This is a genomic window from Herbihabitans rhizosphaerae (assembly GCF_004216555.1).
GTDB classification, from domain to species: Bacteria; Actinomycetota; Actinomycetes; order Mycobacteriales; family Pseudonocardiaceae; genus Herbihabitans; species Herbihabitans rhizosphaerae.
Window position 1 is genome coordinate 1 of sequence record NZ_SGWQ01000005.1, and the last position, 57,080, is coordinate 57,080.

Below are 57,080 nucleotides of genomic sequence, written 5' to 3' on the forward strand. Positions count from 1 at the left end.
CGTTTGCGCCACCGCAGCCCAACGATCCGCCGCATCACATGCTGGGGTGTCTTGTTCGGGCTGTGGTGCGGTCGCGACGACCGGTCGGCCATCCCCGGCCGGCCCCTCCGCGCGGTAGCGGTCGGCCCATTTAGCGGCCGTCTTGGACGACACCATGAACATCGTCGCCACCGTGGACAACGTCCAGCCGTCCTCGACGACAAACCGGGCAAGACGCAGCCGCGCACGTGGAGTCAGCAAGGCATTAGCGTGGGACACGAAGGCCTCCGGCTCGTGAAGCGGTTCCTCGACAGCTCCACTTCACAACCAGAGGCCTTCACCTGTCTCGCGACAGGCCGCAGATCAACCCATCCAGGAACAACGTCCCTGGGCATCACAGCTAGGAACTGAACAAGCCCGTGAGGGTGACCCCACCGCCGCGTCGTGCCGTAGGTGCATCACCCTCACGTTTCGCCGCACCTGTTGATCTTGCCTGACCTGGGCTTTCTCCGTGGCCGACGGACTTTAGCGGGCTAAAGTACGCGGACGGGGGCCGAGGCGCTTGTCAAGCTCTGGCGGCACGGGGTTGTTCAGCGGTTCCTAGGCGACCGAGGGGCGGTTCAGGTCGAACACGTCCACCTCGTGCTCGTCGAGCAGTTCGCCGAGCGCCTCCACGCCGTTCTTGTCCGCGTATTCGCGCTCGGCGTCGGAAATCGGGAGCGCGAACAGGAACACCACGGTCTTGTCGTGCAGATACATGGTGTGCGGGCCGTCGTCCCAGATGAAGGGCGGCGTGAGCAGAACGTGTTTCGTCGCGACATCGGAATCGTGCACGCCGATCGCGTCCGGCAGAATTCCGCCCGGCTGCGGAAACCACGTCGAATCACGAATGTTCAGCGCGACGGTGGCCAGCACATCGCCGTAGTACTCGACGTCACTCGCGCACGCGCCGACGATCTCGACCCGCGTCGGGTACTCGTCCTCCATCTCGGAGAGCGGGTGGTTGGACAGGCCGACCGTGCTGTACGACGTGGCACCGTCCTGCGGCCGGTCGGTCGCGACGATCACGTCGGCGACCGGTTCGCCGGCCTCGTCGGTGTGTTCGAAGACGTCCGGCTGCTCCTCGCAGTCGAACGCCGCGGTAGCGGTCAGGAATACGGCCTGGTCGGATTCCGACGCATCAGCCACGAACGTGCCCCTTTTTGCTCAGACGACCGACGGCCGGTCGATATCGAAAACGTCGATCTCGTTCTGCTCGAACATGTCCTCGAGCTGTTCGGTGCCGTTCTCCTCGGCGTATTCCAGCTCCGCGTCGGAAATGGGCACGGCGAACAGGAACGCCACGGTCTTGTCCCGCAGGTACATCGTGTGCGGCTCGTCGCCCCAGATGAATGTGGGCGCGAACAACAGGTGCTTCATGGTGACGTTCTCGTCGTACATCGCGATCGCGCCGGCGTGCACCGCACCGGGCAGCACCGACGCGCCACTGTTGATCACGTTGAACGCGGCGGTGGACATCACGTTGCCGAAGTACTCGATGTCGCTGGCGCACGCGCCGAGCACCTCGACCCGCGCGTGGAACTCCTCGCCGTCCACCAGCATCGGGTGGTTGGACAGCCCGACCGTGCCGTACGAGGTCACGCCGTCGGTGGGGCGGTCGGCCGCGCTCAGCACGTGCACGCTGGAGTTGCGGTTGTCGTCCCAGTAGTGGATCACGGGCGGCTTCTCGTGCTCGAACGCAGCGGCGAGCGTTCGGGCGATCGCCTTGTCGGCGTTCGACGGAGTCACTTGCCAGAGTGTGCCGTATCAGCCGGGCCGGACATGGCGCAGTGTCACCAGACGCCGGCGCGCGAAGGCTGCTATGCGGCCCGACGGCGGAGCCAGCCGCAGGCCGGTCAGCTCGGCGACCCGGTCCGCGACCTGCGGCACGGTCAACGTGTCGGTGTGCACGTGATGCCGGAACTCGTCGCGCCGCAACGAATCCAGGCATGTGTCCACTTTGGACGCCGCCCAGCCTCGCGCGCCCTCGGCCCGCCAGCGCAGCCGGCGCAGCACGGTCTCCCGGCTCGCCAGCAGCGACACGTGCACCACCTCGTGGCCGGCCTCGCGCAGCCCGCCGACGATCTGCTCGAAGTACGCCGGCACGACCATCGTCATCGGCACGATGATCACGCCGTCGTACTCGCGCGCGAGACCGTCGAGCGTGTCGAGCACGCCGGACCGCCACACCGGCAGATCCTGGAAGTCGTCGCGCAGGTGCCTCGGAATCATTCTGTGCAACCCGAAGCCCAGCAGTTCGGGATCACACACGAAGCTATCGCCGACGCGCCGGTGCAACTCGTGCGCGACCTGAGTCTTACCGCCGCCGAACGGCCCGTTGATCCACAGCAGCACGGTCAGGCGTCGACCCCGCGCAGGAAGCTCGCCCACCCGCCGTGCGGCAGCACGAGCGCGCCCGCGTTCGGGTTCTTCGAGTCCCGCACGGCTATCGCGGGATCGGCAAGCGCCACCTCGACACAATTGACGCCGCTGCCTTCGCTACTGCGGCTGCTCTTGCGCCACGCCAACCTGGAATAGTCCACAGTGGACATTCGCACCGCCTTGCTCGTCAGGGAGCGTAGATCTCGGCGGCCAGCCGCTCGATATAGGCCACCGACTCGGCCGGCTGAAGCGCGTTCTCGCGGAGCCGCCCAAACTTGATTCTAGCGTCCCGGACGTAGTGCTGATCTGGTTCATCCTCGCGGTGTAGCGAACCGACGACATAATCGACGAAAAGCATGTCGGGATCTTCGGGCAGCGAGAAGGTCAGCAGAGTCATCGAGCCGCCGACCGAGACGCGCGGCCTCCCCCGGAACGGTCTGACGTACAGCGTGACCGTCGGCAGCTTCGCCGCCTCGACCAAGCGCAGCAGTTGTGCGCGCATGACCTCGTCGCCGCCGTAGTCCCGGACCAACACGGCCTCGTCCAGCACCGCGACCAGGCTCAGCGGGTTGTCCGCGTCGGATAGCCGGCGCTGTCGCGCCATCCTCAGCGCGACGTCCTTCTCCAACTGTTGCTGGGTGCGCTGCGCCCCGCTGGCCTCGAACACAGCGCGTGTATACGCCTCCGTCTGGAGCAGACCCGGGATGTAGTCCGAGGCGAACTCGCAAACCTCCTCTGCCTCGGTCTCCGCGTCGACGTAGCCTCCGTGCAGGAGGTCGTAGGCGCGGAACCAGCGCGGTTCGCGTGCCTCACGTACCTAATCGAGCAGGCCGGGAACGTACTGGTCATACAGGTCCATCATCGAGCGGACGACGTGCACGTTCGCTCGCGTCTCGCCGGCCTCCATACGCTGCAGCGCGCTTCCGCTCATGTCCAACTGCTTGGCGGCGGGATCGATCTTCAGCTTGGCCTTCTCGCGCATCTGGCGCAGCCGCCGTCCGAGCCTGCGGTTCAGGAACGGTGAAATGGTGTTTGGCATGCGATCTCCCCAGCCGTGACCCTCAGTGCTCAAATGATCGCACCTGGGTCCGTCAAAAATGGGAAACCCGCTAGTGACCCACCGCCTTCTCGGCGCCGATTCCGGTGAGGGAGCGGACCTCCATCTCGGCGTACTTCTTCTGGTCGTGCTCCTTCGACAACACCGTGCCGATCCAGCCGAGCAGGAACGACACCGGGATCGACACGATGCCCGGGTTGGACAGCGGGAACCAGTCGAAGTCCGCGCCGGGGAACATCGCCTTCGAGTTGCCCGACACGGCCGGCGAGAACACGATCAGCCCGACGCACACGATCAGCCCGCCGTAGATGCTCCACAGCGCGCCCGAGGTGTTGAAGCGCTTCCAGAACAGCGAGTACAGGATCGTCGGCAGGTTGGCCGACGCCGCCACCGCGAAGGCAAGTGCCACAAGGAAAGCGACGTTCTGGCCGTTGGCCGCGATGCCGCCGCCGATCGCCAGGATGCCGATCACCACGGCCGTCCGCCGGGCCACCCGCACCTCGGCGTCCTTGTCGTCCACCTCGCCCTTCTTGATGATGTTGGCGTAGATGTCGTGCGCGAACGACGCGGACGCGGTGATCGTCAGACCGGCCACCACCGCCAGGATCGTGGCGAACGCGATCGCCGAGATGATCCCGAGCAGGAACGAGCCGCCCAAGGCATCAGCCAGCATCGGTGCCGCCGCGTTGCCGCCAGGGTCCGCCTTGGCGATCTTGTCCCGGCCCACGATCGCGGCCGCGCCGAAGCCGAGCACCAGCGTGAACAGGTAGAAGATGCCGATCAGCCAGATCGCCCACACCACCGACCGGCGCGCCTCCTTGGCCGTCGGCACGGTGTAGAAGCGCATCAGGATGTGCGGCAGGCCCGCCGTGCCGAGCACCAGCGCGAGCCCGAGCGACAGGAAGTTCAGCTTCGAGGTGCCGTCGGTGCCGTACTGCAGGCCGGGGTTGAGGATCTGATCGCCCTTGGGGTGGGCGTCCGCCGCCGCGCCGAGCAGGCCGGACAGGTTCAGCCCGTACTTGGTGAGCACCCACACGGTGATCACGGCCGCGCCGGTGATCAGCAGCGCCGCCTTGATGATCTGCACCCAGGTGGTGCCCTTCATGCCGCCGATCAGCACGTAGGTGATCATCAGAAGACCGACGATCGTGATCACGACGGCCTGGCCGCCCTTGTCGGTCACGCCGAGCAGCAGCGCAACCAGCAGGCCGGCCGCCGCCATCTGCGCCAGCAGGTAGAAGAACGAGACCACGAGCGTGGAGGTGGCCGCCGCGGCGCGCACCGGACGCTGGCGCATCCGGAACGCGAGCACGTCGCCCATCGTGTACTTGCCGGTGTTCCGCAGCAGCTCGGCGACCAGCAGCAGCGCGACCAGCCACGCGACCAGGAAGCCGATCGAGTAGAGGAACCCGTCGTAGCCGTACAGCGCGATCGCGCCGGCGATACCGAGGAACGACGCGGCCGACAGGTAGTCGCCGGAGATCGCGATACCGTTCTGCGGGCCGGTGAACGCGTGGCCGCCGGCGTAGTAGTCGGCCGCGGTCTTGGTGTTCTTGCTCGCGCGGAACACCACGACCAGTGTGATCGCCACGAATACGAGGAAGATGCCGATGTTGAGACCGGTGTTGCCGCCGATCGAGCCCTGGGCGAGGTTCACTTCTCCTCACCCCGGCTCTCGACCTCGTTGCGGATCTTCTCGGCCACCGGGTCGAGGTTCTTGTTCGCGTGCCGGACGTACAGCATCGTGATCACGAAGGTGGAGACGAACTGCAGCAGCCCGAAGACCAGGCCGATGTTGATGTTGCCGAATAACCTGGTCGACATGAACCCGGGCGCGTAGTCCGCCAGCAACACGTACAGCAGGTACCAGACCAGGAACAACCCGGCCATGGGGAACACGAACCGGCGCAGCCTGCGACGCAGCAGCACGAAATCGGGACTCGCCTGAACCTCTTCCCAATCCGGCTTTTGTTCGGTGGTGGTCATCGGCCCTCCTCACCCCGGCGCTCGCGCACAATGACCGTGCGACGACCGTGCGTATAACCCGCCCCGCGAGACGCTATGCAGGTCGGACGACTTTCGTAAGACTCCGAACGGGGACTCTTTGCAACGCGAACGAGTGACAGCCGGAGCCTGACATATCGTGAGACAGGTCACAAGGCCGTAGTTGAACACGATCGCACCTCGTTCCGACCAATCCAGCCTCACCCGATCGGGTGTAATCCGCACGTTGGGTAAACGGAGAGTTGATCGACTAACGGCGGTGACGACCCTCGGCGAGCCTCGCCCGTTCCTCGGCCGTACCGAAGCGGGCCACGTCCCGATCCCGGATGAATCCGAGCGGGTCGGGCGCGTGCATCCGCAGGCGGAAGCGGTTGACGTCGGCCGGCACCGACCGCTGCGTCGCCTTGCTCACCAGGATCATCGTGAAGAACGCGATCGGCACGGTGATCAACGCCGGCTGCTGCAGATACCAGGGCGCCCAGTTGCCGGTGTAGCCGCTGACCGTGGTCGCCACGAGCGCGCCGAGCACGCACAGGCCGCCGGTCGTCATCCCCACGCCGGCACCGGCCGGGGTGAGTTTTCGCCACCAGATGCCGAGCACCAACACCGGACAGAACGTGGACGCCGCGACCGCGAACGTCATACCAATCGACATCGAGATGTCGTTCGGGCGCACGAACACCGCGATCACCACCGGCACCGCGCCGGCCAGCGCCGCCGCGTACCGGAAGTCGCGCACCCGCCCCTTCAGGATGTCGGTGGACAGCACGCCGGCCACGCTCACCAGCAGGCCCGACGAGGTGGACAGGAACGCCGCGAACGCACCCGCCGCCGTCACCGCGCCCAGGATCTCCCCCAGCGTGCCGGACAGGAACTTGCCGGGCAGCGCGAGCACCGCCGCGTCCGTCTTACCGGTCACCAGCAGCTCGGGCACGTACAGCCGGGACAGCAGGCCCATGATCATCGGGAACAGGTAGAACAGCCCGAGCAGCAGCAGCACGTGCAGCGTGGTGCGGCGCGCGGACTTGCCGTCCCGGTTGGTGTAGAAGCGCACCAGCACGTGCGGCAGGCCCATCGTGCCGAGGAACAGCGCGAAGATCAGCGAGTACGTGGTCCACAGGTCCGAGGTGCCGCCGCCGGTGGGGGTCAGCCACTCCGCGTTGGTGGACGGCGTGCCGGCGACCGAGGGCACCGGTGCGCCACCGGGGAACATCAGCTTGGTGTCCGCGTCCACCTCGTGCGTGCCGGGGCCCCAGAACACCGGCCCGCGCGCGGAGCCGCCGTCCACCCGTCCCTCGGCCGACAGCCACACCGGCTCGACGACCCGCAGCGTGACCGGCGTGGTCACGTCGATCGAGGTCGGCGCGCTGAACGTGGGCGGCAGCGGCTCGGCCAGGCCCCGGCTCTCACCGCCGTGCGTGCCGCCGGACCCGATGAACACCGCGCACATCACGAATACCGGCGTGGAGATCGCGAACAGCTTGAGCCAGTACTGGAACGCCTGCACCACCGTGATCGCGCGCATGCCGCCGCCGAACACGTTCACGACCACGATCACGGCCACCAGCAGCGCGCCCACCCAGCCCGGCGTGTGCAGCACCATGCCCAGCGTCAGGCCGGCGCCCTGCATCTGCGGCACCAGGTACAGCACGCCGATCACCAGCACGAAGGCCGTGGACACGCGGCGCAGCGGCCGCGAGGACAGCCGCGCCTCAACGAAGTCGGGCAGCGTGTACGCCCCGGACCGGCGCAGCGGCGCGGCCACGAACAGCATCAGCGCGAGATAGCCGGCGGTGAACCCGATCGGGTACCAGAGCGCGTCGACGCCGTCCTTGAGCACCAGGCCGGCGACACCGAGGAAGGACGCCGCGGACAGGTACTCACCGGACACCGCCGCGGCGTTCCGCCGCGACCGGACCGTGCGCCGGGCGACCAGGAAATCCTGCGTGGTGCTGGCGTGCCGGGAGCCGCGGTAGCCGAGGGAGAAGGTGGCCACGGCGACGAGCGCGATGGCGACAACCGCCCACACGTTCCCGACGTTTCCCATCGGCCCTCGTCCAAGTCGACAGCGCCGGAGCTACTTCTCCACCATGTCGACGAAGTCGCGCTCGTGACGCTCGGCGTACGTGTTGTACACGTATCCCATACCGAACAGCAGAGGGAAGGGTAGGACGCCGAGCGCGAGCCACGGCAGCCGGACACCCGCAATCGTCATCTCGGCGAGCGAGGGGACGGTGAAGAACAGCACCGGAAGCACGCCGAGAATGCCTCCGGTGATGAACGCGATCGTCAGCGAAGTCCTGAGTTGCCGGCCGACCAGGTTGCTCACCAACTCCTCGCCGTAGCTGGTCTGCTCCTCCAACTCGACCACGGTGCGCAGCACGGTGACCGGCGCGCGCGAGTCGGCGAGCACCACGCGCTTGCGGCGCGGCCGCGGCTGCTGGCCCTGCTCCCCGTTGGACGGGGGCCCGGCCGAGTGCCTGCTCACGGCGACAGGCCGTTGCGCGGCGCCTTCACCAGACGCTCTTTCAGCTCGCGGGTGTGCCGGCGGGACACCGGCAGCGTCTTCTCCTCGTGCCCGATGACCACCTTGTAACCCTGCGAGGTCATCTGCAGCTCGGTGATCAGCTTGATCGGCACCAGGTAGGACCGGTGGATACGCACGAATCCCGCCTTGCCCCAGCGCTCTTCCAACTGGGACAACGGGATCCGGACCAGGTGCGAACCGTCCAGGGTGAACAGGCGCGCGTAGTCGCCCTGCGCCTCGACCCAGCGCACCGACGCGCGCGGGATCAGCTTGGTGTTGCCGGCCAGCTCGACCGGGATCACCTCTTCGTCCGTCGACTCGTGCGCTCCGCCGCCCGATTCCTGGGCCGGCCCGCCCCCGCCTGGCACGATGCCGTCGCCCTTGATCTTGGACAGCACGCGTTCGATCGCGGAGTCCATCCGATCCTGGTCGCACGGTTTCAGGATGTAGTCGACCGCGCCGAGTTCGAACGCGGAGAGCGCGTCCTGGCCCTCCTTGCCGGCGCCGTGACCGGTGATGAACACCAGTACCGGTGGCGGGTTGAACCCGAGCAGCACGCGCGCCATCTCCATGCCGGTGAGGCCCGGCATGTTGAGATCGGCGAACACGGCGTCGACCACGGGCAGCCCGCGCTGCTTGCGCTCGGCCAGCTCCTCATCGGCCCCGCTGAGCACGCGAAGCGCCTCGGACGCGTCGAACGCCTCGATTATCCGCCGTACATGCGGATTGCCGTCGAGACGCTCGCGAAGGATCGTGATCCCGGCTTCCTCGTCGTCTACGGCAAGCACGACGAGACCACGGGTGCTATGTGCTGTACTCACAGTAATGTGCATCTTGCCGATCTGGTCGGCCGGTGTCCATGGTCAACATCCTCGTCACCCAGCAGAGTGAATACCTGTGGCGGGTTTGCCGGTCTTCAAGACCACACCGGCCCCGGTTTGTAGGTCTTGAAGACCAGCAAACAGCGTGTCGATCAGAGGCCGAAGCGGGACCAGATCGCGCGCGTCTCCAACGCCTCGACCGCGGCCAGCATCCGATCCGGGGCACCGAACCCGATGCCGGCGCCGCCGCTGACGCCGAGCCGGGCGAGCAGCGGGCGCTTCGGCTCGGCCACGCTGATCTCCGCGTCCGGGAACCGCTTGGCCACGATCTCGCGCAGCCCGCCGACACCGTCCACCAGGCCCAGCTCGGCCGCCTTCGCGCCGGTCCACACCTCGCCGTCGAACAACTCATCGCTGGTGACCTTGTCCCCGCGCCGCTCGCGCACCCACGCCACGAACTGCTCGTGCAGCTGCGACTGCAGGCCCTTGAGCCACTCCACGTCCTCGGACTTCTCCGGGCGGAACGGGTCCAGCCGCACCTTGTGCTCGCCGGCGGTGTGCACCCGGCGCTCCACGCCGACCCGCTCCAGCAGGCCGGACAGCCCGAAGCCGGAGCTGACCACGCCGATCGAGCCGACCAGGGACGTCGAGTGCGCGTAGATCTCGTCGCCGGCGCAGGCCAGCCAGTACCCGCCGGAGGCGGCCACGTCCTCGCAGAAGGCCAGTACCGGCACCTTCTTCTCCGCGGCCAGCTCCCGGATCCGGTCGGCGACCAGCGCGGACTGGGTGGGCGCGCCGCCGGGCGAGTTGATCGCCAGCGCCACGGCCGACAGCTTCTCGTGGTCGAAGGCGCGCTTGAGCGCCGACTCGACGGTGTTGATGTTGATCGTGCCGCGCCCGAGCGGCGACGGCGTCGGCGTGATCACGCCGTGCAGGCGGACCACGGCCACGACGGATCTGCGCTCGCCGCGATCGCGGATCCCGGGCAGCCGGGCGGTCAGCTTGTCCGTGACGTTCATACCGATCCACCCTACGTGCCGGGCCGACCCTGGCCGGCGGAGCAGGGTCAGTTCAGCAGGTCGGCGAGCCCGAACGGCACGATCGTCGCATTCCGGTCGACCGCGCCGGGGATTCCCGGCACCGATCCCTTGTCGGAATGCTGGTGCAGCGCCAGCCGCGGGTGTGCCCAGCCCGGATTTCCCGGATCGCCGTTGTAGCGCGCGATCCAGAGGTAAACCCCGTCACCTGCCCACTGGTCCGGGTGCAGCACGTTCGTCCAGAAGTTCAGGTTCGCGTACACCATGACGCGCTTGACTCCGGTGCGTTCACGAATGACCCTGATCCATTCCGCGATGAACGCGTCTCCGACTCCGCTCACCTCGACGTCCAGTACCGGTGTCAGCGAGCCGGGCTCGAAAATGCCCAACGGCGTGCCGGTGTTCACGAAATGCGTCACCTGGTCGACGACCGATCCCGGCCGGGCGAAGTGGTATCCGCCGCCGTGGATTCCGACGCCGCGCGCGCCACTGAGATGGCCGCCGGCATCCTGGTCCACGAATGTCGTACCTTCGGTGATCTTGCACAGCGCGAAAGTGATGTTGTTGCCGCGCACCGCGTTCCAGTCATTGACGGTGTTGTAGTGCGACAGGTCGATCCCGTAGTCCACGACGCCTCCCCGAGCTGTATCTACGGTCCCGCTCACCCTCCATACTGCTCACAGTGTGTAGCCGAGGGGTACCGCCGATCCGGCCCATTTCCTGGGAAAGGTGATCACCGAGCGTGGTTTACTGATGTTCGACCGGGCGGGTCACGGGCTCGTCGAAGTCCTCGTCCTCGGACGAGTCCGACTCGAATTCGGGCAGTTCAGGGCGTACGCCGGGGAAGAATTTCGGCACCCGCAAGGTCACCTTCATGCCCGCGCCGGGTGCGGTGTCCACGACGAGTGCGTAGTCGTTGCCGAAAACCGAGCGCATTCGCTGGTTGATGTTCCCGACACCGACGTGCGCACCCGTCTTGTGCGCGTCCTGCAAATCGGAGAACAGCCGGTCGGCGTCCATTCCGACCCCGTCGTCCTCGATGGTGATCAGCGCCTCGCTGCCGTTGTCCTGCGCCACGATGGTGACCGTTCCCCCGCCGGGCTTCTTCCCGATCCCGTGCCGCACGGCGTTTTCCACCAGCGGCTGCAACACGAGGAACGGAACGGTCACCGACAGCACCTCGGGCGCGATCCTGATTCGCACGCTGAGCCGGCTCTTGTAGCGCGCGCTCTCGATCGTGAGATAGCGGTCGATGTTTCGCAGCTCGTCGGCCAGTGTGGTGAACAGGCCGGACGAGCGGAACGAGTACCGGGTGAAGTCGGCGAACTCGTGCAGCAGTTCGCGCGCGCGTTCCGGGTCGGTGCGGATCAGCGAGGAAATGGTGTTCAGCGCGTTGTACACGAAATGCGGCGAGATCTGCGCGCGGAGCGCCCTGATCTCCGCCTTCGCGAGCTGCTGCTTCGACTCGTCCAGCTTGGCCAGCTCCAACTGGATGCACAGGAACTTGGCCAGCTCGTCGGAAAGCTGGATCAGCCGCCTGCTGCTGGCACCGCCGACCACGATCAGCGCGCCCTCGACCGTGCCCTCGATGATCAGCGGCACGATCACCGCGGTGCGCATCGGGCAGTTGCCGCGCCGGCTGCACGGCAGCTTCTCGTGCTTGACGTGCTCGCGGTGCCGCTTGGAGATCGCCACGTCGATCGCGGGCGCGAGATCGCGGTAGTGGTGGTTGGCCACGCCGTCCCAGGACAGCAGCGCGCCGGAGGAGTCGGTGATCCCGACCGCGACACAGTGCAGCAGTTCGAGCAGGTGCTGCGCCGCCTCGTCGGCCGCCTCGCCGGTCAGGCCGTTGCGCAGCTCGGGCACCGCCTTGGACAGCCGCTGCACGGCGTCCAGCACCGCCTCGTCCGCGGCGGTACGCGCCCGCCGTGCGCGGAAGCCCCAGTACAGCAGGGCCACCAGTGCGAGGGTGACGACCACGGCGATCACCGCGCGGTCGGTCAACAACTGGGCCACGGGTTCAATGCTCCGGGTCGGAGGCGAGCGTGTCGAGAGCGGAAAGCTACCGCATCGGTCGCTTTCCGCTCTCGGCCGCTTACAGACCTACCCGATCTTGACCGACGCGGCCAGGTCGAGCAGCACCGCGCGGCCGAACGGCAGCGTGGTGTCGATCATGCCCCGCTTGCCGACCAGGGCGACCGTCACCCAGTGGCCGGGATCGAGCACTCGCAACACGCCGTAGCGCTCCTTCGTCGTGCGCATCGGGATGCCCGCGTGCGTGGTCTCCTCGGTGAGCCACTGCTCGGGCACCTCAGGCGTGTGCGCGAGGACCCGTGAGGGCGGCGGGCCGCCACCCACGGTCACGTACACGCAGATCGAATTACTGGGCTGCGTGTTCGGATCGAACATCGGATGGTCACACAAGGACACCTGGGCGCCGCCGTCCAGCTCGCCGTTGCTCCACACCTCGACGTGCGGGTACGCGGCGGGCACCGTCACCACCGGCGTCGGCCCCGCCGGTTTGCTCTGCTGCCGGGTCAACGACCTGGCGACCGCGAGCAGAGTGTTCTCGGCGACCGGATTCTTGCCGTACACCACGGCCCGCTGCCCCGGCGCCCACTGCCAGTAGATCGCCACTCGGTGGAACTCCGTGTCCCGAATAAGGGTCCCGCTCGCGCCGTTGATGTCCACCGGCACCTGCTCGCCGTTCGGAGTGACCGGTTCGCCGACGCTCTTGTCGACGTTGTCGAGACGAGCGCTGATGCCAGCGGACCCCGGCCCCGCGCCGTACTCCAGCCCGGCACCTCGCGGACCGGTGTGCCACCGAACCAGCTGATACCCCTGCGGCATCCAGCCGACGGAGAAGGGCAACCACGGCCGCGAAGTCGTCGGCTGCGCCGGCCCCGGCGGACCGGCCGGCGACACGTACCCACCGTCGCGCAGGTCACCGCGGAGCACGGCGACACCGGTGATCAGCGCACCGCTGGTCATCACCGCGGCCGCGGCCGCACCGATCGCCGTCCTCCGCTTGCGCCGGCGGTCGACCAGCGTCATCGCGCCGGCCAGCACCTCGTCCGGATCGGGCGCGCGGCCGGCGCGATCGTCCAGAGTCGCCTTCAGGTCGTGCATGTCGATCATGGCGCTACCTCCCGTGCCGTCTGCGCGTCCGCCCGAACCCGAAGTGCCCGCAGTCCCCGATGGACGTGACTGCGCACGGTGGCCGGCGCGCAGCCGAGCACCTCGGCGATCTCCTCGTCGGTGCGTTCCTCGAAGAACCGCAGGACGATCGCCACCCGCTGCGGTTTGGTCAGCTTGGTCAGCAGCGTGGCGATCTGATCGGCGTCGGCCACCCGACCCGCCGGATCGTCGACCCGCCCGCGATCGAGAACCCCCGAATCGGACGCCGGCTCGACCGTGCGCTGGTACCACCGCCTGCGCCAGGACAGGTAGCCGTTGACCACCATGCGGCGCAGGTAGAGATCCGGGTGATCGGCGGCCCGCACGACCGACCAGCGCCGGTGCGCCTTGGCCAGCGCGTCCTGCACGAGGTCCTGCGCGAGCTCCCGATCACCGGTCAGCGCGGCGGCGAACCGGACCAGGCCGGGCAACCGCTGTCTGGCGAACTGTTCGAACTCCACATCCATGAAGACGCCGGCACGGCCTCGCCGTGTGGCGGTTACTTCAACAGCCGGGACATGCGCCGGTCGGCCAGCGGCTTGCCACCGGTCTGACAGGTCGGGCAGTACTGGAACGCCTTGTCCGCGAACGACACCTCGCGAACCGTGTCACCGCACACCGGGCACGGCATGCCGGTGCGGGCGTGCACCCGCAGACCGGAGCGCTTCTCGCCCTTGAGCCGCGCCGCCTCCTGCCCGACCGAGCGGTCCACCGCGTCGGTCAGCACCGAGCGCAGCGCCTCGTGCAGCCGGTCCATCGCGTTGTCGTCCAGCCGGCCGGCCGTGGCGTACGGCGACAGCCTCGCGGTGTGCATGATCTCGTCGGAGTACGCGTTGCCCACGCCGGAGATCAGCTTCTGGTCGGTGAGCGCGGTCTTCAGCCGCTCGCCGCGCCCCTTCAACAGCGCGCCAAGATCGTCCCGGGACAGCGTGAGCGCGTCTGGCCCGAGTGCCGCGACCTGCGGAATCTCGGCGACCTCGGACACGATCCACACGGCGAGGCCCTTCTTCGTGCCGGCCTCGGTGAGATCGAACCCCGGCCCCTGCCCCGGCGGCCCGAGGTGCACCCGCAGCGCGAGCGGGTTCTTGCCGCCCGGCCTCGGCGGCGCCGCGGACAACGTGTCCGCCCAGCGCAGCCAGCCGGCCCTGGCCAGGTGCACCACCAGGTGCAGCCCGTCGCAGTCCATGTCCAGGTACTTGCCGTGCCGGGTGGCACCGGTGACCGCGCGCCCGTGCAGATCGGTCCACGACGGGGTGACGGTCTTCAACACGCTCAGCGACGCGACGTCCACGCGCGCGACCGTACGGCCGACCGCGTGCTCGCGCAGATGGTGAGCGAGCGCCTCCACCTCGGGAAGTTCAGGCACTCTGTCAATCTAGCTCGGGGCGGGCGGTTATTCGACGGGGTGAAGTGGGCCTTCGAAGCCCGGCATGTTGTCGGTGGCGATGTTGTCCGCCACCCGGGAGATCTCCTGGCGCACGGTGAGGATCCCGCGCACCACGCCGACCCAGCGCTCGGTCTCCTCGCCCTCGCCGGTCTCCGCGACCACCGTCCACGGCCGGCGCAGCGCCCAGCGCAGCGGGAAGAACAGGAAAACCAGCAGCAGCGCCAACACCAACCAGGCGGGCACCACCACGTCGACCGGCGTCCAGATGATCAGGACCGCGCCGAGGATGACCACCAGCGTCATCATCACCACACCGGGCACGTATCCGGCGCTGACGTCGTGCTCGAAGTCGTTCCCCGTCACCGGTGGTTGCCATTCCAACCGGCCGCGCAGCACCCATTCCCGACCATCCGCGCCTGTCACGACGCGCGTCATCCCGCCTCCTCGGCGTTGCTCGCTACCGGGTACCCACCGAACGCTATCGCGACCGGTGCGTCACCACGTCACCGGGAATTGTCCCGGGTGCGGCCGCTCGGCGGAAGACCTGATCATCGTTGGGGTGGTTCGGGCGTGCGCGACGAGGTGCTCGTCGGGGTGTCGGTGGCGGCGCCGTAGACCGGACGGGTGGTCTCGTTGGTGGTCGTGGTCGTCTTGGTCTGGTTGGCCGTGTTGATCTCGGTGACCTCGACGGTCTCGCGCACGACCTGGTAGTCGCCGTACCCCTCGGTGGTGCGGTACACCCTGGTCTCGCGGGACCAGATCTCGGGCGAGCTGGTCGGCCGAGCCTTGGTCACGGTGATCGTCGGCGACTGCGTGGTCGGCGAGCCGGGCACCGGCGCCACCCCGCCGCCCTTCGGCGAGACACCGGTCCGGTTGTCGGCCACGTTGGTGGCGGTCTGCCGGCGACTGGTGGTCGAACTGGGTGCGCTCGTGGTCGGGTGCCCCGAACCGGACGCGCTCGGGCCGCCGGAGGAGCTGTGGGTCAGCTCGATCCCGCGCTTGCCGTCGAAGTCGTCGGCCAGACTCGGCTGATCACCGCCGCCGAAGGTGAGCATGCCGAGTCCGAACATCCCCGCCGCGGCCGCTGCCGACGCCGCGACGCCCACCTGCACCTTCGTCGTGGCCAGGGCTCCCTTGATGGTCGCCCCCAGCCCCGCGCCCTTGGTCGCGACCACGGCGCCCGCCGCTTCGCCGGTCGCCGCGTCGGCCGCGACGGCGGCTAGGCCTGCGGGCGCCAGTAGCACGCCGGCGTTGGCTCGCAATCCGGAGCAGACGTCGCGCAGCTCGTCGTGGGTCTTGCGGCAGGAGGAGCAGCCGGTCAGATGTAACCGGATACGCCTGCGCTCCGCGCCCTTGATGCTGCCCGCGGTGTATGCCCCGAGCTTCTCCAGCACCGACCGGCAGCCGACGGCTCCCCGGTCGACGGTCAGGTGCGCTTGCAGATAGGCGGCGCGCAGGCCCTGCCGCGCGCGCCTGGCCAGTGCCGCCGTCGCGTTCGGCGACAGGCCGAAGTTGTTGGCCACCACGGCCGGGCGCTCACCCTCGACCTCGACCTTCCACAGCACGCTGCGCCAGCGCTCCGGGAGGCTGGTGAACGCCTGGGTGATCAGGTTGCGCTCGGCGGACTGGCCGACGCCGTAGGAATCGCTGCCGGCGCGGCTGGTCAGCTCCTCGTCGGAGACGGGGACGTCGCGGCGGCGCATGCTCCACTCGCCGGCGACGCGGCGGGCGACGATCAACAGATAGCCGCGGACGTTGTCCACCGGGCCGTTGCCGCGGCGGATCGCCTGCAACACTCGGAAGAACGCCTCCGCGGTGAGGTCGTCCGCCTCGGCTCGATCGTTCACAAGCCCGAGTGCGAGACGTCGGACCGCTTCCGCGTGCCTCGAGAACAGTTCGCCGAACGCCGAGTCCTCACCGGTGCGCAGACGCTCCAGAAGGATTCGGTCGTCAGCGGCCTGCAATGCCTGATGAGGGCGCGCGAAGCCATCCGACGACCCGCCAGGGGCAGGTCGTTCCGTTCCGGTCATCGACCCGCTCCCTCCTCCCGCGCCACACGAGTCCGCACAACATGCCACACGCTTACGGGCTCTTGAGGTAAACGTGAATACTGTTAACCACCACCCGACGATCGGCTTAAGTCATATGGCGTAAGTCATGCCCCCGAAAGTCGCAGTTGGCGACGACGAACCGTCTCCGGCCGATCACAGCTTCCGATCACGGGACGCCGAACGGCGGGCATCGTGACGGTGTCCAGCCCGGTTCGCTAGACTCGCCGAAACACACGCGGACGTAGCGCAGTTGGTAGCGCATCACCTTGCCAAGGTGAGGGTCGCGGGTTCGAGTCCCGTCGTCCGCTCGCTCGGGGGACGTGTGCCCGCGGAAAGCGCGGGCCGGGTCGCTCGCCATTATTTTTGGGGGTCGAACCCCCAAACCCCCACGACGTAGGTGTACCTCGGTGGCAAGGGTGGGTGGCTCTTCCTGATGGCTCTTGATCGCTTGAAGTCGACGTGGGAGGGGTTGGGGCAGGTCGATCCGCTGTGGGCGGTGTTGACCGATCCGAACCGGCGGCACGGGAAGTGGGACGTCGACGAGTTCATGGCGACGGCGGCCGGGCCGGTGGGGATGGTTCGGAAGCTGGTGGAGCGGGCGGGGTTGTCGCTCGGGGATCGGGTGCTCGATTTCGGGTGTGGGGTCGGGCGGCTGAGTAATGCGCTGGCTGAACATGCGTCTGAGGTCGTGGGGATTGATATCGCCGAGTCGATGGTGGCGAATGCGGTCAAGTACAACCGGCATCCGGATCGGGTGCGATTCGTTCATTATGATGGGGTTCGACTGCCTTTTCCGGACGAATCGTTCGACAGTGTGGTTAGTTTGATCGTGCTGCAGCACGCCCGGCCCGAGGTGCAAATGGCGTGCCTGCTCGAATTGCGGCGAATCGTGCGGCCCGGTGGGGCGCTGGTGCTGCAGATTCCGAGCCGGCCGCACAAGCCGGAGCCGCTTAGTGAGGACGGGATGCGATCGTTGATCGAGATCCTGGACGCGCCCGGCGAGGTCGTGGCCGGCCGGGAGACCCTGATCCGGACGCGGGTGACCAACACGGGATCGCGAAAATGGTTGCAGGGACAGCAGATCCGGCTCGGCAACCACTGGCTCGACGCTGGCGGCGAGCCGCTGCGCTGGAACGACGGGCGCGGCGATCTGGAGCACGACGTGCTGCCCGGCGACAGTGCCGAAATCGAGCTGGTCGTCACGCCTCCGGCGGTCGCCGGGCCGGCGATCCTGGAATTCGACATGGTCCAGGAAGCCGTGAACTGGTGGGCGAAAGCGGGCAACAAGACGACCCGCGTGGACGTGCACATCGCGGAGCCGAAAATCGTGCCGGCGCCGAATGGCGAATCACCGTCCGAGCCGTCCGAAGAGCTGGACACGACGAAGGCGCTCACTCACAAGCCTGGCAAAATGGAAATGCACGGGCTCGCGGTGCCACTCGTGCGATCGCTGTTCAATCACTGCGGCTGCGACGTCATCGACGTCGTTCCGGACACGATGGCCGGCGACGACTGGGAAAGCTTCACCTACGTCATCCGCCGCAACGAGCCCATCTAGCTCACATACTCAGCCGGATGGTCGCCGTCTCGTCGGCGTCCACGGTCACCCTGGCCGTGTTGGAGCGGCGTTCGCCGAGGCGAGCCGTCACTTCGTACTCGGCTGCCGAGGTCGACACGGAGAAGAACCCCTTGGCATCCGTTCGCGGAGAGATGTCCGGAACCCCGGCGTGCACGGTCGACACCGGCTTGAAGTCGATCGTGGCACCCGCGACCGGGCCGGTCGCGGAGATCACGAACCCGCTGAGCGTGCCCGGTGTGGACGCGCACCCCGACGCGGCGATCACCAGAGCGACGACGACGCAGCGAGCGCGGGTCACGATGGGCTGGTGCTGACGGACAGCTCGCCCTGGTCGTTGTGCACCATGACGTACACCGTCTTCTGGTTCGAGCCGACCCAGACCCGACAACTGAATCGGGTTTTCGGCTCGACCACGACGGAAACCGGGCAGGACACCCGAGGCTCCTCTCGCGGCTTCGGGCCCGAGACATGGTTGGCGATCTGCCGTTCCAGCGCGTCCTGGTCCAACACTCGCTGCTGCTTGATCGGCACCGGGTCGGTGTTCATCACCTTGATCGTCACCACCACCGCGCAGACGGCGACAACGAGCGAGGAGAACGCCACCGCGAGACGCGCGAAGTCGCGCTTATCCGCCATGCGCGCATTCGTACCGCAGTGGACAACGGTGTACCTGGATCACACGGAACCTGTAACGCAGGTCATATGTTGCCCCGGTGACAGTTCGACGGTCGCCTCGATCTTGACACCTACACCCGCCGGACGTACAGCTTTCTGTACGTGAGAGGGAGGTGTCCGCGATGAGGACCATGAGCTACTCCGAGTCCCGCGCGAACTACGCGGAGACTCTCGACTCGGTGGTCAACGATCGCGAGGAAGTCGTGATCACTCGCGCCGGGCACGAGCCCGTCGTGATCGTCTCACTCGACGATTACGAGTCGCTGAAGGAAACCGCCTACCTGCTCCGGAGCCCGGAGAACGCCCGGCGTCTGATCACATCGATCGAGCGCCTGGAGTCCGGTGGCGGTGCGCCACACGAGCTCGCCGAATGAAACTCGTCTGGGACGAGCTCGCTTGGGATGACTACGTCTGGTGGCGGACCGAGGACCGCAAGGTCCTCAAGCGCATCAACTCACTGATCAAGGACATCGCCCGAAACGGGAACGAAGGCATCGGTAAACCCGAGGCCCTGAAACACGGGTTCCAGGGCTACTGGTCACGTCGAATCACCGACGAGCACCGACTGGTCCACAAGATGGCAGGTGACGAGATCCGGATCGCTGCCTGCCGCTACCACTACGGCAGGTAGTCAACGCCCATCTGTCCTCAATCCGACCGGGCAGGAGACGCCGGTGCCGCCGACGCCGCAGTAGCCGTTGGGATTCTTGTGCAGGTACTGCTGGTGGTAGTCCTCGGCGTAGTAGAACTCGCCGAGCGGCGCGATCTCCGTGGTGATCGCGCCGTGGCCGGCGGTGGCCAGCGCCTGCGTGTACGCGGTTCGGCTGCGCTCGGCGGCCTCGCGCTGCGCCTCGTCGGCGGTGTACACGGCCGACCGGTACTGCGTGCCGACGTCGCCGCCTTGCCGCATGCCCTGCGTCGGGTCGTGGTTCTCCCAGAACACCGCGAGCAACTGGTCGTAGCTGATCACCGACGGGTCGAAGACCACGAGCACCACCTCGGCGTGCCCGGTGAGCCCGCTGCACACCTCTTGGTACGTCGGGTTCGGCGTGTACCCGCCCGCGTACCCGGCGGCGGTAGACCACACGCCGTCGGTCTCCCAGAATCGCCGTTCGGCACCCCAGAAACAGCCGAGGCCGAACACCGCGGTGCTCATGTTCTCCGGGAACGGCGGCTTGATCGTCCGGTCCGGGAACACCGCGTGCGCCTCCGGCACTGCCAGCGGCTCAGCGCGCCCCGGCAGCGACTGTTCAGCGGTGACAAGTGTCTGTGTCGACGACATACCGCGAATGTACGCGTCCCCACAGGTGACTAACGGTGCGTTCTCGCCCAGTATGTTCCGAGGAACCGTAACGAGGAGATCACGTGCACGCGAGCGAGCCGGATGTGGACGCCGCGGGCGCTGGGGGGCGAAGACCCCTGGACGCCCGAGGCGTCCAGGTTCTGCTCGTGCACGTCCTGCTCGCCGCCGTCGCCGGGGCCGCGCTGCTGATCTGGGGCGCCGGCAGTGATCCCGCCGACGCCGACCGCAAGGTCAGCTTGCCCGATCCCGACCCGCGCAGGCCAGCCGCCGCGCCGGCACGGGTGATCGGACGCCCCGCCGGGCCGGTGGTCCTGGACACAGGGCTGAGCACCAACACCCCGCTCGCGTCGGTGTTACCCCAGGTCGAGTCGACCACGTTGAGCACGGCCGGGGTGGTGCGCGTGCGCGCGATCGTCACTCGGCAGCCGAACGGGCTGACCCTGGGCCTGTGGCAGTTCTCCGTGCGTGACAAGTCAAAGCCGGCCGACGCGCTCACGGCGATCGACAAGCTGTACGACAGCGCCGGGTTCGCGCAGCCGCCGGACGGGCCGCCCGGGGTGCGGGTGCGGCACCAGGCGGCGCGCCCCGAGCAGGGCAACCTCGGCGTGTACCGCGCGCACTACCTGCACGGACACGAGCTGATCAGGGTCGAGGCGTACGGGTCGGACAAGACGATGACCGACGCCGAGTTCGCCGCGTTGATCGGCGCGCAGACGGCCGCCTGGCCGCCTCGGGAGTCCGGCGATGGCTAGACGCGAGCGGATCGAGCCGCGCGAGGAGCACCGGCGTCCGGAGGCATCACGCCTGCCGCCGCTGGAGCCGCCCACACTGCGGCGAGACCCGCGGGAACCGCCGCCGCGGCCGCCGGTGGACGAGCCGGCACGTGGTCAGCTGCCGATGCCGGAGGCGCCGCGCAACGGTCACCGCGCGCCGCCGTCCAACGGTCACGCGGCACGTCCGGGCCAGCGGTTGCCCGGCCAGGACGTCAAGACGTTCGAACCGGTTCGCGAGGACGGGCCACCGCCGCGCAGGCGACGGCTCGACGAGGGGCGGGCGTCGGGGAGTCTCACGCCGCCCGATGAGCACAGTGGCCGCGCGTCCGGGAGTCTGCTACCACCGCCTGACCCGGCCAGGCGCCCCAGCCCGCGGCCGACCGCGGAGCCGGTCAGGCGGCCGGCGCCGCCCGTCAGGCAGGCGGGCCGCCCTGCCCCGGCACCCGAGCGCACGCGCGCGGTACCGCCGGCAAACCGCGCCACACCAGCGGCCGAACCAACCCGCCGCGCCGTGCCACCCGTCAAGCCGGCAGCCCGTGTCACACCGGCACCGGAGCGCACCCGGCATGCCGTGCCGCCGGCAAACCGCGCCACACCGGCGGCCGAACCGGCTCGGCGTACCGCACCACCCGCCGAGCCGGCAGCACACGTCGCCCCGGCACCCGAACGCACCCGGCACGCGGTACCGCCAGCCAATCGAGCAGCACCAGCGGCCGAACCAACCCGCCGCGCCGTCCCACCGGTCGAGCCGGCCGACCACGCAACACCGGCACCCGAACGCGTCCGCCGTGCCGTGCCACCCGCCGAACCAGCGGCGCCGGCCACACCGGCACCCGAACGCACCCGGCACGTCGCCCCACCCGCTGAGCCGACCGCACGAGCCGCCCCGGCACCGGAGCGCACCCGGCACGTCGCGCCGCCTGTCGAGCCGGCCGATCGTGCCCCGGTGGAACCGACGCGGCGGACCCCTGAACCCGGACCACGACCAGCACCCGGCAGGCGAGCCGCGCCGCCGCCCGATCTCACGGGTGAACCGCCGGCAGATGCCACGCGGGCCGTGTCACCGGCGGCCGAGCCCACCCGGCGACAGCGACCGTCTGGCGAGTTGGCCGGCCGGCTGTCCGCACCCACCGTGGAGCCGACCCGGCGAGTCGCCCCCGACGCCCTCGAAGTCGCGCCCACCGATCGCGTCGCGCCGGTCGAGCCGCCCCAGCGCCGGATCGCCAACGTGGACGCGACCACCGTGCGCACCGCCGTCGAGGCACCGGCGCAGGACGAGCCGCCACCCGCCTGGACACAGCTCGTCCCGGTCGTGGTCACCCGCGCCGCCGCCGCGATCCTGATCGTCTACGGCTACCTGTACGGCCTCTGGTCGCAGATCAACGGCGAGCAGTCGCTGCTGCTGGACGCCGCCCGCGAGTGGGTCAACCGTCCGCTCGGCATCGGCGAGGACTTCGGCCCGCTCGGGATCATGTTGCTGCTGCTCGCCAGCGGCTACCACGCGCAGGCGCGCAAGGAGACCAAGCCGCGCGAGTACGGCATCCGGCTCGCGCGCACCTATTTGCCGGTACTCGTCGCGGTCGCACTCGCCGCGCTGCTGCTGGCGCTCGGCGCGAAGATCTGGGCCAGCCCGGACGCGCAGGTGACCGCCGCGAGCGTGTTCGGCAACCTCACACTGGCCAACCAGCTCACCATCGGCGCCACCGTGCTGGTTCCGCTGGCCTGGATCGCCGTACTGGAGCTGCTCTGCTGGGCCACCGCGGTCAGCCCGCGCGGCCTGCCCTGGCTGCCGCCGGCCGTGCAGCTCACCGCGATCGCCGTCCTGGTGATCGTCGGCGCGGACAATCCGAGCTTCGGCGCGCTGGCCGTGGTGCTGTCGTTCTGGCCGCTGGCCGTGATCGGGCAGCTCATCTGGTTGACCCGGCAGAACGAGATCAACACGTGGGTCGGCGTGCCGCTCGGCCTCGCCGCGATCGCGCTCATCGTGGTCGCCGAGAAGGAGCACCCGTCGATCGCCGGCTGGTGGTACCCGGTGGTCGCGCTGTACGCGGGCATGGCGTTCGGTGTGGCGGTGCTCTACTCGGGCTGGATCGCCGAGACGATCGCGGTCAACCCGGTGGCGATCTGGCTGGCCAGCCGCGCGGTGTGGCTGGCGGTGCTGTCCGGCGTGATCGGGTTCCCGCTGCTCACGCTCATGCACGACACGATTCCGCTGTTCCTCGCCGTGCCGATCGCGATCGCGGCGGTGGCCGCCGTCGCCGATCTCGGCTACCGGCTGGCCTGGCTCGGTGACCGCCCATCGAAGGGCGAGGACGAGTGACCGCACCGCGCCAGAAGCCGACCGGCTACCTCCCTGGCCTCGACCTGCTGCGGATCATCGCGTCGGTGTTCGTGGTCTACCTGCACGCGCGCGACTGGTACGTCTCCGGGCAGCACGAGATCTCCGGCGTGGACGAGGTGGCGCGCGCGACGCTGTTCGAGCCGTTCCACATCAGCGGTCCGATCGGATTCATCGCGCTCGGCCCGTTCTTCCTGATCAGCGGCATCGTGGTGACCCAGGCGGCGCTCAAGGAGTCGGTGCCGCAGTTCCTCGGCAGGCGCGGGATCCGGATCATGCCCGCGCTGTGGGTGCTGGTGTTGGCGAGCTGGCTGATGGTGCTGGCCGAGTGGCTGCCGGTGGAGGGCGGTCGCGGTGAGCTGGACCTGCCCGCGCTGCTGGCGAACCTCACCTTCGTCAACTTCTTCGACACCAGCCCGTCGGTCGCGACGGTCGCGTGGACGCTGGTCGTGCAGATCCCGTTCTACTTCTTCGTGGCGTTCACGATTCCGCTGCTGCGCCGGTGGCCGTGGCTGCCGCCGGCGATCGGCATCGCGCTCGTCTCGGTGCTGCTGACGATCGTCAACACCGAGCAGACGCCCGCGATGCACACCAGCCGGGTGATCATCGGCTTCGCGCCGGCACTGTTCATCGGCCAGCTCATCGGGCTGGTGCGGGCCGAGCGGCTGCACCCGGTGGCCGCGGTCGGCTACGGCGTGATCCAGTTCCTGCTGTTCGTGCGGGGTGACCTGACCAGCGAGCACACGCCGCCGTTCGACGGCTATCCGCGCGCGCTGGTGCTCACCCTGCTGATGGTGTTGATCTTCGCGGCGATCGACGGGCCGGCGCTGCGCGGCAAGTGGATCCCGTGGACGGCGAAGCGGACCTACGCGATGTACCTGGTGCACATTCCGGCGATGTACGTGCCGCCGAAACTGCTTGGCGTGGCGAACGGTTCGCTGGTGGCGATCCTGGTCGGGCTGGTCGCGCTGGTCGTGCTGACCGAGTTGCTGTACCGGTACGTGGAGGCGCCGATCGCCCGCTGGTACCGCAACCGGGAGAAGGCGCATCAGGCCAAGGCGGCGGTCGCGAGGTGAGATCGCACCATTCGTCTGCCTCGCGCGCGTGCGGCCGTGTACTTTGCGCCGTATGACGTGGCAGGAGGACATCCGTCGACTCGACGACGAGTTGTCCGAAGGGGTCGTTTCGAGCGAGGAGTATCGCAGGCGCCGCGACGAGATCCTGGCCTCCGCGTCCGGTGCCGGTCCGGCGACGACGTCGAGCCCGTTCATGCGCAAGGTCGAGCCGACGTCCGCCGCGCCCCCCGAGGAGCCCGAGGAACCCGCCGAGCGCACGGTGGCGTCCAACATGGACTCGGTCGAGGTGACCAAGGCGATCAAGCCGGCCAAGCCCGCCCAGCCGCCCGCGGTCGAGCCGGCCGAGCGGACCGAGGTCGTGGAACTGGCCGAGCCTGACGAGAAGCCGGAGAAGCCGGAACCCGTTGCGGCACAGAAGAAGGACGAGCTCGAGGCCACGCAGACCGTGAAGCCCCCGGCCGAGCGTCAGAAGAACGACGAGACCACCGAGACGCGGATCCCGGCCGCGCTCGCGGAGTTCACCCCGACCAGCCGCGCCAAGCACGATCCGGCCGCCGACGCCACGCAGGTGATCAACCCGGACATCACCGCGCCGCATCCGACGGCCACCTGGTCGTCCCGGCTGCCCGAGCCGACGACCCGACCCGATCCCGGTGTGCTCCCGGCGCGACCGGCCGGCCCACCCGCGTTCCCGCCGCCCGGCCCCGCGGTGCCCATCCAGGGCCGGGACGTGTTCGCCTCCAGCGCCAAGAGTTCAAGCAAGAAGCCGCTGCTGATCGGCCTGGTGGTGCTGCTCGTGCTGGCACTCGCGGGCGCCGGTGTGTGGTGGTTCGTGCTCCGCGACAAGCCGGCCGACCAGGCCCAAACGCAGCCCCAGTCGCCGCCGCCGTCCACCTCGTCGACGGCGGCCCCGCCACCGACCTCGCAGGCGCCGCCGGCCGCACGAGCGACCCTCACCGGCCTGACGCTGGCCGGTCAGGCCGACCCGCGCAGCGGCGACCTGACCGTGGCCAAGGCGCGGGACAGCCAGCTCATCGTCGCGCCGGAGGCGACGCTGCTCGAACAGGCCGGTTTCGCCGAGCTGTCCTACAAGGGTGCGAACATCGACAAGTATTCGCTGACCGTGTTCGCGTTCCACACGCAGGACGGGGAAAGCGCGAAGCGAATGCTCGAATCGCTGAAATCGACATCGAAGCAAATCGGTCTGACCGACGCCGACCGAGGGCAGCTTCCACAATCGGTGTCGGTCATGAAATTAGCCAACGCGCAGGCCGCGCTGCACCGCGCCTTCTATGTCTCCGGCAGCTCGGTGATCATGGTTGGCACATTGCAGGTGCCCGCCGGCGCACCGGCCGATCTTGATACTCAGGCAGCGCAACTCGTGCGTGCCGCGACCGAGACGGCGCCGCCGAGCTGATGACCCGAATCGAACTACGCCGGCCGGTGATCGCCGCGTGGGCGGCACTGGCCGCCGTTCCCGTTGTGGCGATGATCGTCGAGGTGCTTCGCGCGCCCCGGCTGCACTTCCTCGACTACTGGCAGATTCTGTCCTACGCCAGCAATCCGGACGGATCACTGTCGATCGGCGGGCTCACCAAACTGCACAACGAGCACCCGATCACCCTTTCCGGGTTGCTCTTCTGGCTGGACGCGCGCATTCTCGGCGGGTCCAACAATGTGCTCGGAATTCTCAACATCGTGCTCGTCGGCGCGACGGTGTTCGCGTTGTACCGAATGCTGCCGGCGCGGCTCGATCTGACGAGGCTCGATATGACCAAGAAGGCGGGACTCGTCACCGCGTACACATTCCTGCTGTACTCCTCCGGCGCGCTCGAGGTGTTCGGCATGAGCATGAGCGGCGCGTCGTTCCTGCTCGGAATCGTGCCGAGTGTGTTCGCCATTCTGTGCGCGCACCGCGGCCGCACGATTCCCGCACTCGTACTCGCCGTCGTCGGCAGCCTCGGACACGGCACGGCGTTCGCGGTGTGGCCGGCGCTGGCACTGGTCGCCTGGCTGCGCCGGGACGAGCGCTGGCGGGTGGTCACCCCGCTCGCGGCGGGCGTAGTGATCATCGTCGGGTGGCTCGCGCTGCCCAAGCCGGTGACCACGCCGGGGCCGGGCGGCGCGTTCGGGTTCGACACCGTGCTGGCCGCCGCCGCCGGCGCGCTGAGCCCGCTGCGGATCACCGACGGCGCACCGGTAGCCATGGCGGTCGGCGCGCTGGTCGCGGTGACGATCATCGGGCTGGGCGTGCTGACCGCACGCGACCGCGACGCCGAGCACGCTGGCTGGCTCGGCGTCGGCACGCTGGCCCTGGGCGCGGCCGCCATGATCGGGCTGTCCCGGGTCGACTACGGCGCCACGATCGGGCTCGCCTCCCGGTACGCCACGATCGCCGGGCTCGCCGGCTGCGCCGCGCTGACGCTGGTCGTGCTGCGGGTGCGCGCGCTGAACGCCACGGCCGCCGCCGCGCTGGCCTGCGCGGTCGCGGGTGTCACCTTCGCGGCCGGTTCACCGGAGGCGACCAACGTGCGCAACCAGTACCCGAACCAGCAGTTGCTCGCGGCCGCCATGCGGGTGGAGGCGAACACCGTGGTGGCGTCCAACCGGACCAGCCCGTCGGTGATCGGGCTGACCCGCGCGATGCACGCCTACCCGTTCAGCGGGAGCTACACGCTGGACTGCGGCGGCGCGGAGATCGGCTCACGGGTCACCCTGGCGTCCGTGCGGACGCTGCACGGGTCGGGCAACGGCGGGCACATCGACTCCGGGCCGGTGCGCGGCGGCACGCCGATCGTCGGGTGGGCCGTGGTCGGCAACGAGCGCGCCGACTGCGTGATCGTGGTGGACCGGGTGGGCACGGTGGTCGGCGGCGGGTACGTGGACGTGGCCCGGCCGGACATCCCCTCGGCCGCGGGACTGCCCGAGCAGCGGTCCGGCTTCAAGGCGGTGGCCGACCCCCGGACGACGGGCGGCGTGGTACTCGTACGGTCGGGCGGAGAGTTTTACCAGGTCAGCGCGCCGGGGTGAGTCACGGTCAGCTGATATTCGGCCATCTGGGCGCCCCTGGTGGTGGCCGCGTTCGTTACCTGGTCGTGCTTCGGCACAATGACACGCGCAACCGTTGATCGGGAGGGCGGCAGGGATGTCCTGGCAAGACGAGCTCCAGCAGCTCGACACCGCGCTGGCGGGCGGTCAGATCTCGGCGGACGAGTACCGCCAGCGCCGCGACCGCTTGATGGCGCAGGCCACCGGTCAAGCGGCGCCGTCCGCACCCCAGCAGCAGACGCCGAGCGAGACCACGCAGTACATCGCGCCGGTCCAGCACCAGCAGATGCAGCAACAGCAACCGCAGCAACCGCAGCAACCACAACAGCCGCAACCGCAGCAGCCCGAGTACCCGCAGTACTCGCAGCAGCAGGCGCCGCAGCAGCAGCCGGCCGACCAGGCCACTGAGCGGACGCAAGCTGTCGGGGGTGGCGCCGGCGCCGAACGCACCCAGATCGTGGGTGGCAACGGCGGTCAGAACGGTGGGGACAACGCGGAGCGCACGCAGATCGTGCCCTCCAGCGACAACCCCGACCAGACGCAGCGAGTCGCCTCGCCGCCGTCCGGGTTCCCGGCGCAGCAGCCGCAGGCCGCGATGCCGCAGTCGAGCTGGCCGCCGCACCCGCAGCACCAGCCCGAGCAGCCGATGCCGGCGACCACCGAGACGCCGCCGTGGGGTGGCGACGATCAGCTCCCGCCGGAGTTCGGCGCGCCGAGCTGGCCACGGCAGGGCCCCGAGGTGTTCGACGAGTCGGGCGGCGGTGGCGGCAAGGGCAAGCTGGTCGCGATCATCGCCGCGGTGGTGCTGCTGCTCGGCGGCGCCGGCGCCGCGGTCTACTTCCTGGCGATCAAGAAGGACGACACGCCGGAGCAGACGCAGCCGAACAACCCGTCGCAGCAGCCCACGCAGCCCAGCCCGCCGCCCGGCCCGCCGCCGCGCAAGTACCCCGAAGGGCCGTTCGTCGAGCTGCCGGCCAAGGAGGTCCTCAACAAGACCGTCCTGATCGATGAGGCGGTGCGCACCGAGTCTCCGACGAAGGCGGAGGCGGCGATCCTGCAGAACAACGGGGTCGGGCGAGTGGCCTCGTACATCACCGAGGAGCCCACCCTCCTGCGGCGCGGCATCTGGGCGTTCTTCATGTCCGAGGGGCGCGACCCGAAGGCGGCGCTGACCGCGATGGACCAGTTCTACGGGCAGAACGGGCACAAGCTGGTGCCAGGTTCCGCACCTGGCGTGCTGGTGCGCGAGGCGATCGCGACCGAGCCCGGCAAGGACAGTTCCCGGCGAGCCCACTTCGTGACCACCACCGGCACCCCGACGCCTGCCGTGGTCCGCGTCGAGGTCTACGGGCCTGACCCGGCGGCCATCGACGCCGCGTTCCAGCAGCTGTTGACCCAAGTGTTGGGCCAGTACCCACCGGTGCCGTGACCGACATACTCGCGCTGATATCTCGACACCCCACCTACACGGAGCGCGATTGACACGCTACTGGGCTGCTGCGTATCGTCTGGAGGCGTAAGACTGGGGGGCGTTAACAATGCCCAATCGCCGTTGCGACTGGGCGGGCTTGCACCTCTATGTGTCGCATCAAACAAGGGGAAAAATGCGTCGTACACAAAGGGCAATCTCGACTGGGGTCAGTTTGACAGCCACTGTGGCAATCGCGATGATGGCGTTTACCACAACTGCCGCAGCAACTCCACAGAATTCCTCCACCGAAGTGGGTTCTACAACCGTAATCGACGGGTCAGCCCCAGGTGTCAGGATTTATGAAACATATACAGTACCAGGTGTGCGGATTCACAATGTACCCAACGGCCCAGTAATTCACGGGCTCGGATATCCAGGGCACAGGATTCACGTTGATATTAACAACCTCCAAGGCTGGTGTCAGCACCGCAACTACACCACAGGGGTTTCAGGCTGGTCGGCCTGCCACTTGATCAAAGCGGTCGAGTGATCTGAAATAAGAGAAGATCTCAACACGCCATGAAGCACGATGACCTCCTCCATCCCGACGTCGACTACGCCGACGGGGCGGAGGAGGTTGTCCTCTCCACGCTCCGGTCGGCGTCGGACGTCAGTGCCGGCTCGGCGGAGCTAGCCGGCGCGATCACCAACTGGGAGACGGCCTACCACTTCTCCCCCGCACGCCTCGGACTACTCGCGCCGCTGCGGCTGCGCGAGGGAATGCGCGCGGTGGACATCGGCTGCGGCACCGGCGTGCTGACCCGCGCGCTGGGCGAGGCCGGACTCGACGTGCTCGGCATCGAGGGCGTGCCCGACCGGGCCGCCGCCGCCCGCGAACGCTGCCGTGATCTGGACGGTGTCACGATCCGCCAGGGCACCCCCGCCGCGCTGGCCGACGCCGGCGAGCACGATCTCGCGATCCTCTGCGGCGTCCTCGAGTACAGCACCCTCTACGGCGACGGCCCGCTCCCGCTGCTCTGCGACACCGCCGACGCGCTGGCCGAGGACGGCGTCCTGGTACTCGCCATCGAGAACCAGCTCGGCCTGCCGTACCTGTTGGGAGACAACGAGGACCACCACGGCGCACCGTGGATCGGGCTCGCCGATTATCCGCGCGGCGGGCAGCGCACCTGGACCCGCCGCACGCTCACCAAGCTGCTCGCCGACGCCGGCCTCACCGCGCAGCGCTGGCTGCTGCCGTACCCCGACTACAAGCTCCCGCGGGTAATCGTGGACGCCGAGGTCTTCGACCGCCCGGACGCCGGCGAACTGGTCGACAAGCTGGTGCGCGACCCGTCGCACGGCTCGTTCGGCGGCTACGAGGGCGTGTCACCGGCGCGCGTGCTGCAGTCGATGGCGGTCGCCGAGGGGGCGGGCGTGGCCACCGCGCCGTCGTTCCTGGTGCTGGCGGCGCGCAACGACAAGGCGATCACCTCCACGGTGCGCGACGACCTCGCCTGGCTGATCTCCGGTTCGCGCCGGCCGGAATGGCGCCGCACCCGCGCGCTGGACCGCGAGCTGACTCTGCACACCGTGTCCGCCGGCACCCGCGGCACCGGCGAATGGCTGCGCCAGCGGACCGTCGACACCGAGCCGCTGATCCCCGGCCGTGGGCTGGACTCGCTGCTGCTGGACGCGTTGCGGGCCGGCGACACCGCCGAGTTGGAGCGGCTGATCCGGGGCTGGCGCGACACCTGTGCCGGCTCGGCGCGCCGACTGTCCACTGAGGACACCCGGCACCCGTTCCTGCCCGGCAAGGACGACGTGCCGGTGCTCGACCCGGACTGCCTGGACGTGCATCCGGGCAACGTGATCGTGCGCCCGGACGGCCTGCCGGTACGGGTGGACCGCGAGTGGGAGGCCGGCACCGGGGTCGACGCGGAGCTGGCGCTGCTGCGCGCGTTGCTCGAGTTCACCCGCGAGCTGGCCGCCACGCGTGCGCCGCATCCCTTCGGGGACAACGCTTCCGTGCGCGACATCCTGCGCGAGCTGTGCCTGCTCGCCGGGCTCGGGCTGGCCCTGCACGAGCGGTTCGACGAGCTGATCGACGCGGAGGCGGCGCTGCAGGAGATCGTCGGCGGGCAGCCGGCCTCGCGCACGGCGATGCTGCTGCGCGCGCAGTGTGACGAGCCGGCGGTCGAGCCGCTGTGGGCGATCCCCGGCGGCCTGGACACCCTGCGGGTCGATCACGCGCGCAGCGCCGAGCTGGAGTCGGTGCGCACGTGGGCGCACGGGCGTGAGGCGGAGCTGCTGGCCGAGCTGGACCGGCAGCGCGCGCACGTGGACGACCTCACCGCGCAGGTGCGCAAGGCCGGCGAGCAGGCCGAGGACGCGGAACGACGGGCGGCCGCGAACGGCGTGCAGGCCAACGAGAACCGGCTGCGCGCGGAGTTGGCCGAGATCGAGTTGGACACGGCGCGCGGCGATCTGGCGCGCAAGGACCAGGCGCTGGGCGACGCGTTCGGCGAGCTGTCCAGGCTGGTGGCCGAGGCGAGCGCGGTGTGGCGGGCGCAGGCCGAGTCGGAGGCCGAGCTGGGCAGGCTGCGCGATCTGCTGGCGCGCACCCGGGCCCGGCTGGACGCGCTGGAGTCGTCCACGCTGGTGCGGCGCGCGCACCGGACGGTGTGGCCCGCGGCCCGGCTGCTGCGCGGCGCGCGGGACCTGGCGCTCGGCCGGCCGGGTGAGGAGCCGGACGGCGTGCTGCGCCGCGTCGGCGACCGCTCCCCGGCACTGGGCCGGCTGCTGGCCGGTCGGGTCGGGCGCGCGGCCCGGCAATCGGCGGCGCGCGATGCCGGACTGCGCTACGACGTCAACGTTCCGCCGCCCGTCGCGGTGGGTGCCGGCCAAGTCGTGGAGTTCAACGGCTGGGTGCTGCACGCGGAGCTGCCGGTGCGCGCGGTGCACCTCGCGGTCGGCGGCCGGTTCCACGAGGCCCAGCTCGGCTATCACCGGGCGGACGTCGCGCGCGAGCTGCGGGCCGCCGGCGTGCGCGCGCCCGAAGGCACCGGGATCCACGTGCGGGTGCCGGTCACCGAGGCTGGCGAGCTGCCCGTGCGGCTGCGGGTGGAGCTGCTGGACGGGACCGTGCTGGAGCGCTCCCTCGAACCGCTCCAGGTGCGGCCGGCACTCGATGTGTCCACTGTGGACGGTCGCTGGCCGGGTACCGGGACGCGCGTGTGCGTGTGCCTCGCCACGCACAACCCGGACCCGGATTTCCTTGCGCTGCAAGTGGATTCGCTGCGCCGCCAGGAGCACGACAACTGGGTGTGCGTGATCTCCGACGACGCGTCCCGCCCGGACGCGCTGGCGGCGATCCACGAGCTGGTGGACGGCGACGAGCGGTTCACGGTCGTCGCGAACATCGACAACGCGGGGTTCTACCGCAACTTCGAGCGCGCGCTCGCGCTGGCGCCGGCCGACGCGGAGGCGCTGGCACTGTGCGACCAGGACGACGTGTGGGACGCCGACAAGCTGTCCACCCTGGTGGCGCGGCTGGACGATCCTCGGGTGTCGTTGGTGTACGCGGACATGCGGCTGATCGACTCGGCCGGCGAGGTGATCGCGGACTCGTTCTGGGATCGCCGGCGCAACCAGTGGCACGACCTGCCGTCGCTGCTGATGCTGAACACGATCACCGGCGCGGCCAGCCTGGTGCGCGCGGACCTGGTGCGGGACAGAGTGTTGCCATTCCCGCCGGGCACCGCGTCGTCGTTCCACGACCAGTGGATCGGCGCGTGCGCGCTGGCGTTCGGCGCGGTTTCCTATGTGGACTCATCCCTGCACTCCTACCGGCAGCACGACGGCGCGGTGACCGGACGGCGGGACGACCGGCTGGACGACGGCCTGCCACGCGGGCGCGGTCTGGTCGCGCTTTCCCTTGGCCGGCAAGGGAAACTGCCGCCCGAGAAGCACGCCGAGCTGGACGCGGTGGCGGTCAACGAGCTGCGCCGGGTGTCCCAGTTCGCGTCCACACTGCTGCTGCGCGGCGCGGCGTCCAGCGCGCCCCGGTGGGCGAGCGATCTCACCGATCTGGCCGCCGCCGACCACGACATGGTCGCGCTCGTCCGGGCCGTGGCCCGCTCGGCCCGCACGTCGGCAGTGGACACGGCGGGCGCCGATCACCGGCTGCTGACGGCCGGTCTGCGCTGGCACGCCCTGCGCCGCACGCGTCGCAGGATCCCGCCGCTGCCCCCGGCACCGCTCAGCTGACCCGCCTGTCAGGCCGGCCTGTCCTGTGGTGTCAGGACGCCGTGCTTCTCAAGCAGAGTCACCATTTCGTGCAGGTCGACCTCGCACAGGCCGGCGAGTGTGTGCAGTGCTCCCGACGGGATCCGGCAGTCGGTCGGCTCGTCGGTACTCCCGGAGCCGGCACGTCGCCCATGACCGCACGGGGGCGAGTCGTTCCTCACGCAACGAGGCGGCCTGAACCCATTCACACCATGGGGCGACGCCCCGACGTACAGAGAGCGTGGGGGCCTATTGGCCGTCGTGTTTGAGTTCGGCGAGGGCGTTGGTGATGAGTTGGCGGGCGGCTTGCCCGTGTAGGGCTGATTGTTGCAAGAGGGCGAATGCTTTGGTGTGGAGGGCGATTTCGCGTGGTTGGGTGATGTCGAGTCCTGCGGATATGCCTTCGACTTGAACGCGGGATTCGTCGAATATCCAAAAGCTACCTTGGGCTAGCATATGTCGTTCAGCTGTGGCGGGAATGATTCCGAGGCTGACTCGGGGTAGTGACATGAGGGCTAGGAGCCGATCGAGTTGGCCTGCCATCACGTCGGTGTCACCGACGCGGGTGCGTAGTGCTTGTTGTTCGAGTATGAATATGAAGCGGCGGTTTCCGGTGTAGAGGATGTGCTGGCGCTGCATGCGGGAGGCGACTGCCTCGTCAACATCGCTCGATAGGTCGAGGAAGTCGTTCCAGAATCCTAGGATCGCTGCGGCGTATTCAGCGGTGTGAAATAGACCGGGTAGGACGGTGTTTTCGTAGCCGCGGAACAGTGTGGTGGCTTCATACAGCGGCACCGATTCGGTCTGTGACCGTTTGAGTCCGGCGCGCATGTGTCGCCGCCACTCGGTATACATCGATTCGATGGCGCGGGTGGTGGCGATCAGATCAGGGATGTGGTCGTCGGCGTCACATGTGTGGCACCACGTGTGGATATCGTCGTCGCTGGGGTTTTGGGTGCCGTTTTCGAGTTTGCTGACTTTGGTGAAATGCCAGCCGGCGGCTTGCGCTAATGCCCGCCCGGTGAGCTTCGCGTCTTGTCGAAGTTCACGCAGGCGGGCTCCTAGCGCCTGCCGCGCCTGCTTAACCGGTGCGCTGACCACGGTAGACAGGCTCATACTGGTTGTGTGGAATCGCTAGCTTCCACGCTGCGTCAAACGCCGCTGCGCATGCGTCCACAATGGCCGAGTCGGTGGTGGCCTCGTGATCGAGCACGTGCCCATCGCCCGAGAAGTGCGTGAATGCCACAGTATGCCGGTCAAACATCCAAAAATCGTTTCCCGGCAACAACAACGTGGAAGCATTCCGCCGCGGTAGCCACCGCACGTCTTCCCCGGCTGCCACCAACTGCGCGGCATCCAGCCATTCAAACCGGATGTAGTCGGTGACTGGCTCAGACACGATCCGCAGCCGTTTGAGCGTCTTACCCTGCTCGGTGTTGCGTTGCATCAACGCGTACCAGGGTTGCCACCACCGCGCCTCATCGTCTGGGTCGAGATCTTCACCGCGTAGCCAGGTGGTGAAGCGATCCCGTTCTATATCGGTGGCATATACGTCCCTCATCTCCACATGCACAGCCTCATGCTCGAATGTGGACAGGAACGCATCACGCTTGTTTTCAGCAATCTGCTCCAAGCGTTTCATCCTCCTATCAGGACAGCCACAGCCGAGCGAGACACATGGATACAGGTTTCGTGATCGGGAATGTTCATCTGCCCCAGCACCCCAGCGTCGGTGACCCGCTTGCCTTGCATAATATAGTTTCCCTTGTCGTTAACCGCAACGATCGGCGGCACCACATTGCTGGCCTGTCCCTCCAAACCATCCGCGGCAAGATAGTTCAACAACCCCGGTGGTACCTCTATCAGCGTCTCGTGCTCGGACACCGTCAAACGGGCCAAAACATCGGCATCGGTCACGATCCAGCCCTGAATCACATACGACTCAGCGTCGGTGGCATACAAGGTCGGCGAGTTCGTCGGAGTGGATTCCTTGCCCAAAAACCGTAGCGTCATCGTCGTGCCCATCATGGTCTCCTGTCACTAGCATTGCCGAAGGTTGCACACACGCCCTCCACCATCCGACCTAGCGAGCAACACGTCAAGCCTGCGTCTCACATCGCGGAGAAACCGCTGGCAGCAGACATAGCCACCCACTGCCAGCGGCCTGCCGCAAGTCGCGGGTGATCATAGTGCGGCCAAAGTTGCCCGCCGCTAGCACCATAATGCCATGAGTTGGAGCAACATCAAGCAACTTCCTTTCGCGGCCGTCACCAAGCTTCTTAACGTCAAGTCCACCCCGCTCGCCACCGCCCGCGAAGGACACCCGACACATGAGCCCCGACGCTGGCCTCTTGAGCTGCGCCGGGTCGGTGACGCCTGCCCCCGAGCCCGTCACCGGCCTGACCTGTCCATCAGAAACCGAGACCCACAACCCGTCTGTGTGTTGCGGAGGATTCCGCCATGTCGAGAGCGTTATCTCAAAGGGCGATTCACATCGTGCACGAACCCTCCCCGCAGCCGTCGCAGCGTCTAGATGATCTGACGCTCGCGGCTGTTCCGACGGCGGTATCGTGCGCGGCCTCGTTCGTGTCCTCCGTGTTCGCCCGATGGCGCATCGACGCCACGGTTACGACAGCGGCACAAGCAGCCGCGGCAGCGTTGGTCACCCGCGCGGTACGCACCACCGGGGTGATGGAGCCACGGCCGTTTCATGATCCGGTCTACGACCGGCTGGCGTTGATCGGGTTGCGGCTACGCCTGGCCCCGCACAGCGTGTTCATCGAGGTATCCGATGTGGACCCGCGGCTGCCAGAGGTCGTGGACGCCGAGCTGGCACACGCAGCGGATCTGTGTAGCCAATGGGCCTGCTTCCCACCCGCGACCGGCGGGAAAGTCGTGTGGTGCGAGTTCGCACGCTCCCCACACCTCGCCGATACCGGTGAGCTGCCGCGCCGGGTTCCGCGTCGAACCCAGCCGCCACGGCCACCCGAGGGCCTCATCCCTGACGTGGAGCTGATGCGGCGCGTGCGCGACAGCCTGACCGCACTGGACAAGACGGATGAATGGGGCGATGAAGCGTGAGTGCCACTGCGGTTCCGACGTTCATCACTCCGGACAGCACGCTTCGGGTGAAGATCATCGACGCCTGCGGCCTGACCTGCACCTTTTGCCATAACGAGGGCACCCCCGTCACCGCCGACAACCTCGGCCGTGACGCAGGCGAGTTCACGGCCACGGGCCGCACGGGGCGAGTGTCGATCTATGCCGCCAGCAACGGCGCCACGTTCCTGTCCGCGCCTGTGCCGGCCGACGACGAATTCGCCACCGTGCTCAGCCAGTTACGGGATGCGTTGGGTTTCACCGAACTACACCTGACCGGAGGTGAACCCACCCTGCACCCCGCACTGGCGAAACTGACCGCGATCGCCGCGGCGGCCGGGTATCAGGTGTGCATGACCTCCAACGGTGAACACGGAGCCCAAGTCATCCCCAGGTGCGCGACGGCAGGTATGGATCGGGTCAACTTCTCCATCTTCGGCACCACCGCCGAAGAACTCGCCGAAGTACAGCACGCCCGCTACCACAATCCCGAGCGTGCACAGCGCAAAATCAGCGCCCTACGTGCTGCCATCGCCGCGTGCGTGGAGCACGGGGTGAAGGCCAACGCGAACATTGTCGTGCTCGACCACAGCCACGCACCGCGGGTACACCGGCTGCTCGACGAATACGCACCCGAACTATCTGTGCGGCTGCTCAACTCGTTAGACCACGGCCAGGAATCCATCGACGCAATCGAACAGATTCTGGCCGAACGCGGCGCGCGACCTGAGGCTCACTACGTCACCGCCGGGGTGTCCGGTTCCCGCACCGCCTACCAACTCCCCGATGGCAGACAGGTGTGGTTAAAACATATCCGCCCCTTGCGGCTGCCCGACACTTGTGCCGGCTGCCGGTTCAACAACGACACCGACTGCCAAGAAGGCTTCTACGGCGTCCGCCTCTACCGCGACCGGGCCGGCCGCTACCAGGTCGGCGTCTGCATCCAACGCATGGACCTCTGCCTACCCCTCAACGAATTCCTCACCAGCCCCCTACCGCAGGAGATCCTGGCCCTGCGCACCCGCGAATACCGGCAGCTGCCCGGACAACGCACCCGATAGCCTCACCCACAGCCCCACCCCCGTATCAGTGGAAGGCCCACAGCGTGCCAATCGAACATGAAGCCAAAATACTCAACATCAACCCCGACGCCATAGCCCAGCGCATCCTAGACGCAGGCGGTGAACGGCTTGGTGAGTCGCTTGCGCGCCGCTACGTCTACGACATCAACCCCGACGACAAATCGAAATGGATACGGCTGCGTGACACTGGTGCCCAGACCACACTGACGGTCAAGCACATCACCAGTGACGCGATTGATGGCACCCACGAAACCGAAATCGTCGTGAACGACTTCAACACCGCCAACATGCTACTGGCCATGATGGGCTTCACACCCAAGTCCTACCAAGAAAACAAACGAATCAGCTTCCAACTAGCCGGCGCGCAACTCGAAATCGACACCTGGCCCCACATCCCCACCTACCTCGAAATCGAGGCCGGCACCAAAAGCGAAGTCATCCGCATCGCCGAACTGCTCGGCTACACCGAAGACCAGCTCACCGCCGAAAACACCATCGACATCTACGCGCACCACGGCATCAACCTCAACACCACTCCAGAGTTGCGATTCAGTTAAAGGCCCTGGCGCACAACCCGATAAGGACGTGCGGCGGCGTGGATCTGAGTTGCTGGAAGCCAGTGCTCAGGTGGCTTTCGAGAGAGGAAGGCCGCGCGGTTGCGTGCGCAGCATTTGGCTGATCATCCGCACAGGCATGATTCATGTCGCGCTTGGCGACCACACCCGCGCACTACCGAGCCCAATGGTCGGTGAGATCGCGTCGGCACGAACCGAGGGAATTCTTCGCCGGACATTGGCGTACCCCGAGCGACGACCACCGGTTTCGTCAACCCTGAGCGACGCCCTGGACTACATCAGCCGTCGCGTTGGCTGACCCAGCACAGAGTCGAGCTGTATCCCGCTCAGCTGACGAGGCCGGCCAGATCGAGCCGGGCGAGGCGCTCCGGGTCCGCCAGGATGTTGATCTCGATGATCCGGCCGCCGCGCACGACCGGGCTGAACACCGCGAACGGCTGTCCGTCGACGATCGTGAGCAGCCCCGCCACACCGTTGATCAGGACCGGGTGGGCGGTCGGGGCACCGGTCTGGGTGAACAACAGCGCCTGGCCGGCCACCGTCTTCGCGCCGCGCACCAGCCTCGACGGTCCGGCGCCCATGTCCGCTCTGAGCACGATGTCCGGGTCCAAGACGGCCACCAGTGCCTCGAAGTCGCCGGCCCGTGCCGCCGCCGTGAACGCGTCGACCACCGCACGCTGCGCGGGCAGGTCGGCGTCCGGCACCGCGGCGCCCCGCACCCGGCGGCGCGCCCGGCTGGCCATCTGGGCGGCGGCGGCCGGACTGCGCCCGACGATCGGGGCGATCTCACCGAACGGCAGGCCGAACATGTCGTGCAGGACGAACGCCAGCCGCTCGGCCGGGGACAGCATCTCCAGCACGACGAGCAGGGCCAGACCGACCGAGTCGACGATCTCCGCCTGCTCGGCCGGATCCGCGGACGTCACGGTCGGGTCCGGGACGTGCGTGTCCAGCGGCTCCTCGCGCCGGGACTTGCGGGAGCGCAGCATGTCCAGGCAGACCCGGCTGATCACGGTGGTCAGCCAGCCGCCCATGTTCGCGATCTCGCCGGTGTCGACGCGGGCCAGCCGCAGCCACGCCTCCTGCACGGCGTCGTCGGCCTCGGTCAGCGAACCCAGCATCCGGTAGGCCACCGCGCGCAGGTGGTCGCGGTGCTCCTGGAACCGCTCGGCGAGAAATTCGTGCTCGTCCACTGTCAGGTTCTTCCTCCGGTGTGCGACTTTCAGGCGCCATCAACCCTGCCGTGATCGACAGGCACCGGCGTCGGGTGAGAGGAGCGTGTTCGCGTAGCGCGGCAGGCGTACTCAGCGCGCCGAGCTACTGCCCGGTACGCAGCGGCGTGTCACCGTCCCCTGTCAGATTCCTCCGTCGTGCTCCGTCATAGCGATGACGAACCCGTCGCATTCGATATGACACACCGGAGGAAACCGATGCGCGACTTTCAGACCATCGCCGATCGCGTCGAGATCGAGGCACTGCGCGGCGAGTTCACCGACGCGGGGATGATGGACGACGTCGACCGGCTCGCGGCGCTGTTCACGCACGACGGCGCGCTGCGGATGCCGCACATCGGCACCGCGTTCATCGGCCCGGAGGAGATCCGCACCAAGGCCGTGGGCCTGCGAGCGCTCTGGGAGTTCTTCGTGCAGAACGTGCATCCGGGAACGATCGTGCTCGCCGGCGACACCGCGACCGGCCGCGCCTTCATCGCGGAGTTCGGCCGCCTGCGCGACGGCGCCTCGCACTCGAACTACGCGCTGTACCACGACCGCTACCGGCGCACGCCGGACGGCTGGAAGTTCGCCGAGCGCGTCTACGAGATCAGGTACATGGACGCGAGTCCGCTGCCGGGCTCGGTGCCCGTTCCCGGCGCGGTGATCAGCTAGCCGGCCAGGTCGGTGATCGGCCGAGGGTGGCGACGATATGGTCCAAGGTAGAGCCGTCCGACTCGACCGGCGGCGCGAAGGGGGCACCCGGCCCGGTCCGGAACGAGCCGGTCGGCACCATGTCGGCGATCGCGCGCGCCGCGTCGAGCACGTCGTCGTCGAACGACGCAACGAGACCGAGCGTTTTGGCCACATCCCAGGTGTGCACCACGTAGTCCACGAGGTGGAAGCCGATCGCCCGCTCGGCCGGGAACGACGCGCCGAACTCCACCAGCGCGAACTCGCGGTCGAGCACGCCGTCCTCGGCGAACGCGCGCGACACGTGCTCGGCGGCGGTCGTGTAGGTCGCGACCGGGTCCTCGCCCAGCCATCGCGCCGCCCACGCCGCCGGATCGCTGGCACCGCTCGCCGCCGCCGCGAAGCCGTAGTGCTGTGCCGTCATGTGCGAGAGCAGGTCGTACAGCGTCCACGCGGCGCAGGGCGTGGGCTTGGCCAGGTCGTCGGCGGTCACCCGGGAGACGATCTCGACGCTCGCCTGCACTGCCCGCGCGTCGAGCCGCACGATGTTCGTATGCATACGCTTATGATTAGCACATGCTTATCGTATGTCAAGAAGTATCGTCACCGCATGACCCGGCCGGACCTCGCCGCGATGCTGCACCCACTGGTGCGCTCGTTGATCGCCACCGAGCGGCCGATCCTCGCCGAGCACGGGCTCACCATGTGGGGTTACGTCGTGCTCAGCGCGCTCGACGACGGGCCGGTGCGCACCCAGGCCGTGCTGGCCGCCACGATCGGCGCGGACAAGACGCGGATCATCACCACGCTCGACGATCTCCAGGACAACGGGCTGATCACCCGCGAGGTCGACCCCGACGATCGCCGCAACCGGCTGCTCTCGATCACCGCGGAGGGCCGGGCCGTCCGCCGCACGGCCCAGAAGGCCATCCAGGCCAGCGAGGACGACGCGCTCGCCGTACTCACCGAGGCCGAACGGCGAACCTTCCTCCGTGCGGCCGCCAAACTGGCCGACAGCTACCGCGACTGAGTGCCCACCGCGGACTCGAAGACCACCCCGAGCGCGGCCAGCTCGTCGTCGGTCAGCTCCACGTCCAGCTCGCGCAGCACGGTGCCCAGCTCGGACGGCTCGACCTTGCGGCGCTCCACCCGTCCGTCGGCGTGCTCCACGGTCAACTCGTCCCCGACGAGCTGCCGGCTCAGCCCTTCGGCCAGGCGCATCACGACGAGCTTGCGGCTGAACGGCGAGTGCGGGTGGGTGCTCACGTAGTGGTGCGCGACCTCGTAGTCGGCCGGCCGGTTCGGCAGCTCGTCCGAGGAGTGCATCGGCTCCCAGCCGTCCTCGACGCGCTTCGCGAGTGTCCACAGTGGACCGTCGCGGGTGATTCGGTGCGTCCAGCCGGCCTGGTCCACCACGGCTCCGTCGACCAGCGGCATCGGCGAGAGCATGTACGCGCCGAAGCCCACGTCGGCCTGGTGGTCCACGCCGTCCAGGTGCACCGAGAGCAACATGTGCGTGCGCGGCCCGGACTTGTGCGGCTGCACGCGCGCCATCCTGCGGGTGACCCGGAAGCCGAGCCGCTCCAGCACGGCGGCGAACAGCAGCGAGTGCTCGTAGCAGTACCCGCCCCGCGCGCGGTCGACGAGCTTGGCGGTGATCGCCGGCATGCCGATACCCGCGTGCGTACCGAGCACCACGTCGACGTTCTCGAACGGGATCGCCCGAACGTGTGCCTGGTGCAGCGAGGTCAACCCGTCCACCGATGGGGTGAGCACCGGATGGTCGATCCGGGCCAGGTAGGCGTCCAGGTCGACGTCGTCGATGTGCCAGTCGTCGGTGCGGGCCGGGGTCGACAGCGGTGCGTTCATGACCACCATCGTGGTACCTCGACCTTGATCGAGGTCAAGTTTGATCGGCGTCACACGCGCGCCTAGTCTCGGCGGATGCCGCTGTTCTCGTTCGAGGGCGTCAGCCCGCAGGTGCACCCGGAGGCGTGGATCGCGCCGACCGCCACGATCGTCGGCAACGTGATCGTGGAGGCGCGCGCCTCGGTCTGGTACGGCGCGGTGGTGCGCGGCGACTTCACCTCGGTGATCATCCGCGAGGGTGCCAATGTGCAGGACAACTCGGTGATCCACGTCGCGGTGAACGGCGTCGAGATCGGCCGGGGCGCCACGATCGGCCACGGCTGCGTCGTGCACGACTGCACGATCGGTGAGGAGGCACTGATCGGCAACAGCGCCACCGTGCTGGACGGCGCGAAGATCGGCGCACGCGCGATGGTCGCCGCCGGCGCGCTGGTCACGCCAGGTATGGAGATCCCGCCGGAGACGATCGCGATGGGCTCGCCGGCCAAGCGGCAGGTGCCACTGGACGGCCAGGCGCGGATGTGGGTCGAGGGCAATCCGCTCGCGTACCAGGAGTTGGCGCGCCGGCACGCCGCCGGTGTGCAACCGCTGGAGGGTTAGAGCCTGAGGACGGACCGCAACCAGCGGACGCGGCGCTCACCGAGTTCCGCCGAGGCCGCGGCGATCAGCACGCGCAGGTCGGCTGCCTGGTCCGGCGACGGCAGCCGGTAGGTCGTGGCCGACTCGCGGGCGAACCAGTTGTCCAGGTCCAGCATCGCCTGCCGGCGCATCGGGCTCGCCCGGTCCGCGATCAACCGGAGCACGGTCTCCAGGCGCGTCAACGTATTTCGGGCGCGCAGCAGCCGGAACGCCGCGACGCGCACGTGCCGCCGCGGTGAGTCGAGCTGTTCGCGCAGCCACGCCTGGTCAAGGCGTCCGGCGTCCGGCAGCAGGGCCACCGACGCCTGCCGGGCGACCGACGGGTACTCGTCGGCGATCATCGGCGCAAGCGCGTGGACAGGCGCGTCGCCGAGCCGGCGCAGCGCGCGCACGGCCTCGGCCCGTCCGCGCGGACGGGAGTGCGCCAACCACGGAGCGATCAGCGGCGCGTCCGCCTTGGTGCCCGTTTCCCCAAGCCCCGCAAGGACTTCCGGCGCCGGCTCGGCCGGATCGGCCGTATCTGCGAGCACGGAACGGTATCGGCCGGCGGGATCCCCGCCCGCTCGCCGCACGATCACCTGCGCCGCCTGCCGCACCTTCGCACTGCGGTCGTCGAGCGCCTCCTCGGCCGGTGCGACCTCACCGGCGACGCCCAGCGCCCACACGGCGGCCGCGCGCACGACGGTCGACCTGCTGGCCAACAGCCGGTAGGGCACGGCGTGATCGCCGGTCTCCCGTGCGGCCCGAACGGCGGCCTCGGCGCACTCCGCCCTGATCATCTGGTCCGGATCGGCGAGCGCGGCGCCGACCAGCGCCTCGGTGTCCACCCGGCCGGCGGCGACGCCCTCCCGCCACCCGATTCGGCGGGTGCGCACGTCCGCGCTGGCGGTCGCCGCGGCCACCACGTCCGGTGGGCCGTCGCGCAGGCAACCACGCAACGCGTCGGCAAGCCACGCACCGGCCTGCCGTGAGCCGACCGCGAACGCCACCGGAGCGAGCGCGGTGAACACCTCCGCCGGCCGCTCGGACAGCCGGCGCTCGCAGGCGGCTCGTGCCGGGTCGCGCACCTGCGGCACCCAGTCGGCCGCGCGCAACGCCAGCAGCGGCGACGTCAGCGGCTGATCCAGCCCGACCAGGTGCTCGACAGCGGCCTGCCGCTGGTGGCCGTCGCGCCCCAGGGACGCGAGCACCAGCGCGGCGAGCGTTGGCCGGTCACGCATCTGCCGGCCGACCTCGTCCAGCCAGTCCGGGCGGGTCCACTGGTGCGAGCGCGCCGAGTCGGCGAGCGTCACCCACTCGTGCGCGGTGCACTCCGTGAGGGTGACCGGGTCGGATCGCAGCAGCAGGTCGGCGACGGGCGTTGAAGCGATCGTGGCCGTCGTGCGCCACGAGGTCGGTGATCGCGGCGCGTAAGGCGGTCACGGCGCGATGCCGCAGTCGGCGAGAACCCCGGTCATCTGCTTGTCGAACGCCGCCACCGAGAAGTGCTCGCGACAGATCGCCAGCAGTTCCCCCTGCACGTCCGTCCACAGTGGACGATCGCGCAGCAGGGTGTCGCACCGCTCGACGATCTCGGCGGGCGAGTTGCCGACCAGGTGCCGCGCGAGCCGGCCGAGGTGCAGGCCCTCGGCGCCGACGGCGGTGGTCACGAACGGCAGGCCGGCCGCCATCGAGTCGACGAACTTGATCTTCACACCCGCGCCGTAGTGCATCGGCACCACGTGCAGCAGCGCCGAGGAGAGCACCGGCCGCGGGTTCGGCACCTTGCCGAGTACCTGGATGTGTTGCCCGGCAAGGGCTTTCACCGCGGGCGACGGGTCGGCGCCGACCACTCGCAGGTCCAGCTCCGGGTGCCGCTCGCGCAGGCCGGGCAGCACGTGCCCGGCCAGCTCCAGCACCGCGAACTCGTTCGGCGTGCCCGGCGTGTCGTCGAATCCGCCGAAGAACACGATGCCGTGCCGGCCGTCCCAGCCGGGCACGTCGTCCGGCACGTCGTCCGGCACGGCGGCCGGGTAACAGGCCACGTGCACCTGAGTGGACGGCGCGACCGAACGGGCCCAGCGCGCCTCCTCCTCGCTCACGCACACCGCCACATCGGCCCAAGTGAACGCGCGAACCTCCTGCTGCCGCAGGCGATCCGCCTCCACGGCGAAGTGCCTGCGCCGATCGTGGTCATCCGTGCGGGTGAAGTGTTGCTCGGGCCGCCGGTGGAACAGCGCCTCCGAGTCGTACACCCGCACCGCCTGCGGCTGCGCGGCGGCGATCCGCTCGCCCAGCCCGATGAAGTTGTGCGGCCGGAACGCCACGATCACGTCGTACAGCCCGGCCCGGCCGGTCGACCACGCGGCGGCGTCCTCGACCCCCGAGACGACCTCGATTCCCTTGGCACGCAAGGCAGGCGCGTACTCCTCGGCGCGCTCCGGCGACGCGGCGAAGAACGTCACGCGGGCACGCGGATCGGCCGCCCGCCACGCGTCCACGACCGCCATCGTGCGCGGGTCGCCCCGGCCCCGGTCGGCCTGCGGCACCCGGTCGTCGATCAGCAGAACCCGGTACGGCGCAAGGTGATCGCGCAGCCACCAGTGCCGGTGCGGGTGCTCGTCCAGCCCGACCACCGGCGCGCGCCGGGCCAGCTCGTCGGGCCAGCGGCGGCGGAACGTGCCGTGGTTGAGCCGCATCAACTCGGTGGCGCGCGCGGAGGAGCTGCTGCCGTGCCGCGCGTGCGTCACCCGTGACGCCGGCTGCAACCACGTGGTCAAGCCGCGCTCGCGCATCGACATCGCCAGGTCGACGTCCTCGAAGTACGCGATCTCGTACTCCGGCGAGAACCCGCCGGCCGCGTGGAAAGCGTTGCGGCGCACCAACAAGCAGGCCGCCGACGCGTAGTCCACCTCGCGCGGGAACAGGCTCACCTCGGCGTCGTGCGCGCGGCACCAGCCGTCGCCGCCGATCACGCTGCCGGCCTCCTGCACGGTGCCGTCCGCGTTCAGCATCACCGGCGCCACGGCGGCCGCGTACTCGTGCGTGTCCAGGAACTCGACCAGCGGATCGAGCCAGCCGTCGGTCACCTCGACGTCGGCGTTGAGGAAGCAGACGAACTCGGTGTCGGCGTGCCGCACGCCCAGGTTGCAGCCCGCGCCGAAGCCCAGGTTCTCGTTGAGCCGCAACACTTCCCCACCGGCGAGGTGCGTGTCGGTGAGGTTGTCGGCGAGCCACTGCCCGGTGCCGTCGGGAGAAGCCGAGTCCACCACGATCACGCGGTATCCCACGTTCGTGTGCTTGGCGAGCAGCTCGAGGCAGTGCGCGACCAGCTCGCCGCCGCCGTAGGAGACGATCACCACCGTCACCCTGCGGTCGCCGACCCCTGGCATGGTCATCGGCCCTTCGCCTTGCCGTAGGCCTTGCGCAGCGGGCTGCTCCAGCGCACCAGCTTGGTGTGCTCCCAGGCGTCCAGCTCCTGCTGGCGGTGCTCGGCGAGCGCGGCGATCTCCTGTGTGCGGCGCTCCGCCTCGGCCACGCCGGCACGGGCGCTCTCGACCTCCGCACGGGCGGCGTCCCGCTCGTCCTCGGCCGCGCGTACCGCGTCGATCAGGCGCTCGCGCTCGGTCATGGCGAGCTGGCGGTGACGGTCGAGCGCGCGGCGCAGGGCGGCGTTCTCCTCGACGAGCTGAGTGGCGTCGCGGCGCTCGCCGGTGCCACGGGCTCGGCCCGCCGCCGCGGCCAGCTCGGCCAACCGTCCGAAGTGGACGTTCAGCGCCTCGAGCGCGGAATCCTTGTACGACAACGAATTTCTGGTACTCCGGACCGCCGCGGCGAGGCCGTCCGCCGAGCGCACGATCCGCTCGGGCTGGCCGAACTCGGCGGCCGCGACACCGTCCTCGCCGGTCACGTCGAGCAGCACCCAGTGCACGCCCAGCCCGGCCGTCGCGGCCGCGACGTGCTCGTCGGTCGCGATCACCACGGTGGCGCCGGCGAGCACGGCCAGCCGGTCGGTGGAGGCCAGATCGGGCAGCACGACCACGTGCTCGGCACCGGTGTCGGCGAGCACCTCGGTGAGCGCGTCGGCCAGGCCGGGCGCCACCTCGTCCGGTCCGTCCACCGTGGACGTCGCGAGTGCCAGTACGGCGTAGTCACCCTCGCCGGGCAGCACGCCGAGCTGGCGGAGCTGCGCGCGCACCGCGTCGAGGACGGCGGTGTCGACGGTCTGGCGCACGGCGAGTGCCGGGTGCGGGATCACGGTGATCTCACCGGTCAGGCCGGCCGCCACCAGCCGGTCGCGTGACCTGGTGTCACGCACCGCGCGATAGGTCACCCGTTCGGCGGCGGTGATCAAGGCGGCATACGGATCGGCGGCCACCCGCACGCCGGCCCAGGCGATCGGGTGGGTGCGCTCCAGGTCCTCGCCGAGGCCGGCGGTGAGGTAGCGGTGCGCGTCGCCGATGTCCTCGGCCGGGTAGAGGTCCACGAACGCGTGCACGGTCAGGCCGAGCGGGAAACTCGGGCACACCAGGCTCAGCGCGGTAGCGCCGGCGAGCCGGGCGCACCGGGTGTGGTCGTACAGGCCGAACGGGGCGGCCGGCCGGCCCTCGTCGGCGATCGACGGGCGCAACCAGCCCAGTGGCGCCAGCGTGTCGGCGCGCCAGCCGGGCAGCCGGGCGAGCAGCTCGTGCTCGGTGACCCGGCTGAGCAACTGGTCGCCCAGGCCCGGCAGGTCCGTACTTCCCCAGATGGCGACCGCACCGGCGGCGGGCGCGTCAGATGGTGCCGACACGGCGCGACTGTACCGATGACCCGCGCCCGCGAGGAAACCCAGGGCAGTGCCAGGCCGTCGTAGGCATACGACAAGACAAACTGCGGCACATATAGCCCACATGAGTGAACCTGCCCGTGTCGAGGCGCCGTTGATGCGCCCGAGGGCGGTCATGACGCACGATCGGGTCGGAACACGACCGCGGAAACGACGGGAGAATTCCATGTGGCTACAGATCACCGCTTTGGCGGTCGTAGCAGTTGTGTTCGTCGTGCGACTGGCATTCGCGCTGACCGACCGGCCGACCAAGCCGCACAACTGAACCACGACGCGATTCATTTCTGCGTCGAGATCGGCGTACCCGGAATGCGTGCAGTGCCGCACGATTTTGCCCCGCGCTTGACAAACGCCTCGGCACCTGTCTGCGTACTTTAGCCCGCTAAAGTACCTCGGCCACCGAGAAAACCCAGGTCAAACATGATCAGCGGGCGTCGAGGAACGTGAGGGTGATACGCATACGGCTCTACGCGCCGGTGCGGTAACCCTCACGACCTTGTTCGGCGCACTTTAGTCGCGCGGCTGTGGGGCGACCAGGCCCGATTCGTAGGCGAGCACGACGAGTTGTGCGCGATCTCGCGCGCGCACCTTCGTCATGATTCGGCTGACGTGTGTGCGTGATGTCGCCGGGCTGATCACCAATTCGCCCGCGATCTCGTCGTTGGACAGCCCGCCGGCCACCATGGCGAGAACCTCGCGCTCCCGTTCGGTCAATTCGCTGAGCACGCTGGTGTCCACCCGCCGCTGGCCGGGGCTGGCCACGAACTCGGCGATCAGCCGGCGGGTCACGGTCGGCGCGAGCAGTGCCTCGCCGCGCGCCACGACCTCGATCGCGTGCAGCAGCTCGGTCGGGTCGGTGTCCTTGAGCAGGAACCCGCTCGCCCCGCCGCGCAGTGCCTCGAACACGTACTCGTCCACGTCGAACGTGGTCAGTACCAACACTTTCACGCCGGCCAATTCGGGGTCGGAGGTGATCGACCTGGTCGCCTGCAGGCCGTCCATCACCGGCATGCGGATGTCCATCACGACCACGTCCGGCCGGTGCTCCCTGGCCAGCGCGACGGCCGCGATGCCGTTCTCCGCCTCGCCGCACACCTGGAAACCGTCCTCGGTGTCCAGCAGCACCCGGAACCCGGCACGAACGAGCTTCTGGTCGTCGGCGAGCACGACCGTGATCACGTCGTGAGGGTGCCTGTCGTTCACATCGATCACTCGTCCGTCCCCTGAAGGGGTAGTTCGGCCCGCACCAGGAATCCGCGCTCACCCGGTGCCGCCACCAGCGTGCCACCCAACGCCTCGGCGCGTTCACGCATGCCGCGCAATCCGTTGCCGCCGTGCACCTCCTCCGGCGGCGCGCCGTCGTCGCTCACCTCGATCACCAGCATGTCCTCGCGGCGGGTCAGCCGGACGACGGCGGCCGTGGCGTCCCGCGCGTGGCGCACCACATTGGTGAGCGATTCCTGCACGATCCGGTAGGCCGCCGCGCCCACCTGCGCCGGCAACTCGCCGGGGTCCCCGTGCAGATCCACCCGCAGGCCGGTCGACGACGTGGCGTCGATCAGCTCGTCCACCCGGTCCAGGCTCGGCACGGGCGCACGATCGCCGGTGCGCAGCACGCCGAGCGCCGCCCGCAGATCGTGCAGCGCGGTCCGGCTCGCGTCCTTGATCGCCAGCAGCGCCTCCTTGGCCTGCTCCGGCTTGCGATCGGCGACGTGCGCGGCCACCCCGGCCTGCACGTTGATCATGGCCAGGCTGTGCGCGACCACGTCGTGCACCTCGCGCGCCACCCGCAACCGCTCCTCCTCGGCCAGCCGCTGTTCCCGCTCCACCGCCCGCTCCCGCGACGCCCGGACGGCGGCCGCCCGAGCGCGCGCGGCCGTGCCGAACGCGACCACGGCGGCGGCCAGCGCCAGGAATCCCGTCGCCGCGACGTGCGGCAGCCAGGGGTTGCCGCCGAGCACATAGGAGACGTAGGCGCCGAGCAGACCGACCCCCGCGGCCGCGCCGGCGCGCCACGGCCCGGCGCGCATCGCGAAGGTGAACAACGCGATGATCGCGCCGGCGATGACCGGGCCGGGCGGGTAGTCGGTGCGGTGGTAGATCAGCGCCACCGCCATGGTCACGACGAACACGGCGAGCGGATAACTCGTGCGCCACAACAGGGGCAGCACCGCCGCGAGGAGCAGCCCGTAGCCGCCCGCGTCCAGCGGCATCAGGATCGGTCGGTACTTCCCGGAACCGGTGGTGGCGCCAAGCACGAGCGCCGCGACCACCACGGTGATCACGGCGTCCCGTTTGGTTGGCGCTTGCACGGTTCGACGCTACGGCAACAGGTGCCGCCCGCGCGTACGTCCACACGCGACACTCGGCTGCCGCTCTCAGGCGTATCTAAGCTTGGTCGAAGCGGCTGCGCCTCGGGTGCGCGGCCGGGTTGGTCGCCGGGCGTTCGGCGAGCAGCATCAGCGACGTCACCCCGATCACCACACCGAGCACGAGCTTGCCGAAGTTCAGCATGTTGTCCAGCACGGGCGTCTGCGCGCCGCCGGAGAGCGCGGTGTCGGCGAGCACGACGGTGAGCGTCCACGCGCCCCAGGCGAACATCCCGCCGGCGCCGGTCCAGGCGAGCGCGAGCGGCAGCCAGAACGGGCCGCGCCAGCGCCGCACCATGGCGAGCAGACCACCGGCGCCGGCGATGACCAGCACGCCGTGCATGGCGTAGACGAGGTGACCGGTCACCGGCATCGACTCGCGGCCCTGGGTGAACGCGCCGACCGCCACGCCGAGGTAGCCGAGCGCGATCAGCGCGGCGGCCAGTGCCGTGCCGGTGGCGAGCGCCTTCTGCACGGCGTGCGTGGCACCCGGGCGCGCGGCCTCGGTGCGTGCGGTGAACACGGCGGCCCAGCGCACCCTGGCGTAGAGCAGGAACGCGATCACCAGCATGACGCCCTGCCAGGCGAACCCGCCGTAGACCATCGGCTGCACCCACGGTTCGAGCACGCCGGGGTCGGTGCTGGACGCGTCGGAGGCGACCAGCTCGCCCATCCCGGCCAGCGGGAGCATGATCGCGATCGGCACCAGCAGGCCGGTCGCCACCCACATCGGGACGATCACCAGCCAGGCCGGCAGGCGCTGGCCCCACGCGTGCGTGAACGCCAGCGCGATGAGTACGGCGATCAGGTCCATGCCGGCGGTGACGCCGTTGAGTACAACGATGCTGTTGTCGGAGGCCAAACTCGTGTCGCGGAAGCCGATCGTGCTGCCGGATAGCCAGGCGAACTTCAGCGCCAGGTACGGGATCGTGCCCAGAATCGCGGCGTACCCCACGACGTAGCGGATCACGGTGAGCCGGCTCGGCCGGTAGTGGCCCGGCACCGGCGCGGAGACGGTTGCGGTGGTCATGCCTCAAACCCTCGCCGCGCCGCCCGTACAACGGGTCACCCCGAGGACCGAACCCGCTCCCTCCCAAGAGGGACCTCAGCGGTTATCCACAACCCGCGTTCCATCCACAACCTGATCTTGCTCCCCCACCCGATCTTGTTACCCGGGTACGCTGGCGAGCGGGGTGCCCCCCGGGTTCGGGTGGGGGCAGCCACAACGGTGTGGGGAAGATCAAAGTGACCTGGCGGCCGGGACGACGGGGGCGCGGCCGATCGGGTGGCAGGCCAGGCCCTCGGCGCGCAGATCGTTGAGCGGCAACAGGTTTCGGGTGTCCACAATGGACTGGCCGGCCATCAGCTCGGCGACCAGCGACCAGTCCAGCGTGGCGAACTCCGGCCACTCGGTGAGCACGACGACCACGTCCGCGCCCTTCACCGCCAGGTACGGATCGTCCACAAGGGACAGTCGGGACAGCTCCCCGTTCACCGCCGGGTCGTAGGCGGTCAGCTCCGCACCCTCGGCCGCGAGCAGCTCCGCCACGGCCAGCGCCGGCGAGTCACGCAGATCGTTGGTACCCGCCTTGAACGCCACCCCGAGCAGCCCGATCCGCGCGCCGGCCAGCGCGCCGCCGCACAGCCGCCGCACCTTCGCCACCACGTGCGCGTGCTGCGCCAGGTTCGTGTCGATCGCCGCGTCCAGCAGCGGGAACGCGTACCCGGCCGCCTCGGCGACCTGCGCCAGCGCCCTGGTGTCCTTCGGCAGGCACGAGCCGCCCCAACCGGGCCCCGGCCGCAGGAACGACCGCCCGATGCGCGGATCGTGCCCCATGCCCTCGATGACCGCCTCGACGTCCGCGCCCAGCCGCTCGCACAGCCCCGCGATCGCGTTCACGTACGACAACTTCGTCGCCAGGTAGCAGTTCGCCGCGTACTTCACCATCTCCGCGCTCGCCGCGTCGGTCACCACGACCGGGGCGTTCAGCGCGTCGTACAGCCCGCCGACCAGCTCGGCCGCCGCCCGGTCGTCCGAGCCGACGACCACCCGATCCGGGTTCAGGAAGTCCGACACCGCGCTGCCCTCGCGCAGGAACTCCGGGTTCGACACCACCGCGATGTCGTCGCGCCCGAGCATGTCGGCCACCCGCGCGGCCGTACCCACCGGCACGGTCGACTTGGTCACCAGCACGCTGCCCGCCGGCAGCACGTCCGCGATCTCGCCGACCACCGACTCCACCGCGCGCAGGTCGGCCTCGCCGCCGGCACCCATCGGCGTCGGCACGCACAGGAACAGCGCCACCGGCCCGTCCGCGGTGACCACGGCCGGCCGCGCACCGAGCACGAAGTCCAGGTTGCCCGAGGCGGTGCCGCCGCTCACCAGCTCGGCGAGCCCCGTCTCGAGAATGTCGACCTGCCCCGCGCGCAGCCGCGCGATCTTGGCCGGATCGATGTCGGCACACGTGACGCGATGCCCGACGGAGGCGAGACACGCCCCGGTCGTCAGTCCCACATACCCCGTACCCACCACGATGACGCGTCGCGTCGACACGCGAACCACCCCTGACTCTTCTCGCCAAATCAGGCCGTCTCGACCGTGACAGGCGGAGTTGACCGCCGGGCGAACGTGGAGCGGCGTCGGCGCGTACGACGCGGGCCTAGATCACAACCTGTGGGTGACACTAAGGTCACCGCTTGTGGAACACCGTCACCTCGGTGCATCGGGCCTGGTGGTCAGCACCGTCGGGCTCGGGTGCAACAACCTGGGCCGCCCCGGCACGGCCGCGGAGTCGCTGGCCGGCTCGCGCGCCGTCGTCGGCGCCGCGCTGGACGCCGGGGTGAACCTGTTCGACATCGCCGACGTGTACGGCGCCCCGCGCGGCCGCAGCGAGGAGCTGCTCGGGCAGGCGCTGTCCGGGCGGCGGGACCAGGCGGTGATCGCCACCAAGTTCGGGCTGGACATGCAGGGCGCGAACGGGCCCGACTTCGGCGCGCGCGGATCGCGGCGGTACGTGCGGCGCGCGCTCGAGGCGTCGCTGCGGCGGCTGGGTACCGACTGGATCGACCTGTACCAGTTCCACCGGCCGGACCCGTCCACGCCGATCGAGGAAACCCTTGCCACGCTTGACGATCTGGTGCGCGAGGGGACGGTCCGCTACGTCGGGGTGTGCAACATGGCCGGCTGGCAGGTGGCCGACGCGGTGTGGCACGCGCGCGACGCCGGGGTGACCGCGCCGGTCGCCGCGCAGAACCACTACTCGCTGCTCGAACGCGAGGCCGAGCGCGAGCTGCTGCCGGCCGCCACCCGGTTCCGGCTGGGCGTGCTGCCGTACTTCCCACTGGCCAACGGTCTGCTCACGGGCAAGTACCACCGCGGAAGCGACCCGCCGTCCGGCAGTCGGCTGGCCGCGCGGCAGCGGCTGCTCGAGGACGCGCCGTGGGAGCGGATCGAGAAGCTGCGCGCGTTCGCCGAGGAGCGCCGGATCACGATGAGCACGCTGGCCATCGGGTGGCTCACCGCGCAGTCGTCGGTCGGTTCGGTGATCGCCGGCGCGACGACACCCGAACAGGTGATCGCGAACGCGGCGGCCTCCACGTGGAATCCGACGCCGGAGGACCTCGACGCGATCGACGAGATCTGCCCGCCCGGCCGCCGCTGAACGGCTTGGGCTCTCCAGGACCCATCGAACAACGCCACGCCGCCCAAGACTTGACAACCGCTCCAGCCCCCATCGCGTACTTTAGCCCGCTAAAGTCCGTCAGCCACGAAGAAAGCCCAGGTCAGGCGTGGTCGTCGGGTGGCAGAGAACGTTTACGCCTCCGGTGCGCGGTAGCGCCAGAACTCCCGCAGGCACACCACGGCGATCACGGTCAGCACGATCACGAACACGCCGCCGGTGGCCGTCGCGGCGGCGGTACCCACCGCGTCGGCTCCCCAGCCGTGCACCAGGTCGGCCACCCTCGGCCCACCGGCCACGACGACCGTGAACAGCCCCTGCATCCGCCCGCGCATCTCGTCGGTGGCCGCGGTCTGCAGCATCGCGCTGCGGTGGATCGCGCTGATCATGTCGGCCGCGCCGCCGAGCGCCAGGAACACCACCGCCAGCCACAGCGCGGTGGACAGTCCGAAGCCGACCATCGCCGCGCCCCAGGCGACGATCGCGAGCGTCACCACCGCACCCTGCCTCGGCAGCCGGGCGAACCAGCCGGAGAACAGTCCGGCGACGGCGGCGCCGACCGGGATCGCCGCGAACAGCAGCCCGAGCGCCGGCCCGCCGCCTGGTGGATCGCCGAAGGTGCGCTCGGACATCTCCGGGAACAACGCCCTCGGCATGCCGGCGACCATCGCGATGACGTCCACGAGGAACGACGCCAGCAGCACACTTTGCGTTGACACGTAACGGAATCCGTCGACGACCGCACCCAGCCCCATACTCGACCGCACGCCTTCCAACGGCGGGATCGGCGGCAGCCCGAACACCAGCACGAGCGCCGCGATCAGCGCCACCGTGTCGATGAAGTACAAAGTGGACAGTCCGAGAACCGGGATCAGCGTGCCGGCCATCAGCGGGCCGAACACCATGCCGAAGGTGAGCACGGTGAAGCTGAGCGCGCTGGCCGGGGCGAGCAGTTCGGGCGGAACGAGCCGCGCGACGGCGGCCGAGCGGGTCGGCATGTTCACCGCGACGAACGCCTGCTGCACGCCGAGCAACACCAGCACCAGCCACACCGACCGCAGGCCCGCGAACGCCTGCGCCCACAGCAGCGCGGAGCTGACCGCGACACCGATGTTGCTGACGATCATGACCTTGCGACGGTCGATGGCGTCGGCGATCGCGCCGCCCCACAGTCCGAAGATCAACAGCGGCACCAGCCCGACCGCGCCGGTCAGCCCGACGTATCCGGACGAGCCGGTGATGTCGAACACCTGCTTGGGCACGGCGACCGCTGTCAACTGGCTGCCGACGGCCGTGACCAGCGTGGACAGCCACATTCGGCGGTACTCGCGGATCTTCAGCGGCCGCGTGTCGATCACGATCCTGCTGAGCAGCCGCCGCCCTCGGGATGTGCTGGTGCCGTCCTCGCGGAGGTCGGCGCCGGTACTCACGAGTGAGAGGTTAGCTCGGCTAACTACTGGTTGGCGTGTGATTTTCGACCGATAGCACTCACGGTGTGGGACTGAACGGGCGTTAACCTTCGGGCGCACGACTCAACGACGAGGAAGAGGGACGAACATGCGGATTGCGGAGACCGCGGCGATCGTGACGGGCGGCGCGTCGGGACTCGGCGGCGCGACGGCGGCGGCGCTGGCCAAGCAGGGCGCTTCCGTGTTCGCCCTCGATCTCCCCTCGGCCGTGCACAACGCACCCGAGGTGGACGGCGTCAGCTACGTGCCGACCGACGTGACCGACCCCGAGCAGGTGCGCGCCGCCGTAGACATCGCAGCCACCGCGTCCGTCGATACCCCGCTGCGGATCGTGGTCAACTGCGCGGGAATCGGGCCGTCCGCGCGGATCCTGTCCCGCAAGGGGCCGCACGACCTCGACCTGTTCCGCAAGGTCGTCGAGGTGAACCTGATCGGCACGTTCAACGTGGTCACGGTGGCCGCCGAGGCGATCGCCCAGACCGATCCGCAGGACCACGGCCAGCGCGGCGTGGTGATCAACACCGCGTCCATCGCGGCGTTCGACGGGCAGATCGGCCAGGCGGCCTACGCGGCGTCCAAGGGCGGTGTGATCGGGCTGAACCTGCCGGCGGCGCGCGACCTCGCCTCGGCCGGCATTCGGGTGCTGACCATCGCGCCGGGCATCATCGACACGCCGATGCTCGCCACGGTGAGCGAGGAGTTCCGGGCCACCCTGGCCGAGGGCATTCCGTTCCCCAAGCGCCTCGGCCTGCCCGAGGAGTACGCCAAGCTGGCGCTGTCGATCATCGATCAGGACTATCTGAACGGCGAGGTCATCCGACTGGACGGCGCGCTGCGGATGGCGCCACGCTGAACGGGTGGGCCTCGACGCATGCGTGAACTGCCGGTGCTGGCAGGACGGTCACGCACGCCGTCCGCCGTTCGACCCCGCACTGCTGGTGTTCACCGGCGGACTGGTCGACATCGCACCGGAGCACGCCGACGACGGCCGGCTGTACGCGGCGTACTGGGAATGGCGGCGCGACGCGTGCCCGCACGTGAACATGGAGCACGCGTCGGAAGCGATCGCCAACTGGCCGGACTACCGCGCGTTCACCGCGGCACTGGCGCGCGCGGGTGACTTCTCGACGCTGACGAGCGAACTGCCGCGCGGCAACAGCGGCACCACACCGGCCGCCGCCGCGGCCACCGCGCTGGAGGAGCTGGCCGTGTCGCCGTCCGGGCACGAGCCGACGGTCGCGGCACTGATCCGGGTGTTCCGCGCGTCGAGAGAAACCGGCAACCCGGTCGTCTGGCTGTAGCGCCCGGGAATGAGCCGGCATCCGCACCTGTTGCTTGGTATTGAATAGTTTGACACCAAGCTAAAGGAGCGATCGTGTCCGAGACGTATGACGAGCTGTTCCTGTTCCTCACCGCCGGGGCGAACCCCGAAGTCGACCGAGTGGTGAAGGAGCACGCGGGCGGGCGGTCGCTGTTCGTGTGGGTGCCCGACGCGGCGACGGCGGCCGAGGTCACCCGGGCGACGGCCGGGCTGCGATTGATCGAGTTGTATCGGGGCTTCGATCTGCGGTCGGCCGGTGCGGTGATCGAGGCGGCGAACGGGGTGCCGGTCGGGTTGGCCGGCCACGCCACCAGCGCGCCGCCGGAGAACCCCGCGCACAACGTGATGATCTACTTCGACCCGGAGGCCGACCCGGCTGCGGACCGGATCGTGCGCGAGCACGCCGGCGGTCGCACCACGATCATCCCCGTGCCGGCGTACTCCGAGGCCGCGACGCTGGCCGACGAGATCGCCGGACAGGGCGCCGACCTGGTGGAGATCTGCGGTGGCACCCCGCTCACCGCGGCGGCCGCCGCACGCGAGAAGGTCGGCGACCGGGCCGCCGTCACATCGGTGACCTGGCCGTTCGAGGCGATCGACGGTGTGTACGCGTTCAAGAGCGCGTTCGACGCCGCTACCGCTCCAGCAACGTCCTGAGCAGGCGTGCGGCCGACGCGCGCTGGCGGTCGCCGAGCGGGGCGAGGAACTCCTCGTCCGCCTCGAGCACGGCGTCCACGGCGCGCGCGGTCAGCCGGGTGCCCTTGGCGGTGAGCCGGATCCGCACCTGCCGCCGGTCGGTCTCGTCGTGCACCCGGTCGACCAGGCCGGCGGCGTGCAGCCGGTCCACCCGCGCGGTCATCGCACCCGAGGTGATCAACGCCGAACGGGCGAGATCGCGCGGGTTCACGCCGTCCGGATCCCCGCGCCGCAGCAGGGTGCTGAGCACGTCGAAGTCGCCGTAGCTGAGCCCGAGCGGGCGCAGCGCGGCGACGATCGCGCCCTGCAGAGTCTCCGCCGCGAGCAGCAGCCGGCCGACCACCTCGAGCGCGCTGACGTCGAGATTCGGGGCACTCGCCGCCCACTCGCGGATCATGTCGTCCACGTGATCGGCTGGCACCGGGCAACCCTAGACCGTGACACGATGCCCGGCATGGAGTACGAGATCCGCCGGGGTGCGGCCCGGGCCGTGATCACCTCGCGAGGCGGTGGGCTGCGCGCGTTCGACGTGGCCGGGGTGTCCTATGTGGACGGATACGGGCCTGGCGAGTCGCCGCCGATGGGGGCCGGTGCGGTGCTCGTGCCGTGGCCGAATCGG

Annotated in this window: 58 protein-coding genes, 1 tRNA gene and 1 pseudogene (1 of these 60 running past the window's edge); 22 read left to right on the top strand and 38 right to left on the bottom strand. The window is 69.3% G+C overall.

Annotation, left to right across the window (positions count from 1 at the left end; translation table 11 throughout):
* The 20 genes and pseudogenes from EV193_RS15965 to EV193_RS16060 form a co-directional block, all read right to left on the bottom strand.
* Positions 1-258, bottom strand: a pseudogene (locus EV193_RS15965) (leucine zipper domain-containing protein); the annotation flags it as partial.
* Positions 259-579: 321 nt separating this feature from the next.
* The gene (locus EV193_RS15970; RefSeq protein WP_130344952.1) at positions 580-1,167 is read right to left on the bottom strand and encodes a suppressor of fused domain protein; all 588 of its coding nucleotides are present in this window, start codon (positions 1,165-1,167) and stop codon (positions 580-582) included.
* Positions 1,168-1,185: 18 nt separating this feature from the next.
* Complete coding sequence (locus EV193_RS15975; RefSeq protein WP_130344953.1) at positions 1,186-1,767, bottom strand: suppressor of fused domain protein; 582 nt, start codon at positions 1,765-1,767, stop codon at positions 1,186-1,188.
* Between the two features lie 18 nt (positions 1,768-1,785).
* Entirely contained in the window at positions 1,786-2,373 is a 588-nt protein-coding gene (locus EV193_RS15980; RefSeq protein ID WP_130344954.1) for an AAA family ATPase, read from the bottom strand.
* A gap of 2 nt (positions 2,374-2,375) precedes the next feature.
* The gene (locus EV193_RS15985) at positions 2,376-2,570 is read right to left on the bottom strand and encodes a DUF397 domain-containing protein (protein ID WP_130344955.1); all 195 of its coding nucleotides are present in this window, start codon (positions 2,568-2,570) and stop codon (positions 2,376-2,378) included.
* A gap of 17 nt (positions 2,571-2,587) precedes the next feature.
* Complete coding sequence (locus EV193_RS15990; protein ID WP_278044187.1) at positions 2,588-3,172, bottom strand: DUF5753 domain-containing protein; 585 nt, start codon at positions 3,170-3,172, stop codon at positions 2,588-2,590.
* 45 nt (positions 3,173-3,217) lie between these two features.
* Positions 3,218-3,439 (bottom strand): helix-turn-helix domain-containing protein, encoded by a 222-nt coding sequence (locus EV193_RS15995; protein WP_130344957.1) that lies wholly within the window; start codon positions 3,437-3,439, stop codon positions 3,218-3,220.
* Between the two features lie 70 nt (positions 3,440-3,509).
* The gene (locus tag EV193_RS16000) at positions 3,510-5,114 is read right to left on the bottom strand and encodes a solute symporter family protein (RefSeq protein ID WP_130344958.1); all 1,605 of its coding nucleotides are present in this window, start codon (positions 5,112-5,114) and stop codon (positions 3,510-3,512) included.
* On the bottom strand, positions 5,111-5,443 hold the full coding sequence (locus EV193_RS16005) for a DUF485 domain-containing protein (protein ID WP_130344959.1): 333 nt from the start codon (positions 5,441-5,443) through the stop codon (positions 5,111-5,113). Before EV193_RS16005 ends, EV193_RS16000 begins: the two co-directional genes overlap by 4 nt.
* A 268-nt stretch (positions 5,444-5,711) precedes the next feature.
* Entirely contained in the window at positions 5,712-7,508 is a 1,797-nt protein-coding gene (locus EV193_RS16010) for a sodium/solute symporter (RefSeq protein WP_130344960.1), read from the bottom strand.
* A gap of 30 nt (positions 7,509-7,538) precedes the next feature.
* Positions 7,539-7,949, bottom strand: coding sequence for a hypothetical protein (locus EV193_RS16015; protein WP_242613425.1), 411 nt, complete (start codon positions 7,947-7,949; stop codon positions 7,539-7,541).
* Positions 7,946-8,821: a LytR/AlgR family response regulator transcription factor gene (locus EV193_RS16020; protein ID WP_130344961.1), complete on the bottom strand. Its 876-nt coding sequence runs from the start codon at positions 8,819-8,821 to the stop codon at positions 7,946-7,948. Before EV193_RS16020 ends, EV193_RS16015 begins: the two co-directional genes overlap by 4 nt.
* A gap of 140 nt (positions 8,822-8,961) precedes the next feature.
* A complete protein-coding gene (locus EV193_RS16025) occupies positions 8,962-9,828 on the bottom strand; it encodes a S49 family peptidase (RefSeq protein WP_130344962.1) in 867 nt (288 codons plus the stop codon).
* A gap of 47 nt (positions 9,829-9,875) precedes the next feature.
* Entirely contained in the window at positions 9,876-10,475 is a 600-nt protein-coding gene (locus EV193_RS16030; protein ID WP_130344963.1) for a glycoside hydrolase family 25 protein, read from the bottom strand.
* Positions 10,476-10,593: 118 nt separating this feature from the next.
* On the bottom strand, positions 10,594-11,862 hold the full coding sequence (locus EV193_RS16035; RefSeq protein WP_130344964.1) for a sensor histidine kinase: 1,269 nt from the start codon (positions 11,860-11,862) through the stop codon (positions 10,594-10,596).
* Between the two features lie 87 nt (positions 11,863-11,949).
* Positions 11,950-12,984 (bottom strand): hypothetical protein, encoded by a 1,035-nt coding sequence (locus EV193_RS16040; RefSeq protein WP_130344965.1) that lies wholly within the window; start codon positions 12,982-12,984, stop codon positions 11,950-11,952.
* A complete protein-coding gene (locus tag EV193_RS16045; protein WP_242613426.1) occupies positions 12,981-13,490 on the bottom strand; it encodes a SigE family RNA polymerase sigma factor in 510 nt (169 codons plus the stop codon). The genes EV193_RS16040 and EV193_RS16045 overlap by 4 nt, the downstream gene beginning before the upstream one ends.
* 32 nt (positions 13,491-13,522) lie before the next feature.
* Positions 13,523-14,389, bottom strand: coding sequence for an Fpg/Nei family DNA glycosylase (locus tag EV193_RS16050; RefSeq protein ID WP_130344966.1), 867 nt, complete (start codon positions 14,387-14,389; stop codon positions 13,523-13,525).
* Positions 14,390-14,416: 27 nt separating this feature from the next.
* The gene (locus EV193_RS16055) at positions 14,417-14,845 is read right to left on the bottom strand and encodes a DUF983 domain-containing protein (protein WP_130344967.1); all 429 of its coding nucleotides are present in this window, start codon (positions 14,843-14,845) and stop codon (positions 14,417-14,419) included.
* 113 nt (positions 14,846-14,958) lie between these two features.
* Positions 14,959-16,440: a sigma-70 family RNA polymerase sigma factor gene (locus tag EV193_RS16060; RefSeq protein ID WP_207222666.1), complete on the bottom strand. Its 1,482-nt coding sequence runs from the start codon at positions 16,438-16,440 to the stop codon at positions 14,959-14,961.
* Between the two features lie 256 nt (positions 16,441-16,696).
* Between EV193_RS16060 and EV193_RS16065 the strand changes: the two genes are divergently transcribed.
* Positions 16,697-16,769: transfer RNA gene (locus tag EV193_RS16065), tRNA-Gly, on the top strand.
* Between the two features lie 161 nt (positions 16,770-16,930).
* Positions 16,931-18,019: a class I SAM-dependent methyltransferase gene (locus EV193_RS16070; protein WP_165401369.1), complete on the top strand. Its 1,089-nt coding sequence runs from the start codon at positions 16,931-16,933 to the stop codon at positions 18,017-18,019.
* A 1-nt stretch (position 18,020) separates the two neighbouring features.
* Here EV193_RS16070 and EV193_RS16075 read toward each other — a convergent pair whose 3' ends face one another.
* Entirely contained in the window at positions 18,021-18,338 is a 318-nt protein-coding gene (locus tag EV193_RS16075) for a carboxypeptidase-like regulatory domain-containing protein (protein ID WP_130344969.1), read from the bottom strand.
* Positions 18,335-18,676: a DUF4333 domain-containing protein gene (locus EV193_RS16080; protein ID WP_130344970.1), complete on the bottom strand. Its 342-nt coding sequence runs from the start codon at positions 18,674-18,676 to the stop codon at positions 18,335-18,337. Before EV193_RS16080 ends, EV193_RS16075 begins: the two co-directional genes overlap by 4 nt.
* 161 nt (positions 18,677-18,837) lie before the next feature.
* Between EV193_RS16080 and EV193_RS16085 the strand changes: the two genes are divergently transcribed.
* Together EV193_RS16085 and EV193_RS16090 are read left to right on the top strand one after the other, a co-directional pair.
* On the top strand, positions 18,838-19,089 hold the full coding sequence (locus EV193_RS16085) for a type II toxin-antitoxin system Phd/YefM family antitoxin (protein WP_130344971.1): 252 nt from the start codon (positions 18,838-18,840) through the stop codon (positions 19,087-19,089).
* Positions 19,086-19,346, top strand: a complete 261-nt coding sequence (locus EV193_RS16090; RefSeq protein ID WP_130344972.1) for a Txe/YoeB family addiction module toxin — start codon at positions 19,086-19,088, stop codon at positions 19,344-19,346. The genes EV193_RS16085 and EV193_RS16090 overlap by 4 nt, the downstream gene beginning before the upstream one ends.
* Here EV193_RS16090 and msrA read toward each other — a convergent pair whose 3' ends face one another.
* Positions 19,347-19,997, bottom strand: coding sequence for a peptide-methionine (S)-S-oxide reductase MsrA (gene msrA, locus EV193_RS16095; RefSeq protein WP_130344973.1), 651 nt, complete (start codon positions 19,995-19,997; stop codon positions 19,347-19,349).
* An 83-nt stretch (positions 19,998-20,080) separates the two neighbouring features.
* On the opposite strand from msrA, the gene EV193_RS16100 reads away from it, so the two are divergent.
* The 7 genes from EV193_RS16100 (at position 20,081) to EV193_RS16130 (ending at position 32,933) form a co-directional block, all read left to right on the top strand.
* Complete coding sequence (locus EV193_RS16100) at positions 20,081-20,770, top strand: hypothetical protein (RefSeq protein WP_130344974.1); 690 nt, start codon at positions 20,081-20,083, stop codon at positions 20,768-20,770.
* Complete coding sequence (locus EV193_RS16105) at positions 20,763-23,111, top strand: hypothetical protein (protein WP_130344975.1); 2,349 nt, start codon at positions 20,763-20,765, stop codon at positions 23,109-23,111. The genes EV193_RS16100 and EV193_RS16105 overlap by 8 nt, the downstream gene beginning before the upstream one ends.
* The gene (locus EV193_RS16110; RefSeq protein ID WP_165401370.1) at positions 23,108-24,205 is read left to right on the top strand and encodes an acyltransferase family protein; all 1,098 of its coding nucleotides are present in this window, start codon (positions 23,108-23,110) and stop codon (positions 24,203-24,205) included. The genes EV193_RS16105 and EV193_RS16110 overlap by 4 nt, the downstream gene beginning before the upstream one ends.
* 52 nt (positions 24,206-24,257) lie before the next feature.
* The gene (locus EV193_RS16115) at positions 24,258-25,622 is read left to right on the top strand and encodes a hypothetical protein (protein WP_130344977.1); all 1,365 of its coding nucleotides are present in this window, start codon (positions 24,258-24,260) and stop codon (positions 25,620-25,622) included.
* Positions 25,622-27,235 (top strand): hypothetical protein, encoded by a 1,614-nt coding sequence (locus tag EV193_RS16120; RefSeq protein ID WP_130344978.1) that lies wholly within the window; start codon positions 25,622-25,624, stop codon positions 27,233-27,235. The genes EV193_RS16115 and EV193_RS16120 overlap by 1 nt, the downstream gene beginning before the upstream one ends.
* A gap of 115 nt (positions 27,236-27,350) precedes the next feature.
* On the top strand, positions 27,351-28,682 hold the full coding sequence (locus EV193_RS16125; RefSeq protein ID WP_130344979.1) for an SHOCT domain-containing protein: 1,332 nt from the start codon (positions 27,351-27,353) through the stop codon (positions 28,680-28,682).
* A 561-nt stretch (positions 28,683-29,243) separates the two neighbouring features.
* A complete protein-coding gene (locus EV193_RS16130) occupies positions 29,244-32,933 on the top strand; it encodes a glycosyltransferase (RefSeq protein WP_130344980.1) in 3,690 nt (1,229 codons plus the stop codon).
* A 267-nt stretch (positions 32,934-33,200) separates the two neighbouring features.
* On the opposite strand, the gene EV193_RS16135 is transcribed toward EV193_RS16130, so the two are convergent.
* The 3 genes from EV193_RS16135 to EV193_RS16145 are packed head-to-tail and all read right to left on the bottom strand — an operon-like array spanning position 33,201 to position 34,976.
* On the bottom strand, positions 33,201-34,052 hold the full coding sequence (locus EV193_RS16135; RefSeq protein ID WP_242613427.1) for a helix-turn-helix domain-containing protein: 852 nt from the start codon (positions 34,050-34,052) through the stop codon (positions 33,201-33,203).
* On the bottom strand, positions 34,033-34,584 hold the full coding sequence (locus EV193_RS16140; RefSeq protein WP_207222667.1) for a DUF6879 family protein: 552 nt from the start codon (positions 34,582-34,584) through the stop codon (positions 34,033-34,035). Before EV193_RS16140 ends, EV193_RS16135 begins: the two co-directional genes overlap by 20 nt.
* A 5-nt stretch (positions 34,585-34,589) precedes the next feature.
* Entirely contained in the window at positions 34,590-34,976 is a 387-nt protein-coding gene (locus EV193_RS16145) for a hypothetical protein (RefSeq protein ID WP_207222668.1), read from the bottom strand.
* Positions 34,977-35,537: 561 nt separating this feature from the next.
* Between EV193_RS16145 and EV193_RS16150 the strand changes: the two genes are divergently transcribed.
* The 3 genes from EV193_RS16150 to EV193_RS16160 are packed head-to-tail and all read left to right on the top strand — an operon-like array spanning position 35,538 to position 37,689.
* Positions 35,538-36,032 carry a hypothetical protein gene (locus EV193_RS16150; protein ID WP_130344982.1) on the top strand — a complete coding sequence of 165 codons (495 nt, stop codon included), beginning with the start codon at positions 35,538-35,540 and terminating at the stop codon, positions 36,030-36,032.
* Positions 36,033-36,079: 47 nt separating this feature from the next.
* Positions 36,080-37,111 (top strand): radical SAM protein, encoded by a 1,032-nt coding sequence (locus tag EV193_RS16155; protein WP_130344983.1) that lies wholly within the window; start codon positions 36,080-36,082, stop codon positions 37,109-37,111.
* A 44-nt stretch (positions 37,112-37,155) separates the two neighbouring features.
* Positions 37,156-37,689: a class IV adenylate cyclase gene (locus tag EV193_RS16160; protein ID WP_130344984.1), complete on the top strand. Its 534-nt coding sequence runs from the start codon at positions 37,156-37,158 to the stop codon at positions 37,687-37,689.
* 344 nt (positions 37,690-38,033) lie between these two features.
* Here EV193_RS16160 and EV193_RS16165 read toward each other — a convergent pair whose 3' ends face one another.
* Positions 38,034-38,900 (bottom strand): sigma-70 family RNA polymerase sigma factor, encoded by an 867-nt coding sequence (locus EV193_RS16165; protein WP_130344985.1) that lies wholly within the window; start codon positions 38,898-38,900, stop codon positions 38,034-38,036.
* 237 nt (positions 38,901-39,137) lie between these two features.
* On the opposite strand from EV193_RS16165, the gene EV193_RS16170 reads away from it, so the two are divergent.
* Positions 39,138-39,593, top strand: coding sequence for a nuclear transport factor 2 family protein (locus EV193_RS16170; protein ID WP_130344986.1), 456 nt, complete (start codon positions 39,138-39,140; stop codon positions 39,591-39,593).
* Here EV193_RS16170 and EV193_RS16175 read toward each other — a convergent pair.
* Entirely contained in the window at positions 39,586-40,170 is a 585-nt protein-coding gene (locus tag EV193_RS16175; RefSeq protein WP_130344987.1) for a TIGR03086 family metal-binding protein, read from the bottom strand. The two genes, EV193_RS16170 and EV193_RS16175, sit on opposite strands and share 8 nt — an antisense overlap.
* 51 nt (positions 40,171-40,221) lie before the next feature.
* Here EV193_RS16175 and EV193_RS16180 point away from each other — a divergent pair, with 51 nt between their 5' ends.
* Complete coding sequence (locus EV193_RS16180) at positions 40,222-40,641, top strand: MarR family winged helix-turn-helix transcriptional regulator (RefSeq protein ID WP_242613428.1); 420 nt, start codon at positions 40,222-40,224, stop codon at positions 40,639-40,641.
* Here the strand turns inward: EV193_RS16180 and EV193_RS16185 are convergent.
* A complete protein-coding gene (locus EV193_RS16185) occupies positions 40,629-41,480 on the bottom strand; it encodes an arylamine N-acetyltransferase family protein (protein WP_130344989.1) in 852 nt (283 codons plus the stop codon). The genes EV193_RS16180 and EV193_RS16185 overlap by 13 nt on opposite strands.
* Positions 41,481-41,555: 75 nt before the next feature.
* On the opposite strand from EV193_RS16185, the gene EV193_RS16190 reads away from it, so the two are divergent.
* Entirely contained in the window at positions 41,556-42,080 is a 525-nt protein-coding gene (locus EV193_RS16190) for a gamma carbonic anhydrase family protein (protein WP_130344990.1), read from the top strand.
* On the opposite strand, the gene EV193_RS16195 is transcribed toward EV193_RS16190, so the two are convergent.
* From EV193_RS16195 to EV193_RS16225, 7 genes are all read right to left on the bottom strand, one after another.
* Complete coding sequence (locus EV193_RS16195; RefSeq protein WP_130344991.1) at positions 42,077-43,411, bottom strand: hypothetical protein; 1,335 nt, start codon at positions 43,409-43,411, stop codon at positions 42,077-42,079. The two genes, EV193_RS16190 and EV193_RS16195, sit on opposite strands and share 4 nt — an antisense overlap.
* Positions 43,412-43,537: 126 nt before the next feature.
* The gene (locus tag EV193_RS16200) at positions 43,538-45,496 is read right to left on the bottom strand and encodes a glycosyltransferase (protein ID WP_130344992.1); all 1,959 of its coding nucleotides are present in this window, start codon (positions 45,494-45,496) and stop codon (positions 43,538-43,540) included.
* Positions 45,493-46,890: a hypothetical protein gene (locus tag EV193_RS16205; protein WP_130344993.1), complete on the bottom strand. Its 1,398-nt coding sequence runs from the start codon at positions 46,888-46,890 to the stop codon at positions 45,493-45,495. The genes EV193_RS16200 and EV193_RS16205 overlap by 4 nt, the downstream gene beginning before the upstream one ends.
* Positions 46,891-47,436: 546 nt before the next feature.
* Positions 47,437-48,105, bottom strand: coding sequence for a response regulator transcription factor (locus tag EV193_RS16210; protein ID WP_130344994.1), 669 nt, complete (start codon positions 48,103-48,105; stop codon positions 47,437-47,439).
* Between the two features lie 29 nt (positions 48,106-48,134).
* Positions 48,135-49,238 (bottom strand): sensor histidine kinase, encoded by a 1,104-nt coding sequence (locus tag EV193_RS16215; protein WP_242613429.1) that lies wholly within the window; start codon positions 49,236-49,238, stop codon positions 48,135-48,137.
* 76 nt (positions 49,239-49,314) lie between these two features.
* Positions 49,315-50,325 carry a hypothetical protein gene (locus EV193_RS16220; RefSeq protein WP_130344995.1) on the bottom strand — a complete coding sequence of 337 codons (1,011 nt, stop codon included), beginning with the start codon at positions 50,323-50,325 and terminating at the stop codon, positions 49,315-49,317.
* Positions 50,326-50,535: 210 nt separating this feature from the next.
* On the bottom strand, positions 50,536-51,849 hold the full coding sequence (locus EV193_RS16225; protein ID WP_242613430.1) for a UDP-glucose dehydrogenase family protein: 1,314 nt from the start codon (positions 51,847-51,849) through the stop codon (positions 50,536-50,538).
* A 178-nt stretch (positions 51,850-52,027) separates the two neighbouring features.
* Between EV193_RS16225 and EV193_RS16230 the strand changes: the two genes are divergently transcribed.
* Positions 52,028-52,957: an aldo/keto reductase gene (locus EV193_RS16230; RefSeq protein WP_341273168.1), complete on the top strand. Its 930-nt coding sequence runs from the start codon at positions 52,028-52,030 to the stop codon at positions 52,955-52,957.
* A 152-nt stretch (positions 52,958-53,109) separates the two neighbouring features.
* Here EV193_RS16230 and EV193_RS16235 read toward each other — a convergent pair whose 3' ends face one another.
* Positions 53,110-54,405 (bottom strand): MFS transporter, encoded by a 1,296-nt coding sequence (locus tag EV193_RS16235; protein WP_242613431.1) that lies wholly within the window; start codon positions 54,403-54,405, stop codon positions 53,110-53,112.
* Between the two features lie 127 nt (positions 54,406-54,532).
* Between EV193_RS16235 and EV193_RS16240 the strand changes: the two genes are divergently transcribed.
* The 3 genes from EV193_RS16240 (at position 54,533) to EV193_RS16250 (ending at position 56,422) form a co-directional block, all read left to right on the top strand.
* Entirely contained in the window at positions 54,533-55,297 is a 765-nt protein-coding gene (locus tag EV193_RS16240) for an SDR family NAD(P)-dependent oxidoreductase (protein WP_130344997.1), read from the top strand.
* A 4-nt stretch (positions 55,298-55,301) separates the two neighbouring features.
* A complete protein-coding gene (locus tag EV193_RS16245; protein WP_130344998.1) occupies positions 55,302-55,745 on the top strand; it encodes a hypothetical protein in 444 nt (147 codons plus the stop codon).
* Positions 55,746-55,819: 74 nt separating this feature from the next.
* On the top strand, positions 55,820-56,422 hold the full coding sequence (locus EV193_RS16250; protein ID WP_130344999.1) for a DUF6506 family protein: 603 nt from the start codon (positions 55,820-55,822) through the stop codon (positions 56,420-56,422).
* Here the strand turns inward: EV193_RS16250 and EV193_RS16255 are convergent.
* Positions 56,400-56,882, bottom strand: a complete 483-nt coding sequence (locus tag EV193_RS16255; RefSeq protein ID WP_130345000.1) for a MarR family winged helix-turn-helix transcriptional regulator — start codon at positions 56,880-56,882, stop codon at positions 56,400-56,402. The two genes, EV193_RS16250 and EV193_RS16255, sit on opposite strands and share 23 nt — an antisense overlap.
* Before the next feature lie 33 nt (positions 56,883-56,915).
* Between EV193_RS16255 and EV193_RS16260 the strand changes: the two genes are divergently transcribed.
* Positions 56,916-57,080: the start of an aldose 1-epimerase family protein gene (locus EV193_RS16260; protein WP_242613432.1), read on the top strand. Its footprint extends 717 nt past the window's final position; only the first 165 of its 882 coding nucleotides appear in the window; the start codon lies at positions 56,916-56,918; its stop codon lies beyond the right edge, outside the window.

Coding starts and splice junctions, on each gene's coding strand:
- EV193_RS16175 (WP_130344987.1), bottom strand. CDS start 40,170: ATGCATACGAACATCGTGCGGCTCGACGCGCGGGCAGTGCAGGCGAGC.
- EV193_RS16020 (WP_130344961.1), bottom strand. CDS start 8,821: ATGCACATTACTGTGAGTACAGCACATAGCACCCGTGGTCTCGTCGTG.
- EV193_RS16090 (WP_130344972.1), top strand. CDS start 19,086: ATGAAACTCGTCTGGGACGAGCTCGCTTGGGATGACTACGTCTGGTGG.
- EV193_RS15985 (WP_130344955.1), bottom strand. CDS start 2,570: ATGTCCACTGTGGACTATTCCAGGTTGGCGTGGCGCAAGAGCAGCCGC.
- EV193_RS16185 (WP_130344989.1), bottom strand. CDS start 41,480: ATGAACGCACCGCTGTCGACCCCGGCCCGCACCGACGACTGGCACATC.
- EV193_RS16085 (WP_130344971.1), top strand. CDS start 18,838: ATGAGGACCATGAGCTACTCCGAGTCCCGCGCGAACTACGCGGAGACT.
- EV193_RS16045 (WP_242613426.1), bottom strand. CDS start 13,490: ATGGATGTGGAGTTCGAACAGTTCGCCAGACAGCGGTTGCCCGGCCTG.
- EV193_RS15995 (WP_130344957.1), bottom strand. CDS start 3,439: ATGCCAAACACCATTTCACCGTTCCTGAACCGCAGGCTCGGACGGCGG.
- EV193_RS16005 (WP_130344959.1), bottom strand. CDS start 5,443: ATGACCACCACCGAACAAAAGCCGGATTGGGAAGAGGTTCAGGCGAGT.
- msrA (WP_130344973.1), bottom strand. CDS start 19,997: ATGTCGTCGACACAGACACTTGTCACCGCTGAACAGTCGCTGCCGGGG.
- EV193_RS16180 (WP_242613428.1), top strand. CDS start 40,222: ATGACCCGGCCGGACCTCGCCGCGATGCTGCACCCACTGGTGCGCTCG.
- EV193_RS16105 (WP_130344975.1), top strand. CDS start 20,763: ATGGCTAGACGCGAGCGGATCGAGCCGCGCGAGGAGCACCGGCGTCCG.
- EV193_RS16060 (WP_207222666.1), bottom strand. CDS start 16,440: ATGACCGGAACGGAACGACCTGCCCCTGGCGGGTCGTCGGATGGCTTC.
- EV193_RS16145 (WP_207222668.1), bottom strand. CDS start 34,976: ATGGGCACGACGATGACGCTACGGTTTTTGGGCAAGGAATCCACTCCG.
- EV193_RS16240 (WP_130344997.1), top strand. CDS start 54,533: ATGCGGATTGCGGAGACCGCGGCGATCGTGACGGGCGGCGCGTCGGGA.
- EV193_RS16220 (WP_130344995.1), bottom strand. CDS start 50,325: ATGACCACCGCAACCGTCTCCGCGCCGGTGCCGGGCCACTACCGGCCG.
- EV193_RS16010 (WP_130344960.1), bottom strand. CDS start 7,508: ATGGGAAACGTCGGGAACGTGTGGGCGGTTGTCGCCATCGCGCTCGTC.
- EV193_RS16120 (WP_130344978.1), top strand. CDS start 25,622: ATGACCCGAATCGAACTACGCCGGCCGGTGATCGCCGCGTGGGCGGCA.
- EV193_RS16130 (WP_130344980.1), top strand. CDS start 29,244: ATGAAGCACGATGACCTCCTCCATCCCGACGTCGACTACGCCGACGGG.
- EV193_RS16125 (WP_130344979.1), top strand. CDS start 27,351: ATGTCCTGGCAAGACGAGCTCCAGCAGCTCGACACCGCGCTGGCGGGC.
- EV193_RS16025 (WP_130344962.1), bottom strand. CDS start 9,828: ATGAACGTCACGGACAAGCTGACCGCCCGGCTGCCCGGGATCCGCGAT.
- EV193_RS16170 (WP_130344986.1), top strand. CDS start 39,138: ATGCGCGACTTTCAGACCATCGCCGATCGCGTCGAGATCGAGGCACTG.
- EV193_RS16190 (WP_130344990.1), top strand. CDS start 41,556: ATGCCGCTGTTCTCGTTCGAGGGCGTCAGCCCGCAGGTGCACCCGGAG.
- EV193_RS16115 (WP_130344977.1), top strand. CDS start 24,258: ATGACGTGGCAGGAGGACATCCGTCGACTCGACGACGAGTTGTCCGAA.
- EV193_RS16080 (WP_130344970.1), bottom strand. CDS start 18,676: ATGGCGGATAAGCGCGACTTCGCGCGTCTCGCGGTGGCGTTCTCCTCG.
- EV193_RS16040 (WP_130344965.1), bottom strand. CDS start 12,984: ATGATCGACATGCACGACCTGAAGGCGACTCTGGACGATCGCGCCGGC.
- EV193_RS16200 (WP_130344992.1), bottom strand. CDS start 45,496: ATGACCATGCCAGGGGTCGGCGACCGCAGGGTGACGGTGGTGATCGTC.
- EV193_RS16055 (WP_130344967.1), bottom strand. CDS start 14,845: ATGACGCGCGTCGTGACAGGCGCGGATGGTCGGGAATGGGTGCTGCGC.